The sequence below is a fragment of the Streptomyces sp. TE5632 genome, from assembly GCF_054061295.1.
The window spans coordinates 1-57,671 of record NZ_JBSSEA010000004.1; the positions used below are offsets into that span (position 1 = coordinate 1).

Genomic DNA, 57,671 nt, shown 5'->3' on the forward strand with positions numbered 1-57,671 from the left:
GGGGGGCATAAATGCCCCTAAAGGAATTTCTGACGAAATTCCAACGCCCCAGAATTCGCCTGGCGGCGAATTCGATTTGGTTTATGTCCGGCCGCTGACGCGGCCGTTGGTTATGCGTGTTAATTTGCCTGGCGGCAAATTAAGGGAGGTGAGTTTTGGGGGTTAAATTTGCCTGTCGGCAAATCAGTTGTAGTTATTCTCTGCCGCTGGCGCGGCTTTTTGTTTTTATGTCTTTGGCCGGCCGCTGGCGCGGCCATTGGCGGTGTGGAGGTGTGGGTGGTGATGTGTCGTCATGCCTGATGGCATGACGGGGTGTTGGTGCGGACGGGAGGGAGTGGTACTGGGGAGTGCGCGTTGGTCGTCTGGTGAGTCTGTGCGCCCTGTGTTTGTCGGGTGCGCGCCTGGCGGCGCTAGAGGTGTGCCCCAATCGGTCTGGGCTCGTGGTGGGGGACGGGGACGGTGTTGTCTTGTTCGGACCGTGTGCGAGGGGCTTGTTGACGGTGGGGTGTTGAGGTGGCCGTCTCCGTTGTCGGTGGGGTGTCGAGCGGGCCGGGGACTCCGGAGGGGGTGGGCATGCCGGTGCCCGGGAGCTGGGTGGGGCTTGGCTCCCGGGCACGGTGGTCTTCGGGGGGCGGTTGGTCAGTGGGTGAGGTGCGCGTGTGTGTATGGGGAGTGTTCGATCGCGGCTTGCATGCGGCGCCGGGCGGAGGGGTGAGGGGTGAGGGCGCGGGTGCAGCGGGGTGCCACGGCGTGGAGGGTGCGGGAGACGTCGGCGGGTTCTGGGTCGTGGGGGTGGTCGTCGACGTCCTGGGCGAGGTTCTTGAGGGCTCGGTGCTGGAGAAGTTTGAGTGCTCCTGGGCTTCTGTTCATGATGCGGGCGCTCTCGGCAACGGTGAGGCCTTGGAGGAAGCGAAGCACGATGCACTCGTACTGGTCGCTGTTGAGGCGGGTGAGGGCGCGCAGGAGGGGGTCGACGGGGAGATCGGTGGGTGGTTCCTCGGCGCTGGCGGCGAGGAGGATGTCGACTGCGTGGTCGTGGTGGGGCGGGGTGTGGTGATGCTGGTGGGAGACGAGGGCTCGGGCGGTGGCGATGAGCCGGGTCTCGGGGTCGGCGGCCGTGAGGTGGGGCAGCGCTTGGAGGAAGGTCTTGCTGGTGAGGTTCTCGGCGGTGGGGCCGGTGCCGGCGAGGAGGCTGATGTAGCGGTAGATGGAGTCGGCGTAGCAGTCGTAGAGGGTGTGGAGGGCCGGCTTGGAGATGGTCGGTGTGGGGGTGGCTAGGGGGCGGGGTGCGGTGGGGGGTGGTTCGGTGATGAGGTCGCGCAGGCGCCGGCGGGCGTGGCTGAGGTGGGCGCGGACGGTGCCGACCGTGATGTTGAGGGTGGCGGCGATCTCGTCGGTGGTCATGGCTTTCATGTAGCGGGATACGACGACGGCGCGCTGGGTGGGCGGCAGTTCCCGGATCGCTGTGAGGAGCGTGTTCTTGAGGACGATGGCGTCGGTGGGGTCGGGCTCGGCGCAGTGGAGCACGGTGTCTTCAGGGGTGGAGGTGGGGGTGCTGCGCTCCCAGAGGCGGGTCTGGGCGTAGGCGTTGCGGCGGACGGCGGTGGTCCCGTAGGCGGTGGGGTTGTTGATGGTGTCCCAGCGGGCGAGGACGTCGGTGTAGGCGTCCTGGACCGCGTCGAGGGCTTGTTCTCGGCTGGTGGTGTAGCGGCGGGCGTAGGCGAGGAAGCGGGCGTGGGTGGCGGTGTAGAAGTCGTCGAAGGTGGTGTACGACGGCGACCCGGGCGGGCCGGACTCCGGGGTGGTGGAGTCCGGCCCGGGGGCGGTTGACGAGTGTGCTGTCACAGCAGTTCACGGCCTATGGCAGTGTTCGGGGCGCGGCTGGGCTGGTGGTGTCCTTCGGTGGAGTTGGTGCCGGTCAGCTGCTGGGTGGCGAGGGCGAGGATCGCGACGAGGACGGCCGCGAGGGCGAGCTTCTCGCTGACGGTCCAGCGCTGCCAGAACCACGTCGGGTCGGTGTGGCCGATGCGGACGTGGCCGCGGTGGGCGAAGCGGTGGCCCAGCAGGCTGCAGAGGGTGGGGGCGGTGATGAGGACAGCCAGCATGACGAGTGCCGGCCCCAGGTGCAGCAGGTGGCTGCCGGCGATGATCCATCCGGCGGCCGCGGCTACGGCGTCCAGGGCGAGGCCCAGGCCGAGGAAGCCTCGGCGACGTGAGGGGCGCCACAGGGCCCAGGAGGGGTGGTTGCTCTCGAGGGCGTGACGGACGTCTTCGCACCGGCCGTTGACCCAGTCCTGGTCGGTGCACTCGATGAGAGTGTCGACGCCGTCGTGGGTCATCTTCACCCGGATCTTGCGGTCGGGGTGGGTCGCCTCGACCGTCAGGTTGGTCAGGACGACGTCGGTGCCGCCGGGAACGACTCGTGTGATCCTCTGGTCGTTCAGGAGGTCATCGAGGGTGCGGGCGCGGGCGCTGACGCAGGGGTTGTCGTCGGCACCGCGCTGGGCCCGGGGGATCGGATAGCGGGTGCTGATCCAGATCTCGTCGGGTCGGAACCGCTGGTTGACGCGGCGCAGGAGCTCGTCTGCGTTCTTGCGTGTGATCTTGTGCGGCCGTAGTTCGGGCTCGCTTGAGAAGGGCAGCTCTGTCATCACCGTGCTGTTCGTCCAGGACCGGCCTGCAGTTCCCCCGGGAACTGCAGGCCGGTCGCGTCTGTCGGAAGTCGGCAAGTCCCTCGCGCTCCGGCCAAGGTGTGCAGGGGTCGCCATGAAACAGCATGACTCCCCCGGCCCCCGCGCGTCCACCGATCTCGTGTTTAGGTTTCCGCTGCTGTTCCCCGTCGCCTCGTTCCGGCGTTGACTCTTCGTCAGGGAGGTTCGGAGCGGGCCGGTTTCAGGGGGGGGCGCCCAGTGGGGCGGAATGGTCACTTCCGGGAAGCGGCGCCCGGTAAGATGGTGTGCATATATGTGTTTCCGCCAGCGGGCTCGCCTCCCGTTCTCTCAAGTGTGTTCTAGAGATGGTTTCTTGACTGCCGTTCAAGTTTTTGCCGCAGGGGTGCAGTTCAGGTCCCGGGTTCCGCGGCGGATCCGGCTGATGGGCCGACGCATACGCGGATATCCCTCACAGGAAGATCATCTCTCTGAATAGCTTGACGGCATATCCTTTCGGCTTGCGTGACGGGACGATCCGTGCTCCTGGGCAGGGTGGAGAGAACGCATGTGGCAACGATCCCCCCTGAGGAAATCCATCCTGCCTCTCCCCTGCTGTGCTTTTTCTCCCGCTGTCTGGCAACCCGAAGCAGAGGAATCCGGCCGGGACGGCTGGGAGTGGAATGGAGAGGAACTCTGTTCTCTGCTCTGTATATGCGTCGCGCGCAGGAGAGGACCGGCTGGCTGCAGGAATGTTTTCCGGCATTCCTTGTCGATGCGCAGGGTTCTTCCCGCTCGTCCCTGGCAAGCGGTGAACTGGAGGACGGTTGGTCGCCGAGGCGCCAGCGATGCTGGCGCACGTCCACGTCCAGGGGCCTCTTCGTCTTTACTTCGGCAGCGGGCACGCACGCAGGAAGGGCGGCGGCTCTGTTGCCTCGGGGGGGGAGGTGCTACCCGGGCTTCGACGACGGTCCCGGTCTGCCCCTGGTGCTTTGGTGCCTGGCTACCTGCCGCCGGCACCTCCATCCGACGGCAGTGGTCAAGGCCAAGCACGACCGGGACGGGCCCACCGCGACCGCCCGGGTCCTCAGCGGTGCTCTTGGGAGTCCTTTTACCCCGGCCCTCCGCGGGCCTGCCCCTGAGCGGCGGCCAGAGACTCGGCCCCAAACACGGACTGCGGCCGCTCCCGGCCAAGACTGCAGCCAGCGTCCAGGCACACCGGAGCGCCTCACCCCCCAATAGGGACCGGCACGCGGCTGAGCTGTCCAAAGAAACCTCAAGGAAGTGCTTGCGCGTCCACTGTCCGCTACAGGAAGCCAGGCGAACATCCGTGCCGCTTCCTGTGACCTCAGCGAAAAGACCGCAGACAGAGAAGGGCGCCGGACGACCTGATGGGCCCCCGTCGCTCGAGCCTGGCGTCTTTCCAACGTGGACGTGAAGATCCGACTGGGACAGCACTGAGCTCCCCTGCGGCCAGCCACAACGCTGCAGGCCGCCAGCCGGACTGCTCAACGCGGACCTGCGGCGTTGAGCAGATCGGTGAAGACTGGGACGGTTTGTAGCAAGGCAGCTTCAGACGCTGTGGCATCCATACTCGGCAAGTCCTGCGACAGCGGCCGCTGCTCCGAGCAGTTTTACGGTGCCGCTCTCCTTGGCCAGCAATCCTCCTCAAGGACAGTCCCCCAGCAGTGACTTCTTCCGGACCAACGTGCTTGAGCCGGCCGCTCCCTGCGCGCTGTCCGGTCGGGGACTCTCGTCCCTGCTTCGCAGCAGGGGACGCTCTGGTACTTCGTCCCTTGGGAAGAGACTCGACCGCTCGAGCTGCTCAGGTCTCTGAGGCTGTCCAGGGCTTCTTAGCGGCAGCTGTGCGCATCGGTCCAGCAGATGAGCCGATCATGGGGCGCCTCCTACTTGCTGCGGAGGGTTACCTGACCTGCTTCTTTGCCGGACGCAGCGGTTGCCAGGACGGTCTGCCCCGATTGCGCTGAGGTGACGGCAGTGGGGAGGGAGCAAAAAGAAGCAGGCGGGAGCTCTCGCTCCCGCCTGGCCGGTCTGCTCCTCAGTCTCTTGGCCGGAGCGCGGAGACAGACCGTTCTCTTCCGACAGTGGTGGCTTGCACCACCGCGCGACCGGCACAGCCGGTCCATGTAGTAAGAGTGCCACGCTAGCGTCAGCGTTGAACACCATTAGCGAGTTCCTGGTTACGTATCACTCCTCTAGCGAGATTCAAAACAGCGTGCGGATCCCCGTCGGCCAACCACACAAGGCCGCTGTACAGCAGTGCTGATGCTGCTGCGATACGCCAGATGAGCTTCCCACCGCTCCTGTACAAGCCTCTGGTGCTTCCTCGACTGCGCCGCTGAGCGCCTGCGCACGCCCCTGCGCGAGCCTGGCTCCGTGTTGCGCTCACAGTGCTGGAGCGCTGGCGTGCTGGCAAGTTGTCCGAATGAGATTTCCAACTGCAGCCTTCACCAGCCGTGAAGGACAGGCTGGTCAGGCAAAGGGGACGTGCCGCGCTCCTCAGCACAGGCTGCGCCCGTAGCACTGGCCAGGGTCCTGGTGGATGCAAGCTGGCAGCATGACGCGCGCTGATCTCTGCGACAGTTGTGAGGTCTGGCAGGCGCAGGCTGCTGCCGTCTTCGGATCTTCCTGTCCGCAACACTGCTGGGCTGCCCGCATGGACAGCCCATGGTGGATTCTTTAGTCCCAGAGACTGTCGCCCAACAGGGGGGAGCACTCCAGAATATGCGCTCTGGGCTCTGCGGCCTGGTCGTGGGTGCTGCTGTGCGGGCTGAGTGCTCGTGCCGCATCCAGCACAGCCTTCAGCTGGCCAAAGCTTGCCCGCGGCTGGCTGGCCAAGCCAAAATGCCGGCTCGGTCTCACCTGGTGTTCGTGCGCGGTAGCCAGGACTCTCTTGTCTTGGGCAGAACTTCTGCCGCACCCGCTAGTGATCGCAGCAGGAGCAGGGATCGGGCCAAAGAAGTGTTCGGGAGCCGGTATGGATGCTTCGCCAAAGACAGGCACCCTGCAGGCACAGCAGTGCGGACAGGCTTCTGGCCCGACGGTTCGTTCACCCGTTGGGGCCTCCTCGTACTGATCGGATTCAAGCACTGGCCGGTGCAGCAGCCAGGGGGCGACTTCCGCGGGATCCTCTTGCATACGGGTTGGAGTGCCGCAGTCTGTCCTACCGCTCGGGAACAGGTCCGCTCGACAGACTGCCCAAGCGCCCGGCCTGGTGGAACCGCACAAGCTCTCTGAGATTTACGAATCCGTTTTCCAGTCCCACTGTCGCCTTCACTGAAACCGTGGCGGTTAACGATATTCTTACTGCTGAGGCTTTCTGAAAGGCTGGCGCATCTCGTTCAGAAATAGGAAGCAGATAGCGTGCGACGAAGCCTCTATTTCTCTATTTAGGTGTGACCCTATGCGTGCTCAGTCCTGTGAACCGTGGCTGTCCCCCTCGGCTGACCTCACCCGCGTTCACGGCTCCACGGTGAAGCGGTAGCACCGTCACCGCGGCATGTTGCGCCACCGGGGTTGACGGACGTCCGCGCCGCCGGCGCGATCACCCTGCTGTTTCAGCCCCTCCACCGAACGCCTCTGCCATCCCGCACCCAAGCACCTCATGTTCGGCGGCAAGCACGCCCGTCTTGCCCTGGGCCGACAGGCTGTCCTGCTGCTCCCATTGCTGGCCGAGCTTCTGCGGCATCTCGCCTGGACAACGTCAACTGCGGCGCCGGCTCTCGCCGGTCCCCATGGCTGTTCCCGGACGTGGTCCCCGCAAGGCCGATCTCCACGCACGGCACGCCCCAGAAACCTCAACCGGGACGGCCCTCCGGCGAGCGCCGCGCGCAACGCGGCGCTCGCCGCCCTTGCCGCTCCCCGCCCCAGCCCGATCCACCGCGGACGTGACTGGCATGCCTCCATCCCGCACTCCGTTGGGCCCCCTGCGCCCGGCGGGGGCTGGGCCGAGTTCCTTACTGCCCGAGCCGAGAGCCAGCCGCTGAAGCCAGGGTGACCCGCTGCTGAGGCCTCGTGATCCGTCCCGGAGTCGAGACCGCGGACGGCTGATGAGGTCTTCGAATGTCAACTTCTTCATCTTGCGGCCCTCGAAGTTCGGGGCCGAGCGTCCAGGCTGGATTCCCAGCTCAGCCGCTTGGTGTCACGTCCTCGGAGCGGAACTTCAGGAAGATCACAAGCGGGAACGTGCTTTCGCAGACGGTGGTCGACGGATCAGTACTGCGAGGACGCCACCCTCACCCGGGCCAGGCAGATGGCATGGAGCGCACGCGCTACGACCTGCGCAGACGCCTTGACGGAATCCGCCATGATCTTCGGTGAGGTCTATCGCGAGGTGCGAATGGAAGTTCCGTGCGGTGGGGCAGGGGTACGCAACGGGCTTGCGCGGCACCGCTCTAGACTCCGAACAACCGGACCAACCTCCCTTGCGGGAAGCTTGGTTCGTACGAACCGGGCCCTCTCGGCCTAGCCAGCAAGCATTCGGCCGAGAGAGCCCGCCGGAACCACCCTTATCCATCGAGTCGGACAGAAGGGTTCCCATGAGCGAGTCTAGGGAAGGCCGCGAGCCTGTGTGTCACCCGCCTCCGAGACGGTGGCTGCGCCTTTTGGTGAGCGTCGCTCGCAAACTCGGCGACGGTGCTCTTCGTGGCATCGGATATGCAACCGGGACGACGGGCTTCGGTCTGGTGGTCGTCTGGTGGCAGAGCCGCCACTGATCTCGGGGCATCGCCGCGGGTCCGGGGTGTCGGGCCAGGACCACTGCGTCCTGGCCCGATGCCTGTTGGGACGGCAGCGTCAGTTGGCCTGGCCTACGGGTGCGTTTCGTGAGTTCGCAGCAGGAGAAGACGCTGCATGGAACGCTTCCCGACTGTGCGATGTGTGCCTCGTGAGATGGTGAGGCCATCAGGCGCCTGCCGTACACAGGGTGCAGGCGTGCGGCAAGCTGTCGCGATGACAGGGACGGCGGAGCGCGGGTGTACGTCACACGGGTCCACATCACGGATATCAAGGGCTTCAGCGGAAACCGCACTGTGGACCTTCAGTTGCCGGGGACCGGGGGCTGGACCGTACTCGCCGGGCGCAACGGCTCCGGCAAGTCCAGCGTTCTGCAGGTCATGGCCCTGGCCCTGGCAGGCCCGGACGCAGCGTTGCGACTGAACGTGGACTTCACAGGGTGGATCACCCGGGGTGCCGAGACCGGACGCGCCGCGGTGAGCGTCCTCCCTCACCCTGAGGTTGACCCCTTCACCGAGACCGCTCCGAGCACTGCCGCGGCGCCAGGCGAGCAGATCCGGCTGGAACTGGCCTGGCGTGCTGCCCACGTGCCGGGGATGGAGGACGACTGGCCCCGTCGGCCGCACGTCACGATGGACTCCTGGAGCGACCCTGCCTCCGCCCCCACCGCAATGAGCGGTCCGTGGTCTCCCGTCATGCCGGGCTGGTTCTGTGCCGGATACGGGCCGTTCCGACGGCTGACAGGGCCCATGCGTCGCACATACAACAGCAGAATGCCCATTCCAGCACCTCTGGCCACGCTCTTTCATGAGGATGCGGCCTTGACCGAGAGCGTGTCGTGGATGGTCGATCTCCACCATCGCTCGCTCCAGGAGTTCAGCACCGCTCAGCGAAGCGAGTCCGTCCCGGAGATGCCCGCCACGCTGTTGCTCCACACCGTGATGGGTTTGCTGGGCGACGGACTCCTGCCCGACCAGTACCGGCTCAACGGAGTCTCCGTGGATGGCCTGTTGGTGAGCCTGCGCGACAGTGATGAGAGTTTCCCGCTGCGTGAGATGAGTGACGGCTTCCGCACCGTAGCCGCCCTCGTGCTGGACATCGCTCGGCAGATCCATGCCGCCTACGGGCATCTGGAGACCGAACGGACCAGCAGCGGTCACCTCGCCATCCTCCAGCCCGGCGTCGTCCTCATCGACGAAGTGGACGCACACCTTCACGTGACATGGCAGCGCCGGATCGGTGCTTGGCTCTGCGAGCACTTCCCCAACATCCAGTTCATCGTGACCACTCACAGCCCCTACGTCTGCCAGGCCGCCGACGAAGGTGCTCTGATCCGTCTTCCCGGCCCGGACACGGATGAGCCGCCTGCTGTGGTGGGTCAAGACCTCTACCGCCGGGTAGTTTTCGGCAGTGCCGACGACGCGGTGCTCTCGGAACTGTTCGGCCTGGACACGCCCTACTCCGGGCGCGCCGAACGGCACCGTCGGCGGCTGGTCGCGTTGGAACGCAAGGTGTACGCCGGCACCGCCACCCCGCAAGAGGTGAACGAGTACCAGGAGCTGAGCCGGCTGCTGACCAGCTCGGTGCAGAGCCGGATCGCCGAAGTCGCAGCACGGCTGGAGCAGGAACCGTGATCCCCCTGCAACGTCATCCTGCTCCCGTGGACACCCAGAACCTCCTGCGGAGATGGACCGGCAGGGTCCAATCTGCAGGAGCAACCACTGAAGCAGCGCGTGCGGAATGGACAGCGGCCAAGGCCCCCAGAAGGCACGTGAAGACGCTGTTGGAGTCGATGGCGCACGGGGCGGTGCGGTGCATGTACTGCGATGACAGCCGCGGCACCGACATCGACCACTTCCAGCCCCTGGCCATGGCTCCCCTGCGCGTCTTCGTATGGGACAACCACCTGCTGGCCTGCTCGTTCTGCAACAGCAACGCCAAGCGGGACGAGTACCCCGTAGATCCTGAGGGCGTATGCCTCTTGGTCGACCCGACCACCGAGGATCCCGCCGATCACCTGTTCCTGATGCTGCGCAGCGGCGAGTACGGCTACCACACCGACAAGGGAGAACACACCATCCGCGTCTTCGGCCTCAACCGTCCTGATCTCGTCATGGGCCGCAAGGACGCCTTCTTCCTCGCCTGCTCGGCCCTGCGGGACTGGCACAGGCTGCGGGAGGAGGGCGACCCGGAAGCCGACCGGGTGGCGCAGGCACTGCGCGACTCCCCCTTCGTCGACGTCGTGCACTCCATAACCCGGCTCGCGCCTGGTCTCGCCGCCACCGTGGTCGGCGAGCGCACCGTTCCCGCCGTCGGCCATTGGCGCAGCGTGTACGGAGGTTGAGGGTCCCTACGCCGGATGGAGGCGGACGGCGCTCAGCGGTGTGGGCAGGTTCCGGACATCGTGCGGGGTCGTGCCTCCTGACGCCGTCGCGCGAGGAGGTCCTCGGCGATCGGGCTGATCCCGTCGGCAACAACTGGGGGCGAGCAGGTGACAATGAGGCGTGGCACGTATCGTCTTTCCTACGCCGCCGGTCGACAGTGAGCAGACCCGCAGCTTTCGCACTCACGCCTCCTACATCCGTGCGTTCCGTGAACTTGCGCTCGGAGAGAGCACGTTGCCGCTGGAGGACGCTGTCGCCGGCCTTCATGCGTCTGCGACGCCGCTCCTTTTCAGGTCTGACGGACCGCCGCGCTCCTGTGACCGGGACCAGTTGCTGGCGTGCCTGCGCCGTGCGTGGGCGACCGCCCGGCTGCTTGAGCACACGCACGCGCTGGCCGAGGACTCGGAGATCATCCGGCTCGCCAACAGTTGGGGGGCCGTCCAGACCTACTACGTCCTCTACGGGGCGGCGCAGGCTCTCATGGTCGCCGAGGGCGGCACCCGTCCGCAGTCGCACGAGCCCACGAAGCGGCGGTACGTCGATCTGTGGACCTCGCGCAGTCTGCAGATCGCGCCGTGGACTGTGGCCGCGACGTCCCCGGGGGACCGGCTCGCCGACAGGGACGGCATCCTGGGCGGTCCCGGCCGCGCGCTGGACTTCGACCTGCATCCGTGGGTGGCATGGCAGGGCGAGCAGGCGTGGGACATCGCGGCCAAGGCCTTGCGCTCCACCCGCCAGCTGCTCGTAGACGACCGTCTCGCCAAGAAGCGGCGTGACAAGCTCGCTGCCAAGAAGAAGCAGTGGCGCCTCGACCAGGAGGTCCGCACGGCATCGGGCCGCAAGCCTGCGGCGGAGCCGAGGACGGTCAGGCTCACGACAGCGGAGCGGGAGGCTGCGACCGACGCGGTCCGCCCGGCGACCATGGCGGACTATCTGTACCGGCTGCGGGTCAAGGCCAACTATGAGGACGTCACCGTCTTCTCCGATGGTCCGTCCTCGGATCGCGAGGCTACTGAGGTGGGGGCGGACCTCGTCGCCCTGGCTTCTGCGACGCTGCTTGTCCACGAGCTGCGCATCGCCGCAATCATTGGCTCGGACGATCTGGTCAAGGCTATGGACGCGGTTCTTCTGCACGCATCCGGGGAATCGACCGGTGGCTTGGGGCACCGGCGGGATCTGCATGCCCGGCTCTCCTGAGCAGCTGTGCCTCGCTGCTCCCCGCCCCGGGCATAGGGCTGGAGCCAGCGATGCGGCGTGCCCCAGCAGGCAGCAGGCGGGAGGGCAGCAGTGTCGGGTATGCGACAGTACCGGCTCCCCGAGGGCATCGGCCGTCGGGCTGGCAAGTCGGGTAGATCGGCAGTGCGTTGATGTGCGGGCTGCGACAATGAACAGCTGCTGTTGCGGGGCAGGGGGCGGCTGGCGCAGGAGTGATCTGCCCAGCTCGGGAAGGCGGGGTGTGTGAGGGCGTGGTTTGAGCGCATGGCGTCGATTCCCGGGATGACGTTCGGCGGGAGTCCCGGTGTTGTCCGTGGCAGGCTGCCCGAAGCGGGGGTGCGCCCGGATGAGTCGTTCGGCAGTGCGATGTGGCCCATTCCCGAGGGACACACGTCTGCGACGCCGGCCAGTCGGCACGTACCGCACGACGTACACGGCGAGGAGCTGATCGCTCGAGTATGGGAGGCCCTGGAGCTTCCGGGTTCGGCGATGGACTACCACTTCGTCTTGCAGAGCGCAGTCGAGAGGCTGTGGAGCACACGCCGTGCACAACCTGCGGCACTGGCACTGCTCGAAGTGTTCACCCTCTTGGATCTGGAGCTGATGGAGGCTGCGCCCGAGGCCGTGTCGTTCGAGGACATGGGGGCGGGAAAGTTTGTGCGGGTGACGTCCGTGCCCCGGCTGATCGGCCTGCTGGAGCGCGAGGGCGCATTCGTCGAGGCGCTCGCGGTGGCGAGGCGACTGGTCCGCTTCGGTCAGGGCGAGGACGCAGTGGCCCGGCTGTCGGAGAAGACCGGTGCGCTGGCGGCCGAGGCTGCGACCGCGGGCGGGGCACGGTGAGCGTTGGGCTGGAGCAGCTCGTGCCTGCCGCTTCCTACCTGGAGGAGGCATTCTTGCGGTGGGTTCTCACCCCTGCCGCGGATGCGGCCATCGTGCAGCGGGTGCACAGCCAGTACCCGGTCACCGTGCAGGAGCGCACCTACCGGCTGGACTACCGGGGCTTTCCCCCTGAGCGTGGACACCTTGGACACTGGACCTTGAGGGTCCAGAGGAAGAGATGTCACAGATGGTGATGAAGGTGTACTCGGCGGAGTTCAAGGCGGACGCTGTCGCGCTGTACCTGTCGGACCCGAAGAACACGTTCGAGGGCGTCGGCAAGGATCTGGGGATCAGCCGGGAGACGCTGCGGAACTGGGTACGGGCCGCGCGGGCCCGGCAGGGCCGCGCGGCGGGGGCCGGCGGCTCGCCGCGGACGGCACAGGCTGCCGAGGTAGCCTCCGACGATGTGCTGAAGGAAGAGAACAAGCAGCTCAGGGCCCGGATCAGGGAGCTGGAGACGGAGCGGGAGATCCTGCGGAGGGCCGCGAAGTATTTCGCCGGCGAGACCAACTGGTGAGCCGTTTCCAGTTCGTCGAGGATCATCGCGGCGCGTTCGGCGTCAAGCGGCTGTGCCGGGTTCTGGAGGTCTCCCGGTCCGGGTTCTACCGGTGGCTGAAGGGCGCCCCGGCCCGCATCGAGCGGGCGCGGTCCGATGCCCGGCTGGCGAGGCGGATCCGGGAGATCCACAAGGAGTCCGACGGCACGTACGGGATCCCGCGCGTCACGGCCGAGCTGAAGGCCGCCGGGATAGACGTCAACCACAAGCGCGTCGAGCGGGTGATGCGCCGGATCGGCGTCCAGGGCGTGCACCTGCGCAAGAAGGTCCGCACCACGGTGCCCGAGCCGGAAGCATCCCCGGTGCCGGACCTGCTGCAACGCAACTTCACCGCGAGCGAGCCGAACACCAAATACGTCGGTGACATCACGTATCTCCCCATCGGGGACGGTCAATTCCTCTATCTCGCAACGGTGTTGGACCTGCATTCCAGACGGCTCGTGGGCTGGTCGATCGCCGACCACATGCGCACCGGGCTGGTCACCGACGCCCTCGAAGCCGCCGCCCGCACCCGTGGCGGCAGCCTTCACGGGGCGATCTTCCACAGCGACAACGGGGCGCAGTACGCGTCGAAGGAGTTCGCGAAGGTGTGCCGTCGGCTCGGCGTGACCCGCTCGCGCGGCGCGGTCGGCACCAGCGCCGACAACGCCGCCGCAGAGAGCTTCAACGCAACCTTGAAAAGGGAGACCTTGCAGGGAAAGAAACGCTGGTCAGGGGCACGGGAGGCCCGTCTCGCGGTGTTCCGGTGGGTCACCCGCTACAACACCAGACGCAGGCACTCAGGGCTCGGCTACATCAGCCCGATCGCCTTTGAACAGCGATCAGTTACGCTGGCCGCTGCCGCATAGCAAACGGTGTCCACGCTTCAGGGGAAGCCCCCACCTGATCGTGGGCCAGACGCTGCAGCTGGCCGTCGAGCTGGACGGCTTCGCGTTCCACAGCGATCGGGCAGCATTCACCTACGACCGGCTGCGGCAGAACGACCTGGCCGCCACCGGCCTGACGGTGCTGCGGTTCTCCTACGATGCGGTGCGCACGGACACGGCGCGCTGCGTGGCCCAGCTGCAGGCGATGCTGCGGCGCGATCCGGAGCTCGCCGCGCTGGTGACAGCGGTGCCGATCGTCGAGGTTCCGGACATGGCCGGCAACCCGATGCGTGCCGCCGGCCCGCCCCGCGGCACGGGGCCCGTCGGGCCGGCACCGGAGAGCGCCTACTTCGACGAGGTGCGGGACCGGGTCGACCGGGGGCCACTGCGGTCCTGCCAGGACGAGGCGCTGGCCGCGCTGGCGAACTACTACGCCGGTGGCGGCCGGCATGCGGCCACGGTGATGGCGGTCGGGGCCGGCAAGACGGCCCTGGGCGTGGCGGCGGCGCTGTCGTTCACCAGGCGGCGGGCGCTGGTGGTGACTCCGGGGTCGGTGATCCGCGGCACCTTCGCGTCGGCACTTGATGCGGGGGCGCCGGGCAATGTGCTGTACGGGCTGGCGGGCGGGCCGATACTGCCCGGCACCCGCCCGCCAGCAACGCTGGTGCTGGATGCAGACGAGGAGCAGATCAGCCGGGTCGGCCGCGAGCGGCTGCTGGCCGCGGACATCGTGGTCACGAACTTCCACGCACTGGGCACGGAGGACAAGAGCGGGGACCTGCTGGCGAAGCTGGAGTCGGAGGACGTCGACTTCATCGTGGTCGACGAGGCGCACATCGCGGCCAGCGATTCCTACCAGCGGCTGTTCGCACATTTCCCGCAGGCGCGCACGCTGTTGATGTCGGCATGCTTCACACGACTGGACGGCAGACCGATCGACGCAGACGTCGTCTATCGCTACCGGCTGGTGGACTCCGTCGCGGACGGCTCCGCGAAGAACCTGCGGGTGCACCGGTTCGCTCCCGAGACGGCGTCGACGGTGTATGAGGCGGTGTGGCCGGATGGGCGGCGCGAGCAGGTCGTGGGCCGTGATGCCCTGCTGCGTGTGCTGGGGGACGAGCGGAAGCTGGCGCGGATCACCGCGCAGTCCGAGGCGCCGATCCGGCAGGTGATGGCGGTGACGCGGGCGTGTCTGGATGCGCAGGCCAAGCTGCTGGCCCCGGTCAGGCCGCGGGTGCTGTTCGCGGCGATGGGCCAGGCCCACGCCGAGCAGATCGCGCGGATCGCTGAGGAGCACGGCATCGCCTGCGCCACGCTGCACCACAGCATGCCGGCCTCGGCGATCGCCGCGACACGGCGCCGGTTCGAGTCGGAGGCGGGGGACCTTGAGGGCATCGTGCAATTGCGGATGCTCGGCCAGGGCTACGACTTCCCTCCCATCACCGTCGTCGTACCGTTGCGGCCGTACGGCAGCTTCGGCGAGTTCTACCAGTTCGTCGGCCGCGGCGTCCGCGTCCTGCGCCACCCCCATCTCGCCCCTGACCAGCAGTACCTGGACATGGTCTGCCACACAGAGCTCGGCCTGGAGGAGCATTTGAAGGCTCTGTGTGCGGACAACGACATGGACCCCGCGGTCCTGCTCGAGGCTCCGCTGATCGACGCCAGCATGCTGGAGAGCGTTCTCGACGGCCGTGACGGTGCCCCGGACGGGACCGGCCCGGCGGGTGAGGGCGGGATGGACGCGTTCGTGCTGTACGAGCGGGGCCGGGTCGAGGAGCGTGTGATCCACGGCGTGGACCGGGTGGAGGCACGGCGGGCGGAGCGGGAGCGGCAGCTGCTGGCCCAGCGCTACGCCGTCTACGCACAGAGCACCCCCTCCCCGGTCCCGTTCGAGCAGTTCGTCGACTACATGCGGAGGCTGACCGGTGGCACGTGACTCGTCGTACTGGTGGCATCCGGCCACCCAGGCCGACCCCGGAGAAGCCCTCCGCCTGGAGGCGGCGGCCGGACAGCATCAACGGTTCGCTGAGCTCGACGCACTGGCGGCCAGACTGCTTGGCGCTGCCCTGGCCGGACAGCCGGTGGCCACCATCACCCCCGGCCGAGGACGCCACACCCCTGACACCGCCGAGGTGACGGCCCTCACCCAAGCAGAAGCAGCCCTGTGTGCCAGCTTCTTCAGCGTCCAGGAGCAGCAGAAGCGCGGCGCGTGGTACCTGCCGACGAAGCTGTCCGTGAAGGCGGGGGCGGTCAATCTGCCGTATCTGCTGCGTGAGCACCCCGGCCATGCTCTGACACTGGCCGCCGAGGAGACCGCCCGGCTCACCGCCGTGAAGGGCGCGGACACCATCCTGCTGTGGGCGCTGCTGGTGCCGTTGTTCGAGACACTGCTTCAGCCCGTCCGGCTACGAGCGGCGGGAGACATCTTCCCGCCCACGCATCAGCAGCGGTTCTGGACGGTGATCGAAGAGCGCTACCGGCTCCTGGGCATCGAGGACGGTGCACTGGAGGCTTTCCGCTTCGGCGGCGGCTGGCACACGCTGGACCGTGCGGGACAGCAGCAGGCCCGGCTGGAGCTGCTGGATATCCTCGCCGCTGCCGACCTCGCGGAGCTTGTCGCTCGTCACCGCATCCAGCGGCTCCAGGCCTTGATGGCCGGCTTCGCCAAGAAGGCCAAGGCCGGCACGGCCCTGGCGCGCCGGGTGCTCACCAAAGAACTGCAGCCGGTCGTCTCCGCGTACTTCGGGGGCGACTGGCTGGCCGCTTTGGACTATCTCCAGGTTCCCGCCCACCCGGACGAGGAGATCATCACTGCTCTTCCCGAGCCCCGTCTGTATGTGGGCACGTCCGCCCAGGCAGCCGGCGTGGCTGCCGAGGCGGGCATCGCGGAAACCGAGGTTCAGGCCATGCTGGCCGCCTTCCTCGGCGGGGGCAGTTCGGTGTCCCCGGTGGAGGAGCGGACTGCTGCACTGCGTAGCTGGTGGGCGGGTTTCGACCAGGCGCACGCCGTCCAGTCGCCGGGGATGCCGTCCTTGTGGGGCCTGGTCGACCAGGAACTGATGATCCTGTCCCGTACAGAGCAGGGTTTCACCCCTCAGCTGTACCAGCAGTGTCTGCCCGTCGACGTCCTCGAGGAGGTCGGGCGGCTGTGGGCCACAGTGACGCTGCAGCGGTATCCCGGCCGTATCGTCAGCAATCCGCGGCCGCACCAGATCATGGCCGATGCGCTGGGTCCGGCGGGCGAGTTCTGGCACGGGGTGGGTCTGACCGCCTGGTTCGTGTGCGAAGGGCCGTACTCCCGCACCACCCTGGGCCGCGCCGACCGCTACTACAGCAAGTCTTTGGCAGCCCTGCGCGCGGCGAGCTGCCCCGTCGACACGTCCTTCTTCCGTGAGCTGGATGCTGCGGAACAGATGCTGGGTCCGGAGGAGGACATCACCGACAGCACAAGCAGTGCGGTCGAGACTCCGTACGGTCAGGTGATCTTCACCTCTGGCATGGGCCGCCGCACGCGCCGCAAGGGCTTCGAAGGAGTGCGGGACCTCATCACCCGGTACCGGCGTGCCTGGGCCGAACAGCACCTCGAGACCTACCTGCAGCACCGGTGGCGCTCCGAGCTGGAGAACGTCGCGCACCAGCTCCACCGGCACGTCGCTGCCAAAGGGAAGCCGCCCACACTCATCCAGTTCTCCCGGTTCGCCACGGAAGCCGCCAACCACTGGACCGGCGGCGACCTGGGGGCGCTGTACACGGCCATCGGCGAGCCGGCACCGTCCGAGCAGGAGCGGCCTGCTCGTCTGGTGACAGGTGACGGCTATGACGTGGCCCGGTGGGTGTATCAGGCGCTGGGGGGTAAGCCTGTCGACCACAACACGTGGTTGAACAGGCCGGAGGAGACCCAGCGGCAGTGGCAGCTTGGCCGCCTGGCCACCGAAAGCCTGCGCTACCTGCAACTGCAGGAAGCCCTCGGACAGCCCCCGACGGCCAAGCAGTTCGGGACCCAGCGTCTACCCTGGCCCTGGCCCGGCGGGGAAGCAGAAGGCTGGCCTCATCTCCAGCAGGCTCTCGCTGCGCTCACCGGCATCAGCCCTCCACCGGGCCGGAGCCCCTCCCCCGCTGTCAGCTCGACCGCGATGGTCCGCCCTCGGGACGGCGGACAGCAGATGCTGGCCAAGGGAGCCAATGCGCCCCTGGCAACCGAAGAGGCCACCATCCGCATCACTGCCTCCGGCGTGCCCGTGGACGTGTCCGCGGTACTCCTCACCAGCAGCGGCAGAGTTCGCAGTGATGACGACCTGGTCTTCTACAACCACCCCTTCCAGGATGGGGTCCGCGTCAACGGCGGCGCCGCCACTGCCGAGCTGAGCATCATCCCGGAGAGCGTCGGCAGCATCGCCATCGTCGTCAGCGTCGATTCCGAGGGCCCGCCCGGCGCAGTCTTCGGCCAGGACACCGTGTGGGAAGCACAAATCACCCAGCCTTCCGGCACCCGGCTGTCCTTCGTGCCGCCCGCGTTCACCGGGCGGGAGACGGTGGCCGTCGCGGTGGAGCTCTACCGCCGTACGGGCGGTTGGAGGGCCCGCGCGGTCGGACAGGGTTACGACAGCGGGCTGGCGGGTCTGGCCACCGACTACGGGATCGACGTGGAGGCCTGACGCACAGCCGATGGCATACCGCTTCCTCGCCGGGATGATGGCGCGCCGCAGAAAGGCCGAGGCAGGACGCATGCACCTCGCCGCAGCCTTCGGAGAAGGGGCCGCGCTTTCGAAGCGGATCAGCTGGTCGCGACGCAGACCGGGTGGCGGGCACGGACGGGCGTGCCCGGTGACTCTCGAACCACGACCCCGAGTGCATTGGGTGTTTCGAAGGGACCCTAGCGGTCTGACGTCTACGAACCAGAGGAAATGCCTCGGCTCTTCCTTCGTTATTGAAGGAGCGTTCGACGACGTTGCGTCGGCGGTAGATGTGCCGGTGGCCGGCCTCCGTTGCGGCCACGGTTGTGGCGGTGTCGCTGGGTCATTCTTCTTGGGATGGTGCACGTGATGCCGCGTCGTCGCAGGTGGGCGCGAGATCTGTGGGCTTTGTCGGCAACCACCTGGTCGGGTCTGGAGCGGGGCGGCCGAGGCCGGTGCGCGGGACCCGGATCCGTTCCAGGAGGGGGCGTGCGCAGATGCTGTCGATGCTGGCCCGCGGGTGCGTTTGCAGGGTGCGGGTGGCTGCCGTGACGGCGGCCTTTTGATGCGGGCGCAGCTCGAGCTCGGCGGAGGACATGGGTGTGAGCTGCCCCCGGTTTCGTGGAGTCCCTGAAGCCAGGCTTATGATCCTGGCCCGAAGGAGAACCACGAGCAGTGCCAGCACCACGTAAGTACCCAGACGAGCTCCGTGAGCGGGCCGTGCGCGAGGTCCGCACCACCGGCCGTCCGATCGCGCATGTCGCGAAGGACCTGGGCATCCATAAGGAGGCCCTGCGCGGCTGGGTCCGCCAGGCTGAGGCGGACAGCGGTGAACGCGATGACCGGCTGACCAGCGTCGAGCGGGAAGAGCTGAAGCAACTCCGCAAAGAGGTAGCGGAGTTGAGGCGAGCGAACGAGATCCTCAAAGCGGCGAGTGCGCTTTTTGCCCAGGAGCTCGACCGTCCCCGGACGAGGCCGACCAGGTGATCGACAGCCTGAAGGACAGCGGCTTCGGGGTCGGGCCCGTATGCCGGGTGCTCGGCTGGTCCGAGTCGGCTTACTACGCCCGCAAGAAGCGGCCGAAGTCGTCCCGCCGGCTGCGGGACGAGCAGCTCATGCCCCTGATCGAGCAGGTCCATGCCGAGTCAGGCGGCACCTACGGCGCCCGCCGGATCACCCGCGCGCTGCGGCGCAAGGGCGTCGATGTGGCCCGCTGCACGGTCGAACGGCTGATGCGTGAACTGGGCCTGGAGGGCGTCATCCGCGGGCAACGCCGCAGGACCACCGTGCCCGAGCCGTCGGCGCCCCGCCCGCCGGACCTGGTCGACCGCGACTTCACTGCCTCCCGGCCCGACCAGCTGTGGGTGGCGGACATGACGTATGTCCGCACGTGGTCGGGCTGGGCATACGTGGCGTTCGTCCTGGACGTGTACTCGCGGATGATCGTCGGCTGGCAGGTCGCGAACCACATGCGGACCGAGCTCCCGTTGGACGCACTGGAGATGGCGCTGTGGAGACGGAGGATCAAGAAGGACTCCGGCCTCATTCATCACAGCGACCGCGGGTCGCAATACGTATCAATTCGGTACACCGACCGGCTCGCCGACTTCGGCGCCTCCGCGTCGGTCGGCTCCGTCGCGGACAGCTATGACAACGCGATGGCCGAGGCCCTGAACGGCACCTTCAAGGCTGAGCTGATCGAGATGCAAGGTCCCTGGAAGGACGTCGACCAGGTTGAGCGGGCGATCTTCCAGTGGGTCACGTGGTACAACGAAGAGCGTCTGCACTCCGCGCTCGACTACGTGCCGCCGGCCGAGTACGAGGAAGCTTTCTGGCGGAGCCAGGAGCAAGCCCCGCAGTCCGCTTGAAACAAGATCACCGGACTCTACGAAACTCGGGGCAGTTCAGTGCAGTCGCATCCCCTTTAGGTGGCAGTGCTGTCGGTGAGATGCGGTGGGGCGGGTTGTGTGGCGTGGGGAGTGTAAGCAGGTCGGCGGTGCGTCTTGCGGATGGCCGGTTTGATGCCCGGTCACCGGGGGGCTTGGCTGTGTGCGCGGGTGGCCGCTGTTCTATTACAGGTCGTCGCGCCATGAGCGGTCCTGCTGGAGGAGTGTTGTTCCTGTGGCTTCTTGGGCGAGCCGGTTCCCGGTGGTGAGGATGTTGGCCGCTGGGTGGCGGAGGGGTTCGGGCAGCCAGGAGACGCGCCGTTGGGCGGCAAGGGGGTCGACTCGTTTCGGGGCCGGTCCTTGGATATTTTGCTTGAGAAGGAGCTGGTAGAGGCCGAGGGCGGGTCGGATGGGCGGGAGTCCTGATGCTGTGCCTGATGCGTTGGCTCGCTGGGGGATGGTGAGGCCGTCATCGTCGAGATCACCGTAGTAGGCGATGTCCGTCACGCCTTTGAGGTTCGCGATGCGGGTGACGGAAGCCTCGAAGGCGTGGCCGCCGCCGAAGGCCACGTAGCCGACGCGGGCGGGGTCTTGGGCGAGCAGGGTGCTGACGGTTGCGAAGGTGTCGCTGTTCTCGATCACCAGGACGGTGCCGCCGTCCCCGAGGTGTTCATAGGCCAGGGGTGGTGGGATCCGCTCGGTGAACAGGGTGGCCAGGGTGAGGCGTCCGGGTGCGAACAGCGTGCTGGTGGTGAGTGCGTCAAGACGCTTTTCGTCGCCGAAGATTTCCAGGGAGCGTTCACGCATGGGGATCACGGCCCTCCGGTGGGTGTCCCCGTCGGTGTCGCGCAGCCAGCGGTTGATCGTCTTGAGGGTCTCGGTCTGGGCGGTGGTCAGTTTGAGGGTGCTTGCCCAGGAGAGCTCCCGGCGCCACATGAGGGGTGCCGTGCGTGTTGGTCTGGGTTCTGTGGCCTTGGGTGGAGCGGGGAGACGGAGCCAGCGTGGCAGTGGTGGCTGTGTGTTGTCCCATCCGTCATGTGTGCGCGGCAGTTCGATCAGGTGGTGGTCGGCGAGTTCGTCGAGCAGGGCAGACAGGACGGGGCGGCTTTGGGTGGTGCCGGCTGTCTCGGGGCAGGCCTGGGTGAAGGCGTCGAGGATCGTGGCCTGTTCGACGCGGTGTTCCGTCCTCGAGGTCAGGGTGGTTGCCAGGCAGGCTGCTGAGGGGGTCAGCGGTTGCTGTTCGGGCTTCGTGTCGTCTCGGTTGGTGGTCACTGGTCGGTGGCCATCTGGTCGTGGTGGTTTTCCTGCCATGCGTCGCTGTTTTCGAGCGGGGCATGGGAGGCGCGTGGTTTCACCAGCAGTCGTGCGGCGTGGACTTGGCCGGTGGCGCCGCCTTCGTCCGGCGTTGTTTCGTGTGCGATGTGGTCGGTGACGTGCAGATGGCGTGTCCCGGTGCGTTGGTCGGTGTCGTTGCGCAGCCGAATACACAGGGGGAACGTGGCCAGCACGCGGTCTTCCATGTTCCCGGTGGTGTAGATCAGTTGGACGCCGAGTGCGGAGGCCATGTTCATTTGCAGGCTCAGCAGGTAGTCGGCGTTCGCTTTGCCGATTGGGTTGTCCAGGACCAGCATTCCGCCCAGGCGGTTGGTGGCGCGGGCTCCGGTCCGTGTGCTGGCGCGGAGTGCGGCAAGGGTGCAGTACAGCATGATCGCGCCGGTGAGTTCCTGGCCGCCGGAGAACACTTTGCTCATGTCGCTGATGGATGCGTATTCGGCGCGGCCGGCGGCGTCGGGCTTGAGGATCTCCACCTTGAAGTCGCGTGGGACCGCGGCGCCAACGCACCGCAGTACCAGGTCGCGGCCGGGCAGGTGGGGCTGGGTGCGGGCGTTCTCGTCGAGGGTCTCGGCGATCCGTACGGCAAGGATCTGCGGTTCCGGCGTGCTGAAGCCGATCTTCAGGATTCTCTGTTTGGCCCATGCCCCGGCGCCTTCAGGCAGGCGGGAGAGCCGCTCGGCCTTTTCGAGCAGGGCCAGGGCCTGGTTGGTGTGGTGTTTGAGCTGGTCGATCAGCAGGTTGCGATGGCGTTCGGAGTCTTCCAGGTCGGTGGTCAAGCTTGCGGCCCGGCCTGTGAGTTGAATCGTCCACTGGCCGGCGCGCTCGATCAGCGACGTGGTATCGATCTCCGTGAGTTGTTGGTAGATCGGCGCCTTGAGATTGGCGAATCGGTTCTGGTTGGCCGCTTCGCGGAACTGCGCGACGGCTTCGTTGACGGCCTGGTCTGCTTCGTGCAGTTGCTCGGTTGTGGTGCTGTGGGTCTGTATTGCCTCGTCGGCGGTCTGCTGTGCTTCGTCGGCGGTTCCGGTGAACGGGGCGGCGCTGGGTGGTAGTTCCAGCCTGCGGGTGGCGGTGGTGAGGCTGCGGTGGACGACGGTCATCTCGCGTGCCGCGGCTTCGCTGGTGCGGAGTTTGCGTTCGGTGGCCCGTTGCGTCTCCGCGGCTGTCTTGAGCAGGGCTTCTGCGTCCTGCAGCGCGGAGGCTGCCCGTTCGGTGAGCTGCGCTCCTTCGGCGGGGTTTGAGGGGGTCCAGTCGGCATCGAGACTGGTCCAGGGCTTCCCGCTGGGCTGACCGGCGCGTGTTGCGTCTGCTTCCAGTTGGCCGCTGTGCTTGCTCAGATTGCGGTACTGAACCTCCAGGCTGCGCACGGTGCGGCCAAGCCGCCGTTTCGTGGCCTCGATGGTTTCGGCGCTGCCGGCTTCTGCGGATGCTGCCAGTGCTTTGGCCCGGGTCACGATCTCGGCCGGTTCACTGCGTAGTTCGGCATCCCGGTCGGTTGTTTCCTTCTGTGCCTCCTCTACGCGCTGGCGTAGGTCCTCGCCGACTTCCACGGCACGGAAGCCCTCCGCCGCTTGGTGGTAGGCGATCTCCAGTGCGGCCACATCGTGTTGCCCGGGATTGAGGGTGAGGGGCTGGTCTCCGTAGACGACCTTGTCCAGCCGGGCGGCGTAGGCGGCGGCGTCACGGCGGAGCGACTCGGCTTGCACCGCGTATTCGGTAGCCTGGTCGCGCAGTCGGTCAGCTGCCTCGCTCAGTTCCTGGGCTGCGGTGCGATGTGCTGCGGCCTCGGTTTGAAGTGTCTCGATCTCTGCGCGGTTTGTGTCGGCGTCGGCGGCCTCTTGGGCGAGCAGTTGGAAGGAGTCGGCGGTGCGGGCGGTCTCCAGGGCGGCTTGTTCGGCGTCCTGGACGGTGGTGGTATGCGCGGCCAGGATGTTGGCGGCTTGCAGGCAGGCGTCGCGGGCGGAGTCAAGGGCGGCCTTGGCGTCGGTGGCCGCGGCTGATTGGGTGTTCGCAAAGGAGCGTAGTTGCTCGATGTGTCCCGCTGGGTGGTCGCGCAACCAGTGGGTGAGCTGTACTTCCAACTGGAAGGCTACTGCCTGGCGTTCGGCACATTCGTTCAGGGCTCGGCGGCGTTCTTCGATCCGTGCTGCGGCCTGTTCGCGCAGCTGGCCGGCGGCCTGGGAGTCGTGTAGGGCGGGGGTCGGCTCCACGACGAATCCGTTGCTCGGCTGGGGCGGTTCTGCTTCCAGTGGTTCGCGCGTGGAGACGAGTACGGCCGCGGCCGGCAGTTGCGGCATCTGTGTGAGCAGGGTCCGCGCCCGCTGCAGGGTTTCCTGGTCAGGCACCACGATGCCGTCGACCAGTGCAGGGTGGGCTTGGATGGATGCGGCGTGCAGGCGGGGGTTTACCAGCTGTTCCAGAGCCCTCCAGCCCGCGGTCGCAGTGATCCGGTGCTCGGCCAGCAGCTCGAGCAGGTCCTCGACGGCCTGGCGCGGCGGCATGAGGGCCTCGTCCTCAACGGTGAGGGCTTCGATCAGCCGCTGGTCCGCCCGGTCGTCGGCTCGCAGCGCGTCCAGCTGCTGGCCGGCCGATGCTTGCGCCGCGGCGACCAGGTTGCGCAGCCAGGACGCGTTGTCTTCCAGCCACTGCGCGGGGTCGCCGCCGGGTACGTCCTCGTCATTGTCGAGTTCGGCGAGTTCACGCAACAGCTTCTGGGCGGCAAGTTCTGCCGCGGCACGCTGGGTGTCCTCGACCGCCCGTATCGCGGTCTCCCTCGCCTGCCGGGCCTTGACCTCGGGCTCGATCAGCTGATTCGCGACCCCGTCGAGCCGGCGGGTTTCTTGCTCGAGCCTCCGGTACTCCTCGCGTTCACGCGTCGCCTGGATCTTGCTGTCGGTAGCCCGGGCACGCAGGCGGGCGTCGGCCACGGCCACGGATTCATCTTCGGCGATCAGACCAGCCTGCCGGGCCTGAGCAAGACGAGAGTCCACGCGCTCTACGTGCTGGCCGAGGAGTTCGGCTCGGACGGTGCGTGCGGTGGCCTGCTCCTCCCCCTCGGCCGCGCCGCGTTGCGCGTCGGCTGCCTCTGTCTTGCTGTGGGCGCTCTTGCGATCCAGGCGGTCGGCCTTCTCCGCGCACTGCTGCCTGCTGTGGTGCAGGGCCCCGGCGAACCGGGCACCGGCCTGGTCGCGGCGGAGCCGGGCAGCTCCCGCGGCCAGTTCGGCATCGTCCAGCAGCTCGCTGGCGACCCGGTACTTCTCGTGTGCGGTGGCGGCTTTCAATACCGTGGGGACGACGGCCCAGGCGGCCAGTTCTCTGCGTTCCTTGGCCAGTTGTTCTTCTGCCTGGACGGCCTGGGAGTGGGCCGCGTCGCGACGCAGCACCAGGGCCTGACGTCGCACCTCTTTGTGGAGCAGGTCGGCCTTGTCGCGGGTCTGCTGCTGTTGTGCGGCGTTCTCCTTCGCCATAGCGGAGTCTTCGCGCAGTGCGCGCAGTGCCTCGTCCGCGTGCTGGACGGATGTGCCCACCTGTGCCGCGAGTTGTGCCAGCGCCTTCGCGGCTAGGTGGGCCTGTTCGGCTGCCGTCCTCTGCTCGGTACGCCGGCGGGCCAGGTGTTCGGCGGCTGTGGCCGTGGCGGTGGAGAAGTCGCGATCCAGCAGGAGTTGCTCGCGTCGGCCGATGTTTTTGGCATAGGCGCCGAAGGCGTCACCCAGTTCGGTGAAGTCCTCGGCGTCCACCGCCTTGCTCAGCAGCCACTGCGTGAACTGCCGACCGGTGGTGGTCTTGAACGCCTCGGCCGCGTCTCCCTCATCGACGTTCATCGCCTGCTGGACTGCGAACAGGTCCGGCTCCAGGCCGAGCCGCCGCAGGTGTTTCTCCCACTCCCCCTGCCGTTTTTCGATCTCCAGGCGGAGTGTTTTGTCACCGGAGTCCAGCCGTCTGAGCGCGTCCTGGTAGGCGTTCATCCGCAACCGGCGCCCGCTCTCGGCGAAGGGCAGCGTGGCCAGGGTCGTCTCGGCGTTGGGGCTGAGCGAATAGAACGTCCGCTCCACGGTGCCGTCCGTGGCCGGGGTCAGTACCTGTCCGGTCACCAGCGTTTCACCGGTGCGGGCATGAACCCATTCCAGGACCACGTGGGAAGGGGCTGCCGCGGACACCACGTACGCGCGCAGTGCCTCACGGCCTTTACGGGACTGCCGCTCGGGCAGCACCGTGGACAACAGCATCCGGATCAGCACGGACTTCCCGCCGCCGTTCTCCAGCACGAGCAGTGTCGCCGGTGCGGGGCGCCGGAACAGCTGGCCGGCCGCTGGGATGAGAGTGCTGACGGGGATCGGTGAGCCGCCCTCGGACAGGTCCAGCAGGACGTCGCCGTAACGGGCCCCGGTTGGGCCGATGTTGTACAGGCGGACGCGGTTCAGCTCGTACATGGCCGGATCAGTCTCCTGGCTCGGCTGCGGTCAGGGGCGTTGCGGGGGCGGCGTCGGGCTGTGGGCTGCTGAAGGCGGGTCGGCCGTCCGGTCCCACGGTGATCCCGAGCTCGGCCAGCTGGCCGAGCATCTGCTGTCCGGCCAGCTCCCGTACCTGGATCTGGTAGCGGGCCGTGGTGGTGTAGGTTCCGCCGTTCTCCTTGCCCGCGCGCCGCAGCATTCCGTTGTCGGCGAGGTATTCGGCGACCCGCTTGATGAGGGCGTGCCTGCTTTTGGAGTGGGCGCGGTCATCCCCGGTGGAGGAGACGGGGTTGCGTCGCTGGTAGTAGCGCCACAGCTGGATCAGGTCCGGATGGTCAGCGGGAACTCCGTCGTCGGTACCGGCTTCGGCGGCTTGGCGTTCCAGTTCCTTGGCGGCCTGCTCGACCATCACGTCGACGTGGCGGACGGTGACGCGGCCGACGTGGGCTGGGTCGTCCAGATCTTCGGGGCGATAGTAGGCGAGCGCGGCGATGGCCAAGTGGGCCAGTGCCGCGATCGGACGGTCGGCGGGTTTGCTGATGTGGTCGGTGACGCTGACCGCGAACTGGGTTTCGGCGGTCGCCCCGAGCACCAGTCCGGCCCGTGAGTCGACGGCGATCACCGTCAGGTCGAAGCCGCGTGCGGCGGCGTGCAGGAGCTGGGCGAACTCCTGGTCGGTGCGGCAGCGGTCTACCAGCGCGGCGTACTCGGCGTTGCGGCGGGGGGTCAGTCCGGGTTGGAAACCGAAGGCGAGCAGCCGGCTGACGGCGGCCGTGTCATTGACGTTGTTCACGCCGCGCCCTCCTCGAGGCCGTTGTCGGTCGGCAAGGCAGAGACTGCCGGGCTGTGGACGACCAGGAGGTCGTGACCGGCGAACCGGTCGTCATCCAGTTCGCGGTCGTCGGCCAGGGCTGCCAGCACTGTGCCGCGCTCGGGGTCGTGGCGCGGGGCACCGAACAGGCCCAGTACGTGCAGGGCCAGCAGATGGTCGAGGTTGTCCCGTCCGGCCGATGTGCCGTGCTGTCGTGCTGCGTTCAAAAGCTCGGACAGGCGGATGCCGTCGGTGTCAGTGCGTTTCAGCAGTGAGGCGACGGCCGTGTACTGCTCGTCGGAGAAGGTGGCGGTGTCTTCTGCGTCGCCGAATTCGGGCTCGATGATCAGACTGTCGTCGCCGTCGGGTTCGGCCGGCGGCGTCATCAGTGCGGTGATCAGGTCCGGGAGGTAGATGATCGCCGGGCGGTGCGGCGGGGTCGCCGCCGTCGCGAACGTGCCGAGCAGCGGAAGCGCCTGCCGTACCGGCAGTTGCAGGGCCGGTTCGAGCAGCTGGCGTTCGAGGTCGACGTGGGCCCGGCTGGGGGGCGGCACGAAACTCTGGCGTTCTTGTTCGGCGCGGAACCGTTCGCCTACTTCCTGGAGGTTCGCCTGCAGGGATGCGTGTCTGCGCAGGCACTCCTCGAGGATTGCGATCAGCTCGGCGGCCTGGGTTGGGGTGGTGTCTTCGGTGCTGTTTTCCATCATCCGGACCAGGTTGTCCTTGATGGTGTTTTCGGCGTTGATGCGGTCCTCGATGTGTTCCAGCGCTTCGGTCTGCATGCGCTGTACGTCACGGACCCAGTCCACCGAGCGGATGTCCCGGCGCATGCCTTCCAGCCGGGTGCGGATGTGCTCGGTGTATTGCACGGTGCGGCGCAGCGCCATCTCCGCGGCGCGGTGGGCGTCAGTCAGCCGTCCTCGTCGCACCAAGGCTTCGAGCTTGGCGTCGGCGGCGACCTGTTCGGAGGCGATGTCGAGGTCCACCGCGCCGACGAGCACCGCGATCGCTTCGTTGGAGGCGCGCAGGCGTGGCCGTCCGTCGGGTCCTGGAACTTCGCGCAGCAGCTTGAAGGAGAAGGTCTGCGCGGTGTAGGTGCTGTGGGAGACGATGCCGTAGAGGTGGCTGAAGTCGCGGTCGACGGTGCCGACGTTCAGCAGGCTGTCGAGGACCCAGCGGGCTACGGCGGTATGTTCGTCGCGGTCGCGCTGCGGCATCTGAAGCCCTGCGATGCGTGCCACGGCGGCCACGATGTCCTCGTGTCGTGCACCGTCGTCGAAGTCCATCTTCAGTGTGACGGTGTCGATGGCGGTGAGAGCCAGTTCCTCCATTTGGTAGCCGGTCCACTCGCGTGAGGCGAGCAGGGGCTTGCGGCGTTCCAGGTCTAGGACGGGGTCGGCGACCGCGAGTGCCTTCACACGAGTTGCCAGTCCCAGCGTGTCGCGGCCGTGAAGTCCCGCTTCAGACATCCAGTTTCCTCCCCGCCCTATGAACTGCCGTCACGTGATCAAGATGAGGGTGGCCCCTCGGGGTGCTAGCGGACCAGGGGGCCTTGCGCCGTTCCCGGATCCGCCCCGGCCCGTCGGCACCACTACTGCGCCAGTGTCTGCAGGCCGCTGGCCAGGTCGGCTTGCACGAGGTCGTCGCGTTCGGCCGGGGTCAGCCAGCGTGTGCTGGACCCGGTGGCGCCCCGCTCCACCCACAGCACCTCGTCGACGGCCTCGGCAACGGCGTGCAGATGGCTGATCACCATGACGAGGCGGTCGCCGCCGGCTCGCGCGCGCAGTACCTCCAGGGCCGCATCCAGTGCAGCCGCATCGAGTGCGGCGAAACCTTCGTCGAGGAACAGGGAGCCCAGGCTCGAGCCGCTGCGGGAATGCAGTTCGGCCAGTGCCAGCGCCAGAGCGAGTGAGGCCTGGAACTTCTCCCCGCCGGACAGCCGGTTCGGGGGGTGGATGACCCCGGAGGTGCGGCTGACGATGTCGAAGCTGTCGGCGAAGCCGAATCGGCCGTCGGTCATCTGGCCGAGCAGTTCGCTGGCGACGTCGCGCAGCGCGCGGGTGCGCAGCATCGTGAGGTGGCCCAGGAACTTGGCGTCGACCAGTTCACGGCGCAGCACGTCCAGCGCCTCGGACCGGGCGCGGCCGGCGGTGATGGCGAAGTCCAGGTCGGCGGCCGGCTTGATCATGTCCTGTGCGCTCTGTTGCTTCTGACGCTGTTCCTTGGCCTCCAGGTCCGCCTGTGCTGTGGCCATGACGAGGGGGTGCAGGGCGTCTGCTGCCGTCAAATCGGCGGCGGGGTCGAACCCGTCAACGTCGGCGAGCTTGGCCGTCTGGCCCCGCAGACTCTCCGTCGCGGCCGCTGCTCGCTGGGCGGACGCGTCGGCGCGCTCGGCAAGCCGGCCGTCCAACGCCGCTGTGGCCGTGGCCAGTTCGGCGGCGAACCGGCGGGTGGCGCAGATCCCGGGCGCGGCGGGGGCCTGGGGTACGGGGAACACGTCGGCTGCGTCGAGGTGCGTGACCGCGTCGGTGACGGCTTGTGCCCAGGCATCCAGGTTGCCGCGCAGCTCATTCAGCGGGCGGTCCACACGGGTGCGGTCCTCCTCGTCGAGGGCGTGCTGCCCGCCGAGTACGGCAGACTTCTTCTGCCGTGCTGTTTCCCGCTGGTCGAATAGGCTTTGGAGTGCGGCCTGCCGGGCGGTCACGGCGGCGAGTGCGGTCGACGCTGCGTCGTCGGTCACCTCGATCGCATCGCCGGGCAGCGTGGCCCGGATCCGCGGGGGCAGCGCGGTCAGAGCGCGGCTGATCTTGCCGATGGCGCGGATGTGTGCCGTGAGGGCGGTCTGCTGGTCGTCGACGGCGCGTTGGTAGGAGTTCTTGCGTTCTGTGAGCGTCGCACGGTCCGTGTCGATCAGGGCGGTGCGGCGGTGCACGTCGGTCTGCAGGTGCTCGGCATGACCTTCGGCTGCCTGTTCGCATGCGGTGATCGCTTCAATGATCGGTGCGGCGTCCCGCTCGAGGAGCTCCTCGCGGTGGTCGGCTCCGTCGTCGGGGGTGGTCTGGGCGGCGGTGATGGCGATCAGCGTCGCCGATACCGTCTCGCTGTCGAAGTCGTGACCTGCGGTGGCCGTGGTCGTGAGATCGCTGAAGGCGCGCTCCGCCTTGGCCGTGGCTTCGCGCGCGGCCTGCTGTGCCGTGCGATGGTCCGTGTCTCGGTCGCGGATGGCTGTTTCGGCCGCTGTCACGGCGGCGCGGGCCTGGGCGAGCTGGTCGGCGGCGGCCCTCTGTGTCCTGGTCGCCTGGGTGAGTTGGGTTCTTGCCTCGGCCAGCTCGGCGGAATCGGTCCCGGATGCCGGTTCGAAGCCGTCCGGGAGTTGTTGGCGGCAGACGGGGCAGTCGTCGCCGTCGTGCAATTCAGCGGCGATCGCGGCGGCCTGGTCGCGTTGTTGCAGCGTGTCCACGCGCATCTGGGCGGCAGCGAGGTCCTTTTCTGCTGCGGCGTGTGCCTCTTGCTTTTCAGCGCAGGTTTCTTGAGCGGCTTGGTGCCGGCTCGCCGCGGTGGTCTGGCCGCGGACGGCGCTGGCGAGGCGGCTGGCTGCTGCGAGGGCCGCGGTCAGTTGGGTGCGGGCATGGGCGGCCTTCTGGCGCACGCGCTTGGCCGTTTGGGCGGCGGCACGCGCCTGCTGCGCCAACGGGTCTATCCGGGCGGTGCGTTCGGCGAGTTCAGCTTCGGCGCGGGTGATGGCCTCGCCTTCGCCTGCGAGTTGTTCGCTCTGCTGGGCGAGCCGGTCGCGTTCGCCTCGGAGCTCTTCGGCGTCCGCTGCGAGGGTTTCGAGAATCACTGCGGCTTTGCTGAGGGCGTCTTGGCCTTCGCCTTCCGCGTCCGCTGCGGCGATCGCGTCCGTCAGGCTGCTTTCCTGTTCTGCGGCACGTGTGGCCTCAAGGTTCAGGGCCTCGCGTCGTGCGGCGATGTCGGCGGCGACCGGTTCGAGGGCCTTGAGGGTGGGGCCCGCGTCGGCCACGGTGCGCGTGGAGAGCGTGTGCGCGGCGGCGGTGGCCCCCTCAGTGGCAGCCTGGGCCGTGGCTACTTCCTTCTGCAGCTGGGTGATGCGGCCGATGGCCTCCTTCAGGCGTTCGGCGCGGGCTTCAGCCTGCTCGGCGGCCGCGCCGGCTTCTTCGGCGGTCTGCTCGGGGGCGTCCGGCATGGACGCGCGCTTGGCCTCGGCGCCCGCCAGGAGGCCCTTGAGCGTCTCACGCTGGCGGGCCGCCACCCGCTGGATGGACTCCAGCGACTCGGCACCGAACAGTTCCCGCAGCAGCTTGCCGCGTTCCTTGGGGGCCGCGATGAGGAGCTGGTCGAACTTGCCCTGCGGGAGCAGCCCCACGCGCAGGAACGTCTCGTAACTCATCTGCAGTACCGCTTTGAGGCGGGCGTCGACGGCGCCAGCGTTGTCTGTCTCCTCGCCGGTGTCGAGGTTCTTCAGATGGTGTCGGCCGGCGTTCGCGTTGGTGGCATGCATGGTGCGGTGGACGTGCCAGCGTTGTCCCTCGTGCAGGAAGGTGAGGTCGACACTCATGGCCTTTGCGCCGTCGGCGATGAGCTGCCCCGGGCTGTTGGCGTTCCAGGAACTTTTGCGGAACAGGGCATAGGTGATGCCGTCGAGCAGGCTGCTTTTGCCGGCTCCGGTGTCACCGAGGACGCCGACCAGGCCCCGGCCAGTGAAGTCGACCGTGACCTGGCTGGGGTAGCTGCGGAATCCGTTGAGGGTGAGAGTCAGGGGCTTCATCGCGTCGTCTCCGCTGCAGTGGTGTCGGTGCCGGACAGCAGGCCTGAGCGGTCGAGGCTGTCGAGAGGGCGGCCGTCGATGGCCGCGGTCAGCAGGGTCTCCTCGCAGCACGGTGCCGGGTCGTCCAGGTCGGGTTCGGCTTGCAGATGTGCGAGGGCGGTCATGGCACGGTCCAGGGCCAGGCCGGTGGTTCCGCGGCCGGGCAGGTAGTCGCGCAGCAGCTCTTCGATGCCGGGCAGTTCGGTGTCGGTGGAGGTCTGCCGCTGCTCCGGCACGCTCTCGGTGGCCCCGGCGCGGCGTTCGTCGACGGCGACGAGTGTTGCCCGCGGCAGCATCTTGGCCAGTGTGTCCGGCAGGAACGGGTCGGGGACCTCGACGTTCACCACCGCCTTCACCCAGGCGTCGTTGACCCGGCCGGCGCGTTGCGCGATTTCTTCCAGGGTGCCCTCCAGGCGGACCAGGCGGCGGCCGGAGGTCAGGGGAACGAGTTCGATGCGGGGCGTGCCGGTCGGGCCGACCTCGGCCAGGACCACGCTCTTGGTGTCGCCGCTCTCGCCGAAGTCCATCTGCAGGGGGCTGCCGGCGTAGTGGGCCGGGTATCCGGCGCGCTGGACGCGCTGCGGTTTGTGGATGTGGCCGAGGGCGCCGTAGGCGACGTCGGGCAGGTCGGCGGCGGCTGTCGCGTAGTCTTCGGCGATGGAGATCTTCCGCTCCGAGTAGGAGGGAAGGGCCCCTTCGACGAACAGGTGGGCGGCGAAGACCAGGACATCTTGGGCGCCGCGCCCTGCGGCGAGGCGGCGGTAGACGTCGGCCTGGACGGTGCGCAGCCGCTCGGCGTAGGTCGCGGTCGTCAGGGCGGGGTCGGCGAAGTCGTAGGCGAACCGATTGGGGTGCAGGTACGGCAGTGCGCCGATGCGCAGTGTCAATTCCCCGTCCTGGGCGGGGTAGTCGGCCACCAGCAGCCCGTCGGGGCGGGCATCGGTGGCGAAGCGAACCCGGGCCTGTTGGCCTTCGCCGACGCCCATGCCGTTCAGGATGAACTCCAGGAAGGCCAGGACGTTGCGGGTGTCGTGGTTGCCGGCGACGACGACCACAGGGGCGATCACGCCGAGGCGGCGCAGCGCCTGCGCCGCGCGGCGCAGGTCGTCCAGGCCGGGCCGGGAGGTGTCGAACAGGTCGCCGCTGTGCACGATCAGGTCGGGGGCGAAGTCACGGGCGATGTCGATGATTTCGTCCAGGACGGCGTCGACCTCGCTGTCGCGGCGATGGCGTCCGATCTGGCGGCCCAGGTGCCAGTCGGAGGTGTGGAATACGCGTCCCATCACGAGGGTGCCTCCAGGAGAACGGCCTGCGTGCCGACGCGAACTGCGCATGCACAGCCGGGAAATTGGTGGCGCCGACTGTACACGGAATCTCAGGAAGAAGTCTGGAGAACTCTGGAACTCTGGTAGCGTCTGCGCCATGAGTGATCCGCTGGACGCCCTGGAGAAGAGCATCGCCACCCTGCGCCGCGCGATCCGCGACGCGTTCGCCGCCGGTGACGCCGAGCGCGCCGGCGAGCTGCGCATGCAGCTCCGCCGCGCTGAGCGGGCCTGGGACGCCCTCATCGACGGCGCCGAACCGGCGACCGCACCGCCCCGCCTCGCGCCGGGTGCGGCTCCGGCCGCCCGGGGGGCGCAGCTCCCGGCGCGCGAACACGTCCACCGGGCCCTGATGCTGCTCGGCACCCCAGCCGCCCCCAAACTGATCGTCGGCGTGCATGAGGCGTTCTTCCCCGGCGAGCTGTCCGCGTCCAAGCTGTCCAGCCTGCGCCGGGACGAGGAGCGCTCCTACCGCTCCAGCCCGGGCGCCCGGCCGTACTACCTGTGCCCGGCACTGGCGCACGACCTGCTGACACCGGTGCGGGCACTGCTCACCATCAGCACCTGGACGCTGGAGCAGCGCCTCATCGGCCCGCTGTCGCCGCGCGTCGACTTCCTCACCGGCGCGCTCCGCGTCGCCGAGGCGGTGCATGCCTCGGCCAAGTCGAAGAGCGGGCCCAGCCCGGCGGCCCTGCGGCTGCTGTGGCGCTTCGCCGTGAACATCCCCGACGCGATGCCGAGGAGTTCGTCCGGGCACGAGGGCGCGCTGGACCCGCAGCAGGTGATCAGCGCCGCCGAAGCCGAATTGGACGTGCACACCGACGCGGACCGCGCCGACCGGGCCGAGGCCGCACGGCGGGCCCGCAAGTCACTCCGGGACGACCAGCAGCTGTTCGGCGCCCCCCTGCAGGGCGTCACGCACCTGCGGGCCCGGGCCTGACTCTCCGTCCCTCAGCAGTCCCTTCTCCCCCGCAAGGATCTACCAGACCGTGAAAGCAACAGTCGACGATCGCCTCGCCGCGCTGCGCGGATCCGCCAAGCCACGGGCCTACAACGCCCGGTCGCTGGCCGCCCTGGAGAACAATCCTCGCTGCACGCTGCGGGCCCTGCTGGACGCCTCCGGCTCCGACAAGGCTGCCATCGCCGCGCACGCCGGCCACCCCTCCCCGTTCGGTCAGTCCTCCTTCGCCCTCGCCCGCGGCAACGCCTTCGAGGCGATGGTGAAGGACAACGGCTGCGCGGAGCTCCTGCGCGTCCTGCGCGAGATCCTGGGGCTGACGCTGCCGGAGGTGGGGTACAAGGACCTGAACGATGTCGGCGGCGACGGCGATCGCAAGACCCGCCGTGACCACACCACGCAGGTACTGCTGCAGGCCGCCCGAGGGGCGGGGGACGGCACCCTGTTCGACCATCCGATGCTTCATCTCCAGGTCGGCGGGGACGAGGCGTTCCTCGAACCGGACCTGGTGGCCTTCCGCATCGACGGCCGCTTCCACATCGTGGAGATCAAGAGCTTCCCGATCATCGACGGGCAGGCCGACCCTGCGCAGGTGCGGTCGGCGACCACGCAGGCGTGCGCGTACATCATCGCGCTGCGTGCCCTGCTCGCGCGGGCCGGCATCGACGAGCAGGCCGTCTCCGACACGGTCGTGCTGGTCGCGCCGAAGGACTTCACCAACCGCCCGACCGCGGCGTTCGTCGACGCCCGCAAGCAGGTGGCTGCCCTGACCCGTCAGCTGGCCCGCATCGCGCGCATCGGCGACCTGGTGGACCTGCTGCCCGAGGGACTCACTTTCGATCTCGCCCTGGACGCGGACAACCGCCCCCGGCGCCCGGCCGAGGAGCTGACCGATGCGCTGGAGCAGGTGCCCGCGACGTATCGCCCGGACTGCCTGAACCACTGCGAGATGGCGTTCTACTGCCGTTCCCGCGCCCGCGCGGAGGCCTCACTGGATGTGCTCGGGCCGGCGGTGCGTGAGCAGTTCGGCGGCATCGACACCACGACCATGGTCCTGGGACTGGCGCGCGGACAGCTGACGCCGACCGGGGACCAGACCGAGATGGCCGCAGCCCTGCGGCACGCCGCACGACTGCGCACCGAACTGGAAGACCTCGGGGGTGCGGCATGAGCATGCTGTCGGCGTTGGCGCATGTACAGGCGATGGAGTCGATGCGGGCGGTGCCCCGGACCGCGTTCCGGCACCGCCGCCTGTCGGGCCGGCCGCTGGTGATCATTCCGCTGGCCATGGCCGGAGAGGCCGGGGCGCCCCTGGCCGCGATGGTCGGCTCCGCCAAGAGGAACGGGACGCTGCTGGTCGTGGCGCAGCCCCGCAACCGGGACCAGAGGTTCGCGTTCGCCGCCGAGCTCGGCCGGATCGTGATGGACTACATCGACTCCTTCCGTCAGGACCGCCGCGGGGAAGGCGAGCGTTCCCGGTACACCGACGTGCCGCAGATTCTGGTCCCCAACCACGGCGGCATCAAAGCCCTGGCCGATCTGGGACGCATGTGCCGCTTCCGCGCGACGTCCGGTCTCCACGCGGTGCCGGACGTCGTGCCGGAGTTCGGCATGTGGCTGACGTTCCTGGTCGACAGGGCCGAGCAGGCAGACACCTCCACGCTGCTGCCCGTCACCGGGATGCTCGCCGAGCACTGGGCCACCGGCCAGAGCACCCTGGAGGACCAGAACCTCGCCTCCCTGATGGCCTGGATCGCTCCCCCAGCCGGGCTGAGCGTCGAGCAGGCCATGGCCGACGCGGAGAACCCCGACGTGTGCCCCCCGGCGGGCCCGGCGACCTCCCCGGAATTCGACAATCGCGACCTGGCACCGGCAATCAAACGGTTCGACACAGCCCGCGCTCTCGGCGACCTGCCTGCGCTGACCGCCGCCGAGACCGACCTGCGAGAACTGATCGCAGGACAGATCCAGCCCACCTGGCGCATGACCTGGGAGGCCATATCGCTGCTGCGCTCCGTGCCCGAGGCACCACGGACCGCCAGGCGCTTCGAGCGCGACTGCGCGGCCTTCACCAGCTACTCCGACTACCGGGACTCCGGCGGCCCTCCGCAGCGCAGGCGGGACACCGCGATCGGCGCGGCCCAGCGGCTGGACCGGCTGGAGCGCGCGCTGGCCGAATTCGAGTCCGACATGGCGTTCGACGACCCGTTCGTGCTGGCCGACCGGCGCAGCGCCGGGGAGGCATTCGCCGGGACGGTCGTGGAGGCCGAACCCGGCCGGACGGTCACCACGGACAAGAACAGGCGGGTGCCACGGCCTCTCATCACTGTCCGCACCGACGATCCCGTGCGGTTGGCCGCCGACACCAAGCTGATCAGCCCGTCCATGCCGGCCGGTCATAAGGCCGTGATCGTCTCCGCCCGCCGCGACGGCGACGCCACGCTGGTCATGGTGGAGATCACCGGTGGAATGGGGCGCGGCCGCGTCCCGAAGCCAGGCACCGTGCCGGAGCCGGATCAGCGCGTCGCCTACCTGCCCGACCCGGGGTGGCGTCCGGCGCCGCAGTTCCCGGCGTCCGATCACACCCCGTGGACCCACAGTGCCGCCGCTGAGGGGCCCGGCACCGACTCCGCCGTACCCGAGGACGCCGCCGCAGAGGAGTGGGGCAATGATGAATGACACCACCACGACGCCCGACGCGGCCGCCGCCGCGGCCGCTGCCACCGAGGTGATCCTGGCCGACATGGCCGACGGGCGTCACCAGGCCGTCGTCGTCGACTCCCCGCCGGGCGCTGGCAAGAGCACTCTGGTGGTCCGCGCCGCCCAGGAGCTCACCGCCGGCGGTGAACGCCCGATCATCGTCGCCCAGACCAACAACCAGGTCGACGACCTGGTCGAGCGTCTGGCCACGACGCATCCCGACATCGCCGTCGGCCGCCTGAGTGCCACCGGCTACATCGCGCCCCCAGCCCTGAACGCCTTGGCAAACACGACCGTCGGCCGCACCCTGGACGATCTGGCCGGATGCCGGATCATCGTCGGCACCGCCGCCAAGTGGGCCACCGTCCGCGACGCCACGTTCGGCTGGGCGATCCTGGACGAGTCCTACCAGATGCGTTCGGACATGCTGCTGCAGATCGTCGAACGCTTCTACCGGGGCCTGTTCGTCGGCGACCCGGGCCAGCTGGATCCCTTCACGGTCGTCGGCACCGAGCGCTGGATCGGCCTGCCGCACGACCCGACGCAGAACGGCGTCAGCGTCATGCTCCAGCACAACCAGGACATCCCCGTGCGCCGGCTGCCGGTGTCCTGGCGCCTGCCGTCATCGGCCGCCCCCACCATCGCCCAGGCGTTCTACCCGTTCACCCACTTCACCGCCGGAACCGGCGACAACACCCGCGCCCTGGAGTTCCGCACCGCCGGGTTCGGCAACACCGACCTGGACGAGACCCTTGCGATGGCGTTCACCACCGGCTGGGCCCTGCACGAACTGCCGCGCCGTCATGTCCCGCGCACCGACACCGAGACCATCCAGACCGCCGCCAACCTCGCCGGCCGGCTGCTGGACCGCGGGGCGGTCGCCACCTGCGAGCGCCACCGCGGCGGCCGGCCCCTGGACGCCGGTGACATCGCCATCGGCGTCGCCCACCGGGACCAGGCCGACCTGGTACGGGCCGCGCTCGCCCGGACCGGCAACCCGAGCGCGCCGGGCGTGGCGGTGGACACCGCGAACCGGCTGCAGGGCCGCGAGTTCGAGGTCGTCATCGTCGTACACCCGCTGTCCGGCCGCCGCGATGCCACCGCCTTCCACCTGGAGGCCGGGCGGCTGTGTGTACTCGCCTCCCGCCACCGGCAGGCATGCATCGTCGTCGCCCGCGAGGGCATCGCCGACCTTCTGGACAGCCACCCCTCGACCGACCCCGTGCACCTGTCCGTGCGGGCCAAATTCCCCGATGGCTGGGAAGCCAACCAGGTCATGCTGGACAAGCTCGCCCAACACCGCGTCGCCGCATGACCCCCACGGTCATCCCCGTCCTGTCCATGAAAGCGCGACCGCCTCTTGTCAGTACCTGTCTTTGGGGTGAGGGTCTGTACGGTCAACGGTGGATCTTCAAGCAGGAAGTGACACCTGATGACAGACGTGACCGTGTCGGCTGAGGCCGTGGAGGAAGTGCAGCCGACGGGGCTGAAGCCTGACGCGCTGGACGACCAACTCATCAGCCAGCCGGTGGACCGGGCCAAGGCCGGCGGGATCAAACTGATAGGCGAGGCCGGACTGCTGCAGCAGCTCACGAAGAAGATCCTCGAGTCCGCCCTCGATGGCGAGATCACCGATCACCTCGGGCACGAGAAGCACGAGAAGACGGCCGGCGGCAACACCCGCAACGGCACCCGCTCCAAGACCATGCTCACCGATGTCGGCCCGGTCGAGATCGACGTCCCGCGCGATCGGGCGGGCTCGTTCGAGCCGTGAGAATCGTCAAGAAGCGGCAGCGCCGGCTGACCGGCGTCGACGAGATGGTCCTGTCGCTGTCCGCCCGCGGCCTGACCCACGGCGAGATCTCCGCGCATCTGAAGCAGACAGTCATGCCTCGCCCGGCCACGTCGTCAACGTCTCGCCCGTCTCCTCGTCGACGAGGGTGACCTGGGTGCGGGCCTGCCGTGTTCGCCGATCCAGCCGGCGCAGTGGCCGCGCGCGGTCGCCTCGCTCCCCCACCAGCCGTGCGCGGTCGGGCGGCCGTCGCCGGTGAGGGGCAGGTGGTAACGCTCGGGGTTCACGGCACCAGCATGGACCATCCCGCCGCAGCGGCCGTCGTCAGGCTGGGGTTCCGAACGCGCGACCGCCTCGCCCATCGTCACGAAACAGTGACTGCTCCCCCAGAGTTGCGCATCCCCTTCACGTATCTACTACCGTCAACGCCCCAACGATCAACCCAGGGGGGCGCCATGACCAACCCGTACACTCCGCCAACAGCGGTCCGGCCCGCGCCGAAATGGGCGCGGAAACGGTTCGTGCTGCCCGCGCTCGGCCTCGCCTTCCTCATCGGCATCGGAGCCGGTGCCAGCGACTCACAGCCCAAGGACGACGCCAAGCCGGCCGCGGCCCCTCCCCGGCCCACCGTGACCGTCACCGCCACAGCTACCGCCACCGCGGACCCCGAGCCGGCACCCACCGTGACCGAGACCGTAGAGGTGGAGGTCACAGAGACGGTCACCGCGAAGCCCGCCGTCAACTCCGGCAGCGGAGGCAGCAGCAGTGGTGGGAGCGGCAGCAGCGGCGGTGGAGGAGGTAGTGCCTACTACGCGAACTGTTCCGCCGCTCGCGCTGCCGGTGCTGCCCCTGTGTATGCCGGTGATCCCGGGTACGGGCGTCACCTCGACCGCGACGGTGACGGCGTCGGCTGCGAGTAACAGCACGACCACCCTGCCCTCAACACGAAGGGCGGAGCGGAAGGCGGTGCGCTGGCTAACGATCTTTTCGGTTCAGGGTGACGGGAACCGTGGTCGTGGGTGTATCCCGGTGGTATGCGGTATCCCGATGGGGGTGGCCTGACCGCGCGGCAGCGGGCCCAGCGGGAGCGGGCGCGGTTGGAGGCTGCCGAGATGTTCGCGCACGGCCTGGCGCCGCCGCAGGTCGCCCGGCGGCTGCGGGTCTCCCGGAAATCCGCCTATGCCTGGCACGCCCGCTGGCGGGACGGCGGCAGGGAGGCGCTTTGCTCGAAGGGGCCGTCCGGCAGGCCGTCGCGGATGCGGCCGGCCTGGCGGGCCTGGCTGGCCGCCGAGCTGGCCAAGGGGCCGGCCGCGCACGGCTGGACGGAGGAGCAGCGGTGGACGCTGGAGCGGGTGGCCACCGTGATCGCCCGCCGCTTCCACGTCCGGTTCAGCCCGGCGCAGACCTGGCGCCTCCTGCACCAGATGGGCTTCACGGTGCAGGCACCGGCGCGCCGGGCCGCCGAACGCGACGAGCAGGCGGTGGCCACCTGGATCAGGTAAATCTGGCCACGGGTGGAAAGACGGTAAGAGATCGGGATGCCTGGCTGTGCTTCGCGGACGAGTCGGGCCAGCAGCTTCGGCCGCCCAGGGCCCGCACCTGGGCCAGACGCGGGCGCCCGCCCCACATCATGGTCCGCGCCGCTGGCTCCGGACGCATCTCCCTGGCCGGCCTGCTCTGCTGACGTCCGGGCGAGCGCACCCGGCTGGTCTTCCGGATGCTGGTGCACCACGGCCGCAAGCAGGAGCAAAGGGGCTTTTGAGAGGCCGACTTCGCCCGCCTGCTGGACGCCGCTCACCAGCAGCTCGGCGGGAACGTGGTGCTGGTGTGGGACGACTACACCCATCACCTCGACGCCGCGATGCGCGCGCTGGTCGCGGCACGCGCCTGGCTGACGGTCTTCCGCTTCCCCTCCTACGCTCCCGACCTCAACCCGGCCGAGGGGGTATGGGCGCACCTGAAGAGGAGCCTGGGCAACCTGGCTCCGTGCAGCATCGACGAACTGGCCGCACTGGCCCGCACCCGCCTGAAACGGATGCAGTACCAGGCCGGCCTGCTCGACGGATTCATCACCGGGACCGGGCTGGCCCTCACCCGACGCAATCGTCACCCCGAACCGAAAAGATCGTTAGCTGGACCGGCGCGCGGATCCTCCCCGCCGACGCGGGGGTCTTCCACTCCTCATCGCGGTGATGATCGAGTGCTCGACGGCGGCCAGCACGTGGAGCGGGCCGCGACGGGCGGTCAGCCGCTGAAGCTCCAGGAGCGCTTCCCCGGAAGCGCTGTCAGTCCTCGTTCATAAGATCACGGCATGTCTGATGCCTTCACCGTCTTGTGGACCCATGACACATGCCGTGCCCTGCGCAAGGCGGGCCGCGTGGGTGAGCGGCCGCCGGTCGCCTTCAGCGGCGTGCATTCCTCCCTGCCCACCTGGTCGGGTGCCCGTGCTGGAGACGAGGTGTACGCGCTGCACGTCAACCGGTGCGTCGTGTACGTGGTGAGCCGCATGCGGGTGATCGACACGGAGCGGCGCGACTGCTGCGGCACCGCCCCCGCGACGTGGCAGGACCCGGCGTTTCCCGGGCACGGCAACTGGTCGATGCTCGGTGCCGGCGGCTGCGGCGCCGCAGCGGTGCACGTGGAGGCGACGCCCGTACGCTTCGACATACCGATCCCCGGCGATCTTCTGGCAAGACTCACCTGGCGCAACCGCTGGGGCAAGACCCGCGGCCTGAAGTACGTGCAGGACGGCCGCCTCGAGCGCTCGATCAGCCTCCAGGGGTTCTACCGCCTGACCCCTGAGTCGGCCAACGAGTTGGCAGAGATCGTAGGCAACGCAGCCCCCTGATACCGACGGACGAGCGGGCAACCGGATCACACCCGCTACGGCCGCCCCTGCCGTGAGCACCAACCCGTTTTCCGCCACCCGGCACGCCACATTTCGTCGGTTCCCCCGCACAGGATGTCGTTGGGTGAGGGAATGAAGTTCTCCCCGCCAACGCGGGGGTGTTTCGTCGAGCACGTACAGTGCGGGAGTCGTCATGTGTCCTCCCCGCCGACGCGGGGGTGTTCCGGCACTGGTTGGGTGGCCCGAGGGAGTCTCACCCCCGGCTCCCACAGAACGGAGCGCAACAGTGAGACTTTGCCAACTTGCCTCACGAGCTGGCCAGTTGGTTCGACAGATGGGTGAAGCCCCTAATAGACGGGTTCACGACCAAGATCACCCGGTACCCACCAGAGGCTACGCGTGCTTGTCGCCAGTTCTTCGAGCGCGAGGGGCACCTGCGGGTACCGCGCAAGCACGTCGAACGGATCGTCCTCGTCAGCGAGGACCAGGAGGAGCAGGAGCTCCGGCTCGGGGCGTGGATCGGGAACCAGCGCAGCCGGGCCGCGACGCTGTCCCCGGAGCGGGTGGAGCTGCTGTCCGCCATCGGAATGCGCTGGTCTTCGTAGACCAAATCACGTTGCGATCCCTCCGGACTGATGACGACCGACAGCGTCGGCGTGCCGTGGGTGTGGGCCCGCGGTTGCGATCCCTCCTGAGCAGACACGACCGGCGTGCGGATCGACCCGCACGCACGCGCGCACGTGTTGCAATCCCTTCTGGACTGATGACGACGGACGCACATGGTCCGGCTGCACCGCCGGCTCACGTTGTTGCGAACCCTCCTGGGCCGAATAAAGATATTCGCACTGGATAGTGCCAATTACCGAGGATGAGGTGTTATGAAACTTTTTGGCTGATGACGACCGCCCTGACTAGCCGTCCGGTCGACGTCCTCATCATGTTGCGATCCCCCATGGGCTGATGACGACCACCGCAGCGTCCGCCGCCTCGAGCACCGTGTACGTGTTGCGAACCGGGGTGATGACGACCGGGTACCCCTCGGCTACATGCACCCGTCGCGAACCCTCCTGGGTTAGTAACGACTGAGTAGGTCGGTCTCTACCGCCTCCGCGTGCGCCTGTTTCGATCCTTCCCGGGCTGATGAGTACGCGAGACGTTGCAGACCCTCTTGGGCTGATGACGACCAGGCCGGACTACTGGGCGGCCCGCCAGATCCAGTTGTTGCGAACCTTCCTGAGCTGATCACGACCGGCTGCCCGGACGTCGTAGCGCGCTACAATCACGAGTTGCGAACCCTCCCGGGCTGATGACGACCCCGATGGACTCTGCGCGGGTTCCGTTCCCGATGATGTTGCAAATCCTCCTGGGCTCATGACGACTCTGCTCTACGACCAGATCCCGCGCCCGTACAAGGTGTTGCGAACCCTCCTGGGCTCATGACGACAGCAGCTGACTACGCATGAAGAAGCACCATCATCTTCGCGCTCGGAGGCTGGTGACGATAACTGACTTGTTGCCCGCAACGGTGATATCTCCCAGCTCAGCGGACGTTGTCAGTGCCTCTGTGTACGTTGCTCCTCGGAACGCTAACTCCTCTCTGAAGAGGCTTATTTGGCGTGCCCTGGTGTGGACTCATTCGCCCCGGATGGGGAGAGGGGAGGGGATCGTGCGCTTGCGCTTGGAGATTAGTACACGGGCTCGGGAGATCCCATGGGAGAACGTCCTCGCTCCCGGGCGAGGCATCGTGTACGACGCGTTGCGTCGGACTGCACCCGATCTCGCGGAGAAGATCCATGAGAACGGATGGGGTCCGTACGGGATGGCTCCGTTCGGGTACAGCGCGCCCATGTTTCCGAGCGCGCGGCGGGTGCGTGGGAAGTACGCGGCGGGCGGGAGCGGTTATCTTGAGTTCGGCAGTCCACTGCAGGACTTCGTACAGGCTCTGGCTCTAGCCTTTATGGACCCGGCCCGCTCGCTGCTGGACTGGGGCGGGGTCGCGCTGCAGGTCAGCAGTGTCACCGTCCAGCAGCCGCCCAGCTTCACCGCCGGCCGGGCCCGGCTGCGCACGGCGAGCCCTGTGCATCTGTCCGAGTACCAGCAGCCCGAGCCCGGCACCCAGCACACCGCTGTACGGGCGTTGCTGCCGGAGGATCCGGCGTATCCGGTGGCGCTGGAGCGCAATCTGAACCGTCGGGCCGAGACATTCGGGCACGCCGCGGACATCTCTGTCGAGGGGATCACGTGGGTGGGCGTGCGCCGCGCCTTCCGGGTCTGTGGCCAGGGCCGTTCCGGTCATCGGACGGGGGCGCCGGTGGAGGTCGAGGTTCGCGGAGGCGCCGGAGCGCTGTCTGCTCTGTGGTCTGCGGGGATTGGCCAGCAGACCGGGGCCGGGTTCGGGTGGGTGACCGCATGACCGGCATTGCTGCCGAGCAGGTATCGCTGCGGCTGACGCCTCATCCTCTACAGAGGGTCGGGGCGTTCGCCCTGGCGGCGTTCGCCGGCGCCCGTCATCCGGACATGGTGGCGGGCCCGCTGTTCGAGGCGGCCGCCGAGAAGGTCACCGCGGCTGCTGTGCGGGCAGCACTCGTGAGGGATACCAAGGCGGAGGCCGGGTTTCTCCTGAAGTGTTCGTACAGCCTGTGGCCGAACAGCAAAATGAACCACCCGCGGAACAAGAAACTCTCCGATGCGGAGGTCACCGAGGCCGTCCGGGCCTGGCGCACCATCCCCGCACCGCAGACCTGGCCAACGACGGGATGCGTGCTCTGCGGGGCAGCGGCGGTCGGGTTCTACGGCAAGAGCGACATCGTGCTGGCCGAGTCGGTCGCCTATCGCAACAGCACGCCGCGCGGGCACGCGGGTCTCGCGCTGTGCTGGCCGTGCGTGTGTTCCTTCCACGCGGTGCCGTTCGGCAGCCAGCTGTCAGGGGGTCCAAGCACGGTCGTGCACACCTGGGACGAGCGTTTCGCGGTGCACACCGTCAGCCGACAGGTGCAGCGCAACGGGCTGCTGATCACGCTCGGCGCCAAGCCGGTCAGTCCGCCGGCCGACGTTGCCGTGCTGGCGGCGCTGCGTGGCTACGAGCACCGCGTCACAGCGGGCGTGGAGCTGCTGGTGTTCACCAACAACAACCAGGACCAGGTCCTCACCTCGCATGCCGTTGACCAGCCGCTCGCCGAGTGGCTGCGCACCACGACGCGGCTGCCCGGTCGGCGGACCGGGTTCGCGTGCCTGCTGCGTTCCTTGCGCACCGACAAGGGCAGCGGTGCGCAGAACCTGGCCTGGCGAGTGTTCCACCGCCCCGAGAGCATCCCCGGCGTTCTCGCCTCCTACCTGACCGACCGGACCGAGGCCTGTGGCCGGCCTGCACCCGAGTCGCTGGCCGTTGCCGAACTGGCCGGCTCCTACCTGCATGAGGTGATGCACATGGAAGAGAAGGATCTCGCTGAGATCCGTGCGACCGCCCAGCGGGTCGCCGCCCTGTTCAAGCCCGATGACACCGGGGGTAAGCTCACCGGCTTTCACGCCCTGTTCCGCCCCGGCCGCGGCGCGGACCTGCGCGGCTGGCTGCAGCGCCACGGCGTCGAATGGGTCCTGGCCCGCCCGGAGGACGGCGCTCCGCTGATCACCGAGCGCGGGTTCGAGCTGTTGTTCTCCCCGAGCCAGGACGGCAACGCCTGGTTCTTCCGGCAGTACCTGCTCACGTCCGTTCTGGCGGAACTGCACCGCCGTGGCTGGCAGCCCAAGGACGCCAAGACGATTGTCGAGGACTTCGACCCCGACGCCATCGACCCCGCCGACACCGAAGCCCTTGAGGAAGGAATCGCCCCGTGACGCACCTTGCAGGAAAGCTCGCGCTCGACATCCAGGCCGGCGCCCCCAACAACGGCCGCGGCCAGGACAACGTCGGCGTGGTCAAGAAGATGCAGGTCGGCCGGGACACCTACCCCTACATCTCGCCCCAGGCCGTGCGCCGCTGGCTGCGCGACAGCTTCCCCGCCAGTGAGACCGTCTCCCCTGTCCTGCGCGAGGGCAAGGGTAAGAAGCAGCAGGCCTACACCAAGGGCCGTCCCGACCTGTATGCGGATGACGACCTGTGTTCGGCTACATGGTCGCCGTCAAGGGCTCGGACAGCTCCTGCCAGCGGGACACCGTCCTGGCGACCGGCACGTTCGTCAGCGTCACCCCCCAGCGGCCCACCTCCGACTTCGGGACCATGACCCGCGGGTTCGCCGCCGACGACAGCCCCCTCATCCACGAGCACGAGTTCTACACCGCCGTCTGCGCCGGAGACCTCAGCCTCGATCTGCCCCGCATCGGCACCTTCGAGACCGACGGACAGGGCATCCGCGTAGCCCTGCACCCCCAGGCCGCCGAGGAAGCCGCCGCCGCGGGGGCCACCGAGGCGATCTTCCGCGGGGTGGCGTCCCTGGTCCTGGACATCGCCGAGCGGCGCCGCCGCGTCGCGCTGGTGCTGCGCACGCTCGCCGCCCTGCGCGGCGGTGCCAAGCCCGCCTCCCACTACGGCGACCGCACCCCGGCCTTCATCCTCCTGGCCCCGGTCAAGGGCGGCATCAACCCCTTCACCCGCGTCCTGGCCAACAAGGACGGCAAGCCCGCCTTCGCCGCCGACACCATCGCCGAGGAGATCACCGCCTGGCGCGACGAACTCGACGGGCCCGTGCGGATCGGGTGGGCGCCCGGCTTCCTCGGTGACCAGCGCGACCGCGCCCGCCGCGACCTCGCCGACCTGATCACCGCCGGGACCGTGGTGATCGACCACCCGCGCACGATCCTCAACGGCCTGGCCCAGGAGATCGAGAACGGCGATCACGACGACTGGTTCCAGGACGCGACGGCATGACCGCAGGTACCGTCACGGCGCTGCAGGCCACCTTCACGGCCCCCGTCGCCAGCTTCCGCAACCCCCTGTACTCCGGCGTGCAGGTCCAGCTGCCCTGCCCGCCGCCGTCCACGGTCGGCGGCATGCTCGCCGCCGCGGCCGGCGGCTGGCCGCACATTCCCGACACCTTTCAGTTCGCCATGGCGTTCCATGCCCGAGGTCAGGGCGTCGACCTGGAGACCTACCACCCCCTGGACGCCAAGGGCCGGCCCACCACGCCGGTGCCGAAGGGCCGCGAGTTCCTGGCCTTCACCACCCTGACGGTCTGGATCACCGACCAGCCCGACCGGTGGCGCCGCATCCTGCGCCGGCCCGTCTGGCCGCTCCGCCTCGGCCGCAGCCAGGACCTCGTCGGCCTGAACCTGGACACCATCGAACTGGTCCAGGAGGCCGGCGAGCAGCGTGGCGCCGTCGTGGAGGATGCCCCCGGCATGGGCGGCACCGCGCTGCGGCTGCCCACCGCGATCCGGCTGGACCGGACCCGCACGGTGTGGGGCACCTACCGCCACGATGCTGCCGGCACCGCCTCCAGCGTCGTCCCCGGCAGCTACCGCACCGCCACCGGGCAAGCGGTCAGCCTGCTCCCGCCCACCCATCCCGCGACCGCGGAGGCGTAGCAGCCCATGTCCTCATCGCCACCGCCACTAGAGCAGCCGAGCATGGGAGAGGGGAGCGTGCTGCACGAGGTTCTGGCCAAGAGTGCCCGGCGGGGACGGTCGACCGAGAAGCTGACGGTGCACCTGCGAGCGGCGCTGGATGCGGCCGGGCTGGTGGCCCGGCGCACCGGGCGCATAGCCGTGGTGGACGGCATCGTGCCCGGGTTCTGGGACGCGGTGTGCCTGGCCGATCTCCTGCACGACGCGGGCAAGATCCCCGATGGGTTCCAGCAGATGCTCGTCGGGGGCGCGGTGTGGGGTGAGCGTCACGAGGTGCTGTCCCTGGCGTTCGTACCGTTGGTGGCGGACGAGGAGCTGCGCGCGTGGGTGGCGGCTGGCATCGCCACCCACCACCGGGCGCTGACCAACTCTCCCCGGTCTTTGGCCGCGCTGTACGGCACGGCGCCGCTTCCCGAGTGGCGGTCCCGCTTCGCGCCGCTGGACCAGGCCGTCGCCGAGGCGCTCGCGGCCTGGCTGTACGACACTGCCGATCAAGGCGGGCTGGCGGTCAAGCCGCTTCCGGCCGGAACCGATTGGATCGCGCAGGCGCATGCGGAGCTGGGCGGGCTGCTGGACCGGTTCGAGTACGGCACGAGCGCCGAGGAGGGCCTGGCTGCGGTGCTGCTGCAGGGCGCCGTCACCATGGCTGACCACCTCTCCTCCGCCCACACCCGCCCCCATCTGGTGCAGCCCATGGGCCCGGCCTTCGCCAACCGCCTGGAGAACGCCATCACAGCCAAGGGCTACACGCTGCGGCCGCACCAGCAGCGCGCCGCCGCCGTCGATGGGCACCTGCTGCTCCGCTCCCGCACCGGCAGCGGCAAAACCGAAGCCTCCTGGCTGTGGGCCTGCCGGCAGACCGCCGCCATGCAGGCCGCAGGCCAAGGCGTGCCCCGCATTTTCTACACCCTGCCCTACCTCGCCTCCATCAATGCCAACGCCGACCGCACCGCCAAAGAACTCGGAGCGCCGGAGCGGGTCGGTGTGGCGCACGGGCGGGCCGCCGCTTACCACCTGGCCACCGCCGCCTGCCCCGAAGACGGCGACCAGGAACGGGTCACGGCCGCCCGTAAAGCGGTAGCCCGGCAGGCCGCGACCCGGCTGTTCACCGAGACCGTCAGGATTACTACCCCCTACCAGCTGCTGCGCGCCGCGCTGGTCGGCCCCGCCCACGCCTCCCTGCTGGTGGACGCGGCGAACTCGGTGTTCATCATGGACGAGCTCCACGCCTACGACACCAAACGCCTCGGCTACATCCTGGCCATGATGGGCCTGCTCGAACGGCTCGGCGGCCGCTTCGCCATCCTGTCCGCGACCCTGCCCGACGCCCTCGCCGACCTCATCACCGACACCCTCTCCCGGCCCGTAACTCGGACGGATGACGCCGACAGCCACTCCCCGGCCCGGCACCGCATCCGCACCCGCCCCCACCACCTCACCGACCCGGCCGCCGTTGCCGAGATCGCCGAACGCCTGCAGCAGGGCGAATCCGTCCTGGTGGTCGCCAACAACATCCGTCAGGCCCAGCAGCTCTATGACCAGCTCGGTCCCCGGGCACGCGCCCTGCACGGGCCCAAGGCGGCGACCATGCTGCACTCCCGCTACCGGCGCCGCGACCGCGCCCGCCTCGAACAGCACATCCTCGCCCGGCACAGCGTGGAACGCACCCGCGCCGGCGACCGGCTGCCCGGCCTGGTGGTCTCCACCCAGGTCCTCGAGGTCTCCATGGACGTCGACTTCGACGTGTTGTTCACCGCCGCCGCCGACCTCGAAGCCCTCGCCCAGCGCTTCGGCCGCGCCAACCGCATCGCGGCCCGGCCTCCTGCCGACGTCATCGTGCATGCTGCCCGCTACAGCCCGCGTCAGGACGCTCCCGGCCAGTGGTTCGCCGACGGCATCTACCCCCGAGCCCCCGCCCAGGCCGCCTGGCACATCCTCACCGCCCACGACGGACACCCCGTCGATGAGAACGAGATCACCGGCTGGCTTAGAGGTCATCTCATTTGGCTCGGTAGGCTGTCGGCCGTGGCAGGGATCGTTGAGCGGCTGGTGCCGGATGAGTTGTGGGAGCTGTTCCAGCGCGTGGTGCCGGAGGCACCGACGCGGCCCCAGGGCGGCGGTCGGCGCCGGCACGGCGACCGCGAGGTGCTGGCCGCGATCGTGTTCGTCGCGACCTCCGGCTGCACGTGGCAGCAGCTGCCGGCAGAGTCGTTCGGGCCGTCCGGCGCCACGGCGCACCGCCGGTTCACCGAGTGGACCAAGGCCCGGGTCTGGGCCAAACTGCACCGCCTGGTCCTGGACGAACTCGGAGCCCGCGGCGAGCTGGACTGGTCACGGTGCGCGATCGACTCGGTGAACATGCGGGCCCTGAAAAGGGGGAGCTGACGGGTCCGAATCCTGTCGATCGGGGCAAGTACGGGTCGAAGATCCATCTGATCACGGAGCGGACCGGTCTGCCCATCTCCGTGGGGATCTCCGGCGCCAACGTCCACGACAGCCAGGCCCTGATCCCGCTGGTGCAGGGCATCCCGCCGATCCGCTCCCGGCGGGGACCCCGCCGGCGCAAGCCGGGAAAGCTGCACGCCGACAAGGGATACGACTACCGCCACCTGCGGCGATGGCTCCGCGGACGCGGCATCACCCATCGCATCGCCCGGAAAGGCATCGAGACCTCGCAGCGGCTGGGACGGCACCGCTGGACCATCGAACGCACCATGGCCTGGCTGGCCGGCTGCCGCCGTCTGCACCGCCGGTATGAGCGTAAGGCCGAGCACTTCCTGGCCTTCACCAGCATCGCCTGCACCCTGATCTGCTACCGCCGACTCGCCAATTGAGATGACTTCTTAACACCATCTACGCCACCCCCTGGGGCACCACCTGGCGGCAGGAGGTCCTGCACCACCGGGACCAGTTCGCCGCCACGTTCCTCGACTTCAGCTACCCCTACGACGACCGCGGCCCGCTCGCCGAACGCTTCGACGAACTCTTCGACGGCACTGAAGCCATCCTCGCCGAAGACCGCGACCACTACGCCGCCGCCCTCAATCAGGTCGGCGGCCGCCCCGGACGGCTCCTCGCCGACGACTACCTCATCCCCCTCCCCGCCAGCGCCGCACCGAAAGCCCGCTACGACACCGAACTGAAAGTCCACTTCATCGACGGCGACTACACCGAAGAACACGGGCTGAAATCCGTAAGAGACCCCGGCACCACATACAAACCAGAGGAAACAGCCTGACCCACATCATCAGCCCAGCCAGGATTACAATTCCCACACGTCCTACTCGACCGGAGTCCCTGCCGTTGTCGTCATTATCTCTGGAGAGTTCACAACATCATGTCTGCCGCCTGAAGTCCGACAGCAGCGAATCTCATCAGTCCTAGAGGAATCACAACTACTCAGCCAGTAGCGCCTTCGTAAGCGCCCGACGGTCGTCATCAGCCCGAAAGGGATCGCAACATGAACCGTCCCTTTGAGTCCCGCGGGTGCAGTGCGGTCGTCATCAGCCCACAGGGGATCGCAACCGGCACTTTGCCACGTGCATCACGTCGAGGGCGGCGGTCGTCATCTCAGGGAGGGTTCGCAACCGCTGTGTCGGGTGTTATGTGCAGCTCGGGTTGTGGTCGCCATAAGCCCGAGAGGGACCGCAACCCCGGCGGGTACATGATCACCACGGGCATGCCCCCAGTCGTTATCAGCCTGAGAAGGATCACAACATGTGGTGCGCTTCCGTGCGGTATTCTGGCTCCCGCATCCTCATCAGCCCAAGAGGCTCACAACGACGGCTGCATGTGTAGGTAGCGCAGGAACAGCGGCATCGTCATCAACCCAATAGGGATCGCAACCACAGACCACGCGTGTCGTCCGTGTCCCGCTCCTTGTCGCCATCAGCCCAAGAGGGCTCACAATTCCCACACGTTATACTCGACTGGAGTCCCCGGCGTGGTCATTATTATCCCAAGAGGGATTGCAACCACATGATGTCCCGCGCGCCGCCCTGGCCCATGAGGGCAGATTGTCATCAGCCCAGAAGGGGTCGCAACACGACGGTGAGGCCTTCCACGCGAAGGATGGACGCGGTCGTCATCAGCCCGAAAGGGATCGAAACGCCCGCATGCGCGGGATGCCAGCGGCGACCGTGCGGAAATCATCAGCCCAAGAGGGATTACAACGTGTCCCGCGCTCAGCGGGCCATCTCGTTGGGGAGCGTCGTCATCAGCCCACGAGGGATCGCAACTGATAGCACCCGCAGCCCAGCACGCACGGGAAGCGCGTCGTCATCAACCCTAGAGGGATTCCAACTCCCATTCGTCGGCGCGGGTGCCGCACTGCGGGCAGGTCGTCATCAGCCCAGCAGGGATCGCAACACGCATTTGCCGACGTCTTCGGTGTCGTAGGCGAGGGTCGCCATCAGCCCGGAAGGGTTCACAACATGGTGTCGTCATCCCAGGCGAGCGGCCCGTACCAGCGTCGTCATCAGCCCAGGAGGGTTCGCAACGGAGTGTTGTATTTGATGCCGAGCCGCTTGCAGTACGCGTGGTCACCGGCCCAGGAGGGATCACAACACGCACACCAGTTCCCCGGTCAGCAGGTCCCGTCCGTCGTCATCAACTTAGGAGGGATCGCAATGGATAGGCGGTAATCGTCTACTCGAACCCGGCGACGCCGTTATCAGCCCAAGAGGGATCGCAACTCGTCCCAGTGCACCCAGCCGAAGATCGGCGCCAGGGTCGTCATCAGCCCATGGGGGATCGCCAACGGAGGATCCCCTCGGGGCTTCGCTCAAGGAGCTAGTTCTCATAAGCTCAGAAGGGATTGCGACACGTTGGTCTTGCCGAGGGTGCCCGCAGTGTGGCCAGTTCATCATTAGCCCAGCAGGGATCACAACTATTGAACGAAAAACTCGGTGCGCTGCGACAGCGGGACGATCGTCACCAGCTCACGAGGGATCGCAACAACCCGAGGTAAGTGCCGTTGTGATCGAGCTTCCCGGACGTCACCAGCTCAATAGGGATCACGATCTGAAGCCGCGGACCTTGACTCCGCCTAGAGGTTGTCCCGTAACTGCTGGTCAAGGGTGAGATGATCTTGCCGTGGCTGGTGTGATCACGGCGTCGGAGCCCTCGTGGATAGGTCCATTCACCGGGCTGAGCCCGCGGCAGTTCGCCAAGCTGATCACCGCGCTGCGGCGCGAGGGGGCCGATCCGGTCCGCAAGGGCCGGCCGTGGTCGCTGCCGCTGGAGGACCGGGTGCTGCTGGTGGCCGCGTACTGGCGCACCAACCTCACCCTGCGCCAACTCGCCCCGCTGTTCGGCATCTCCAAGTCGGCGGCCGACCGGATCGTCGACCACCTCGGACCGGCTCTCGCCCTCCAGCCCCGGCGGCGGTTCCGCAAGGACACCGTGCTCATCGTGGACGGCACACTGGTCCCCACCCGCGACCGGACCGTGGCCGCCTCCAGCAAGAACTACCGCTACTCCACCAACCACCAGGTCGTCATCGACGCCGACACCCGCCTCGTGGTTGCCGTCGGCAGGCCGCTGCCCGGCAACCGCAACGACTGCCGGGCCTGGGAGGACTCCGGCACCAAGGCCGCCGTCGGCGCAACCCCCACGGTGATCGCCGACGGCGGCTACCGGGGCACCGGCCTGACCATCCCGCACTACCGCCGGCACAAGAACGAGGAACTGCCGGCCTGGAAGGAGGACCACAACACCTCGCACCGCCGCGTCCGCGCCCGCATCGAGCACACCTTCGCCCGCATGAAGAGCTGGAAGATCCTGCGCGACTGCCGCCTCAGAGGCGACGGCGTCCACCACGCCATGCTCGGCATCGCCCGCCTGTACAACCTCACCCTCACCGGATGACAGGTAAACGAGCAGGTCATCCAGCATGCCCCAGAGCATTTACGGGACACCGTCTAGCTCGACGCAATAACACCTCGTCATCAGCTTCATCGGGCAGAGGGCACCGTCACGCTCGGCGTCGTCATGAGCCCAAGAGGGATTACAACTATGGTGCCTGCGCGTACGCGTGTTCGGTGTACGGCAGCCTTGTCAGACCAAGAGGAGTCACAACGCATAGGTAATGGCGCCCGGGTAGCCTGCCTGGAGCCGTCATCAGCCCAGGAGGGATCACAACCGGACGACGTCCGTGTACCAGGCTCCGCCGCGCAGGTCGTCATCAGCCCAAGAGGGATCGCAACTCCCAGGGGCACGGGGTGCCAGCGTAGTCCAGGCGCCGTCGTCATCAGCCCAGGAGGTCTCGCCACGTGTCCAGCTCGTATGCAGGCAACCACTGCCGGGTGGTCGTGATCAGCCCAGGAGAGCTCGCAACGCGGCCATCGCTATGGCCTGCACGGATCGATGCGGCGGCGTCCCACCACCACAGCCAGCAGATAGCAACACTCAACGAACCTGATCAACGCGCAGAGAACAGAAAAGCGCCAGCTCAGCACACAGCCCAGGCGTCCCTCCCTCCATCACCAAGCTGTAGCAACCCGGCCAGAAGCGCTACCACCACCAGGCACGAAACTGATCAGCCCAGGCCAACCCCATAACCCACTGATCAGAAAGACCGCTCCTGGATAGCTGCTGTCCGCGATCGGGATGCGGTGGTCGTGATGGGCGTCATCGTCACCGCGGTCGTCACGCTCGCGGTCGGCTATCTGCTCGGTCGGCTGCGTCCGTGGCGGCGTCTGGACGACTGGGCGGCCGATCAGGTCCGCTTCACCGGGGCGGCGCCGGGCGGCAGGCCGTCGTCGTCCTGGTCCACGTCGTCACCGCGCCGCGCACCAGCTGGCGCGTCATGCGCGCCCCGGCCACCGAGACGCGGGTGCCGGCGTCCGTACGCGATCCGGACTGGGTCGCCAACCGCTCCCGGCAGGAGCGCGAGTAGACGGAAGGTCACCGACTCCCTTACTGGCAATCGACGCGCTAGACCCCTTTCGACAGAGCAAGGCCCGGACCCGGCGTCCGGGCCTTCGGGGGCGGCGGCTGTGCCGGATCAGCGGGGTACTTCGGCGCCGCCACCGCGGCGGACCCGCTCCAGGACCTGCGCATGGAGTGCGGCCACGCCGTCCGGCGGCACCGGGGCGGGACTGCCGGTGAGGGTGTACCACTCGTCGGCGTCCGTGTACTGGATCGCGATGCCGGCGCGCCCGTCCGGCAGGAGGCGGGTGGCCACGGTGAGCTCGCCGGTGATGACGCCGACCTCGTCGGTCATCGCGCCGCCGGGCCCGGCCATCACCTCGTCGACGAGCCGTTCCTGCTGGGGATCGTGGTCGCTCATGAGGGGCAGGTACCCAGCATCTCGGTCAGCGTGTTCTTCTCGGCCTCGGTCACCGACAGCTCGTAGCTCGCCTTCACCGACACCCAGGCCCGGGCATAGGTGCACCAGTAGGTCTTGGACGGCGGCTGCCACTCGTCCGGGCCCTGGTCGCCCTTGGACCGGTTCGAGGCGGCGGAGACCGCCAGCAGCTGCGGGTGCGTGAGATCGTTGGCGAACGCCTTCCGCGTCTCCTGCGACCACGTGTTCGCCCCGGACCGCCACGCGTTCGCCAGCGGCACCACGTGGTCGATGTCGAGGTCGGAGGCGTCGGTGAACGTCTTGCCGTCGTACACACTCGCCCACCGCCCGGACACCGCCCGGCACTCCTCGTCACGGGTGACGTCCGTGCCGTCCCGCTCCAGCACCGTCTCCCGGGTGTCGCACCTCTCACCCTGCTGGGCCCAGTGAGGGAACTTGGCGCGGCTGTAACCAGCCATCGAGCCGTGCGGCGCCACCTTCAGCCCGGCGAGTTCCGTACGGGCCTGCTCAGCCGTCGGCACGCCCGGCAGCGTGCCCGTGTCGGCCTCACCACCCGGCGCGCCGGCCGAGACGGACGGCGCGGCGTCACTGGCCTTGGGATCCACCGTGTCGTCGGTGACCGTACAGCCAGCCAGCGCGAGCACGGCCACGGCAGCCAAGCCCCGCCCCCACCAAAGCCTCTGACGCCCCATGACCTGCCGTTCCCTCCCGCCGTGAACCGTACGAGCCGCAGCGTACCCGCACAGGATCGCCTGACCGACACCCTGTTCCTCGGCTCTTCCGACTCTGGACCGCGTCCCTCGAAGCTCGTCATACTGCCAAACAGCCCGCTCAGAGGCTGGGCTCCTTGCGGCGCGGTCAAGACGGCGGGCCGACCAGCTCTCGGGTTGCGCCAGGCAGATCTTCAGAACGGGGGTTCCTCGCTCCAAGCGGCGGTGGTCGAGGGCTGCGGCGGACGGGGCTTGTCCTGATGCAGGACGGCCACGGCCTCTTTGATGCGGCCGAGGTCAATGAGGTACCCGGCCAGGTCGTGGCTGTTTGCGGGGGAGTGGGGTCGCAGGACCGCGACGGCCTCCTCGGTGCGTCCGGCGCTGGCCAGCAGCTCGGCAATATGCGGTGCCGCATATGACGTGCCGCCCTCGGGGTGAGCCCGGGCCCGCTCAATTGCTTCGTCAACCTGGTCGCAGGCGGCCGTCAGCGGAAGTCGTATCCAGAAGAGGTCCCAGTCATCCTCGCCCCCGCGGGCGGCGGCGAGGGCGTCGAGATGCGCCAGGCCGTCCTCGGGGCGGCTCTGGTCGAGGTAAAGGTCGGACAGAGTATGGAGGATCCAGTCGTCCCCGTTGCGGGCGTCGGCCTGATGGCGCATTACCTCGATCGCTTCGTCCCCCCGACCATGCCGGGCCAGCAGCTGCGCGAGCTGGACAGCCGAGTTGGGATCGTAGGCGGCAGGTTCGTCAGCCTGCCGGTATGCCGCAATCGCGCCCTCCACGTCACCGCGTTCTTCCAGCAGTTCTGCAAGGCATCGTGCGGCGTACCCCAGCTCCTCGGTTACTGCGTAGGCGCGCAGGTCCCCGGTCCGGTCGTGCCGGGCCAGCAGATCGGCCAACTGGTCCCGGCCGTTGACCGAGGTGACGTTCCTGGTGCGGAGCAGGGCGATGGCCTCATCGACGCGGCCCTGGCGTTCATGGATCGTGGCGAGCAAACCGATCGCCGCGTCGGGATCGAGGCCGCGACAGCACCACGGAGAGTCACAACGGTGTTCGTCCGGGATCCGGGCGGCGAGCAACTCGGCTGCCTTCTCGTCTCGGCCAGCGCCCTCCGCTACGTCGACCAGGGCCGCAGCGAGGAACCAGTCGTCGATGTGCGGCTGCAGCAGAGTGAACGCCTCGTCGCTGCGGCCGTGCCGGGCGAGCAATCGTGCATAGAACTCCAGTGCCAGAGGATGCCCGACCTCCATGCGAGCCCGGGTCAGCACGATCGCCTCGTCGGCCCGCCCCCAGATCTCCAATAGTTCCGCCGTGGTCCTGGTGGCCGTCCACCAGCCCGTAGCCAGATACGGGGCGAGCATCTCCAGCGCCTCAGCCCGTCGGCCCTGTTCACCGAGCAGCCGCGCCCACTCCCGCGCGCAGAACCACTCCCCACGGCCGGCCCAAAACTCCACCGTCTCGGCATGGCCGAGTTCGAGAAGCCGGGAGACCAGGTGCGGCGGGATGCAGCCGGACTGCGTCCGGGCCCGATAGTCAAGATCAGCAGCGTCCACAGCGGCATACCGTAGCCCCTCCCCCTGGCATCACCTCCAGCTCCGAATATCGCGTACTTGGAATGACGCTCCCCACCAGTCGGCGCCTCCGCCTGGACCGCCCAGGGACGGGAGGCCTACGCCAACGACCTGGGCGACGGCCGGGCGCTGATCGCGGTGTCGGCTGCCTCGAACCGGTCCAAGGCCGACCAGGACCCCAGCACGTGGCTGCCGCCGGCCGAGGGCTACCGCTGCACCTACGTCACCGACTGGGTGGCCGACAAGACCCGCTGGGGCCTGAGCATCGACACCACCGAACGCGCTGCCCTGGCCGAGACACTGGGGCACTGCCCCAACGTCCCCATCACCGTGACGCTGGCCCGGTAGGACCGGCCCGCCTGCCGGTCCGCGGGCGCAGCGATGGCAGCCGCACACGGCGCCCGGACCGCATGCGAGCCCGGGCGCGTACGCCACCGGGCGAAGGGGGCTCTCCCGGCTCTTGCCGGGTCGCGGGGCCTGGTCGACTGACCCTGGGCATGCGGTCGCCGCGCGGCGGATTCGGCCAGCACGACGCTGGTCGCTTCGTCGGTCGGCAGGAACGTCTCCTGTCGTAGTTCGGCGGCGGTGACGTCCGTGGCCGTGCCGGAGTGCGTGAGCGTGGTGCCGAGCGTGGGCTCCCCGTCGTCGGGCTGGTCCGCGGGCTGCAGGCGCAGCAGTATGGCGGAGCCGAGGTGGCGCGGTGCCGGGTCGGGCCGTTCGGGTGCCGGGTCGGCGGGTTCGGCGGCCGGCTGCTGGGTCGGTTGTCGGGGGCGGCGTTCTCGGCCTGGATACGGCCGACGTTGCGTCATACCCGGTGCGACGGCAGCGATCCAGGCGGTGGCGGCGACTTGGCTGCTCCGCATGGGTGAACTGGACCGCGATACCCACCCGTCCAGCCAATTCCTGCCGCTATCTGTAAAGGCGTGCTCAAGAACATGATGCGTACCGCAGCGGTCGCCGCCCTGGCCTGCCTCTCCCTGTCCGCACCCGCATCCGCCGCCGGCGAAGCCGGCCCGGCGCGTGCCGGGATCGACTGCCCGAACGGGTACGTCTGCATCTACCCCGAGATCAACTTCGGCGGCCAGCCGTGGGCACGGCGCGCCGTGGACGGTGGCGTGAAGGACCTGCCCTCCGCGATCCGCGACCGCGGCAGCTCCGTCCGGAACAACTCCGACCGCACCGCCCGTGTGTACGAGAAGCGCAACTACAGCGGCCGATGGGTGTGCGTGATGCGCAGCGGCGGCTCCATCCACGACCTGCGCGGCTACAACCTCAACGACCAGACCCGCTCTTTGAAGATCAACCGCAACGACTGCGGATAGACCACCGGCGAGCAGAAGGGGGGTGGGCGACAGACAAGACTGCTGTCACCCACCCCCTTCCTGTGCAGCGCCCGGCGGCGCGCCCCCAAGGCCCTCTGAGACGGGCGGACTCGATGCAACGAACGCAGCCGCCGCGGGACAGGCACGCCCGGATGCGACCGCCGGCCGGCCTGACCACAGGCTCCTACCGGTTGAGGATCTGCGAGTTGGGTGCGAAACGAGTCCTGTCCTCCGGGTCGACGACGTCGTCGAGGTCGGTGAAGTAGAGCGACGTCGTGGTGCCGGCCATCACGTCGAGG

At 68.4% G+C, this 57,671-nt stretch carries 38 protein-coding genes and 4 pseudogenes (1 of these 42 running past the window's edge); 27 read left to right on the forward strand and 15 right to left on the reverse strand.

The annotated features are described in order from the left end of the window. Positions 1 to 639 precede the first annotated feature (639 nt). From ACVW19_RS34055 to ACVW19_RS34065, 3 genes are all read right to left on the reverse strand, one after another. Positions 640 to 1,845 (reverse strand): RNA polymerase sigma factor, encoded by a 1,206-nt coding sequence (locus ACVW19_RS34055; protein WP_457464922.1) that lies wholly within the window; start codon positions 1,843 to 1,845, stop codon positions 640 to 642. Further along, complete coding sequence (locus ACVW19_RS34060) at positions 1,842 to 2,651, reverse strand: hypothetical protein (protein ID WP_457464923.1); 810 nt, start codon at positions 2,649 to 2,651, stop codon at positions 1,842 to 1,844. The genes ACVW19_RS34055 and ACVW19_RS34060 overlap by 4 nt, the downstream gene beginning before the upstream one ends. Positions 2,652 to 6,213: 3,562 nt before the next feature. Beyond that, positions 6,214 to 6,357, reverse strand: coding sequence for a hypothetical protein (locus ACVW19_RS34065; protein WP_457464924.1), 144 nt, complete (start codon positions 6,355 to 6,357; stop codon positions 6,214 to 6,216). Between the two features lie 1,285 nt (positions 6,358 to 7,642). Here ACVW19_RS34065 and ACVW19_RS34070 point away from each other — a divergent pair. The 8 genes from ACVW19_RS34070 to ACVW19_RS34105 all read left to right on the forward strand — a co-directional run bounded on the left by ACVW19_RS34070 (position 7,643) and on the right by ACVW19_RS34105 (position 19,844). Then, positions 7,643 to 9,037 carry an AAA family ATPase gene (locus ACVW19_RS34070; RefSeq protein ID WP_457464926.1) on the forward strand — a complete coding sequence of 465 codons (1,395 nt, stop codon included), beginning with the start codon at positions 7,643 to 7,645 and terminating at the stop codon, positions 9,035 to 9,037. A gap of 137 nt (positions 9,038 to 9,174) precedes the next feature. Continuing rightward, complete coding sequence (locus tag ACVW19_RS34075) at positions 9,175 to 9,747, forward strand: HNH endonuclease (RefSeq protein ID WP_457464928.1); 573 nt, start codon at positions 9,175 to 9,177, stop codon at positions 9,745 to 9,747. Between the two features lie 160 nt (positions 9,748 to 9,907). Next, positions 9,908 to 10,984, forward strand: a complete 1,077-nt coding sequence (locus ACVW19_RS34080) for a hypothetical protein (protein ID WP_457464929.1) — start codon at positions 9,908 to 9,910, stop codon at positions 10,982 to 10,984. 282 nt (positions 10,985 to 11,266) lie between these two features. Further along, positions 11,267 to 11,842 (forward strand): hypothetical protein, encoded by a 576-nt coding sequence (locus ACVW19_RS34085; protein ID WP_457464931.1) that lies wholly within the window; start codon positions 11,267 to 11,269, stop codon positions 11,840 to 11,842. 226 nt (positions 11,843 to 12,068) lie between these two features. Continuing rightward, a protein-coding gene (locus ACVW19_RS34090; RefSeq protein ID WP_457464819.1) for an IS3 family transposase occupies positions 12,069 to 13,285 on the forward strand; the annotation gives its coding sequence in 2 pieces (ribosomal slippage) (positions 12,069 to 12,384 and positions 12,384 to 13,285; 1,218 coding nt in all). A gap of 40 nt (positions 13,286 to 13,325) precedes the next feature. Further along, the gene (locus tag ACVW19_RS34095; RefSeq protein WP_457464933.1) at positions 13,326 to 15,239 is read left to right on the forward strand and encodes a DEAD/DEAH box helicase family protein; all 1,914 of its coding nucleotides are present in this window, start codon (positions 13,326 to 13,328) and stop codon (positions 15,237 to 15,239) included. Further along, on the forward strand, positions 15,229 to 17,958 hold the full coding sequence (locus ACVW19_RS34100; RefSeq protein ID WP_457464935.1) for a TerD family protein: 2,730 nt from the start codon (positions 15,229 to 15,231) through the stop codon (positions 17,956 to 17,958). Before ACVW19_RS34095 ends, ACVW19_RS34100 begins: the two co-directional genes overlap by 11 nt. A gap of 693 nt (positions 17,959 to 18,651) precedes the next feature. Then, a protein-coding gene (locus tag ACVW19_RS34105; RefSeq protein WP_457464937.1) for an IS3 family transposase occupies positions 18,652 to 19,844 on the forward strand; the annotation gives its coding sequence in 2 pieces (ribosomal slippage) (positions 18,652 to 18,916 and positions 18,916 to 19,844; 1,194 coding nt in all). 204 nt (positions 19,845 to 20,048) lie between these two features. Here the strand turns inward: ACVW19_RS34105 and ACVW19_RS34110 are convergent. The 6 genes from ACVW19_RS34110 to ACVW19_RS34135 all read right to left on the reverse strand — a co-directional run bounded on the left by ACVW19_RS34110 (position 20,049) and on the right by ACVW19_RS34135 (position 32,567). Further along, a complete protein-coding gene (locus ACVW19_RS34110) occupies positions 20,049 to 21,134 on the reverse strand; it encodes a Wadjet anti-phage system protein JetD domain-containing protein (protein ID WP_343240692.1) in 1,086 nt (361 codons plus the stop codon). After that, positions 21,131 to 25,627: a hypothetical protein gene (locus tag ACVW19_RS34115; protein WP_457464939.1), complete on the reverse strand. Its 4,497-nt coding sequence runs from the start codon at positions 25,625 to 25,627 to the stop codon at positions 21,131 to 21,133. The genes ACVW19_RS34110 and ACVW19_RS34115 overlap by 4 nt, the downstream gene beginning before the upstream one ends. Positions 25,628 to 25,634: 7 nt before the next feature. Continuing rightward, on the reverse strand, positions 25,635 to 26,441 hold the full coding sequence (locus ACVW19_RS34120; RefSeq protein WP_457464940.1) for a hypothetical protein: 807 nt from the start codon (positions 26,439 to 26,441) through the stop codon (positions 25,635 to 25,637). After that, a complete protein-coding gene (locus ACVW19_RS34125) occupies positions 26,438 to 27,790 on the reverse strand; it encodes a hypothetical protein (protein ID WP_457464942.1) in 1,353 nt (450 codons plus the stop codon). The genes ACVW19_RS34120 and ACVW19_RS34125 overlap by 4 nt, the downstream gene beginning before the upstream one ends. A gap of 260 nt (positions 27,791 to 28,050) precedes the next feature. After that, on the reverse strand, positions 28,051 to 31,245 hold the full coding sequence (locus tag ACVW19_RS34130) for an AAA family ATPase (RefSeq protein WP_457464944.1): 3,195 nt from the start codon (positions 31,243 to 31,245) through the stop codon (positions 28,051 to 28,053). Continuing rightward, positions 31,242 to 32,567, reverse strand: a complete 1,326-nt coding sequence (locus ACVW19_RS34135) for a metallophosphoesterase family protein (protein WP_457464945.1) — start codon at positions 32,565 to 32,567, stop codon at positions 31,242 to 31,244. Before ACVW19_RS34135 ends, ACVW19_RS34130 begins: the two co-directional genes overlap by 4 nt. Before the next feature lie 139 nt (positions 32,568 to 32,706). Here ACVW19_RS34135 and ACVW19_RS34140 point away from each other — a divergent pair, with 139 nt between their 5' ends. From ACVW19_RS34140 to ACVW19_RS34160, 5 genes and pseudogenes are all read left to right on the forward strand, one after another. Further along, on the forward strand, positions 32,707 to 33,546 hold the full coding sequence (locus ACVW19_RS34140) for a hypothetical protein (RefSeq protein WP_457464947.1): 840 nt from the start codon (positions 32,707 to 32,709) through the stop codon (positions 33,544 to 33,546). Between the two features lie 49 nt (positions 33,547 to 33,595). Further along, positions 33,596 to 34,735: a hypothetical protein gene (locus ACVW19_RS34145; protein ID WP_457464949.1), complete on the forward strand. Its 1,140-nt coding sequence runs from the start codon at positions 33,596 to 33,598 to the stop codon at positions 34,733 to 34,735. Beyond that, on the forward strand, positions 34,732 to 36,243 hold the full coding sequence (locus ACVW19_RS34150) for a hypothetical protein (RefSeq protein ID WP_457464951.1): 1,512 nt from the start codon (positions 34,732 to 34,734) through the stop codon (positions 36,241 to 36,243). The genes ACVW19_RS34145 and ACVW19_RS34150 overlap by 4 nt, the downstream gene beginning before the upstream one ends. Next, positions 36,233 to 37,579 carry an AAA domain-containing protein gene (locus tag ACVW19_RS34155; protein WP_457464953.1) on the forward strand — a complete coding sequence of 449 codons (1,347 nt, stop codon included), beginning with the start codon at positions 36,233 to 36,235 and terminating at the stop codon, positions 37,577 to 37,579. The genes ACVW19_RS34150 and ACVW19_RS34155 overlap by 11 nt, the downstream gene beginning before the upstream one ends. A 117-nt stretch (positions 37,580 to 37,696) precedes the next feature. After that, positions 37,697 to 38,145, forward strand: a pseudogene (locus tag ACVW19_RS34160) (transposase); the annotation flags it as partial. Between the two features lie 27 nt (positions 38,146 to 38,172). Here the strand turns inward: ACVW19_RS34160 and ACVW19_RS34165 are convergent. Next, positions 38,173 to 38,343, reverse strand: a complete 171-nt coding sequence (locus ACVW19_RS34165; RefSeq protein ID WP_457464989.1) for a hypothetical protein — start codon at positions 38,341 to 38,343, stop codon at positions 38,173 to 38,175. Between the two features lie 168 nt (positions 38,344 to 38,511). On the opposite strand from ACVW19_RS34165, the gene ACVW19_RS34170 reads away from it, so the two are divergent. From ACVW19_RS34170 to ACVW19_RS34215, 10 genes and pseudogenes are all read left to right on the forward strand, one after another. Continuing rightward, positions 38,512 to 38,976 (forward strand): excalibur calcium-binding domain-containing protein, encoded by a 465-nt coding sequence (locus ACVW19_RS34170; RefSeq protein WP_457464954.1) that lies wholly within the window; start codon positions 38,512 to 38,514, stop codon positions 38,974 to 38,976. A gap of 114 nt (positions 38,977 to 39,090) precedes the next feature. Beyond that, positions 39,091 to 40,151, forward strand: a pseudogene (locus ACVW19_RS34175) (IS630 family transposase); the annotation flags it as partial. Positions 40,152 to 40,367: 216 nt separating this feature from the next. Then, positions 40,368 to 40,904, forward strand: coding sequence for a hypothetical protein (locus ACVW19_RS34180; protein WP_457464955.1), 537 nt, complete (start codon positions 40,368 to 40,370; stop codon positions 40,902 to 40,904). 338 nt (positions 40,905 to 41,242) lie between these two features. Continuing rightward, positions 41,243 to 41,509: a helicase associated domain-containing protein gene (locus ACVW19_RS34185; RefSeq protein ID WP_457464956.1), complete on the forward strand. Its 267-nt coding sequence runs from the start codon at positions 41,243 to 41,245 to the stop codon at positions 41,507 to 41,509. Between the two features lie 1,241 nt (positions 41,510 to 42,750). Continuing rightward, positions 42,751 to 43,317, forward strand: a complete 567-nt coding sequence (locus tag ACVW19_RS34190; protein ID WP_457464958.1) for a CRISPR-associated endoribonuclease Cas6 — start codon at positions 42,751 to 42,753, stop codon at positions 43,315 to 43,317. After that, positions 43,302 to 44,738 (forward strand): hypothetical protein, encoded by a 1,437-nt coding sequence (locus ACVW19_RS34195; protein ID WP_457464959.1) that lies wholly within the window; start codon positions 43,302 to 43,304, stop codon positions 44,736 to 44,738. Before ACVW19_RS34190 ends, ACVW19_RS34195 begins: the two co-directional genes overlap by 16 nt. Before the next feature lie 262 nt (positions 44,739 to 45,000). Beyond that, on the forward strand, positions 45,001 to 45,768 hold the full coding sequence (cas7i, locus tag ACVW19_RS34200) for a type I-B CRISPR-associated protein Cas7/Cst2/DevR (protein WP_457464961.1): 768 nt from the start codon (positions 45,001 to 45,003) through the stop codon (positions 45,766 to 45,768). Beyond that, entirely contained in the window at positions 45,765 to 46,424 is a 660-nt protein-coding gene (gene cas5 / locus ACVW19_RS34205) for a CRISPR-associated protein Cas5 (RefSeq protein WP_457464962.1), read from the forward strand. The genes cas7i and cas5 overlap by 4 nt, the downstream gene beginning before the upstream one ends. A 42-nt stretch (positions 46,425 to 46,466) precedes the next feature. Continuing rightward, positions 46,467 to 48,290 (forward strand): annotated as a pseudogene (gene cas3, locus ACVW19_RS34210) (CRISPR-associated helicase Cas3'); the annotation flags it as partial. 207 nt (positions 48,291 to 48,497) lie between these two features. Continuing rightward, positions 48,498 to 49,297 (forward strand): IS5 family transposase gene (locus tag ACVW19_RS34215; protein WP_457456963.1). Its coding sequence is split into 2 segments (ribosomal slippage): positions 48,498 to 48,833 and positions 48,836 to 49,297, totalling 798 coding nucleotides; the frame shifts between segments, so codons are not numbered across the junction. Here the strand turns inward: ACVW19_RS34215 and ACVW19_RS34220 are convergent. Next, entirely contained in the window at positions 49,276 to 49,644 is a 369-nt protein-coding gene (locus ACVW19_RS34220) for a hypothetical protein (RefSeq protein WP_457464964.1), read from the reverse strand. The genes ACVW19_RS34215 and ACVW19_RS34220 overlap by 22 nt on opposite strands. 1,913 nt (positions 49,645 to 51,557) lie before the next feature. Here ACVW19_RS34220 and ACVW19_RS34225 point away from each other — a divergent pair. Together ACVW19_RS34225 and ACVW19_RS34230 are read left to right on the forward strand one after the other, a co-directional pair. Then, positions 51,558 to 52,331, forward strand: a complete 774-nt coding sequence (locus ACVW19_RS34225; RefSeq protein ID WP_457464966.1) for a transposase — start codon at positions 51,558 to 51,560, stop codon at positions 52,329 to 52,331. 820 nt (positions 52,332 to 53,151) lie between these two features. Continuing rightward, a complete protein-coding gene (locus tag ACVW19_RS34230; protein WP_457464968.1) occupies positions 53,152 to 53,361 on the forward strand; it encodes a hypothetical protein in 210 nt (69 codons plus the stop codon). Between the two features lie 108 nt (positions 53,362 to 53,469). Here ACVW19_RS34230 and ACVW19_RS34235 read toward each other — a convergent pair whose 3' ends face one another. The 3 genes from ACVW19_RS34235 to ACVW19_RS34245 all read right to left on the reverse strand — a co-directional run bounded on the left by ACVW19_RS34235 (position 53,470) and on the right by ACVW19_RS34245 (position 56,032). Next, positions 53,470 to 53,754: a hypothetical protein gene (locus ACVW19_RS34235; protein WP_457464969.1), complete on the reverse strand. Its 285-nt coding sequence runs from the start codon at positions 53,752 to 53,754 to the stop codon at positions 53,470 to 53,472. Further along, the gene (locus ACVW19_RS34240; RefSeq protein WP_457464971.1) at positions 53,751 to 54,464 is read right to left on the reverse strand and encodes an HNH endonuclease family protein; all 714 of its coding nucleotides are present in this window, start codon (positions 54,462 to 54,464) and stop codon (positions 53,751 to 53,753) included. The genes ACVW19_RS34235 and ACVW19_RS34240 overlap by 4 nt, the downstream gene beginning before the upstream one ends. A gap of 212 nt (positions 54,465 to 54,676) precedes the next feature. Next, on the reverse strand, positions 54,677 to 56,032 hold the full coding sequence (locus tag ACVW19_RS34245; protein ID WP_457464973.1) for a tetratricopeptide repeat protein: 1,356 nt from the start codon (positions 56,030 to 56,032) through the stop codon (positions 54,677 to 54,679). Positions 56,033 to 56,113: 81 nt separating this feature from the next. Between ACVW19_RS34245 and ACVW19_RS34250 the strand changes: the two are divergent. Then, a pseudogene (locus ACVW19_RS34250) lies at positions 56,114 to 56,398 on the forward strand (HNH endonuclease family protein); the annotation flags it as partial. Between the two features lie 587 nt (positions 56,399 to 56,985). Continuing rightward, positions 56,986 to 57,372, forward strand: coding sequence for a peptidase inhibitor family I36 protein (locus tag ACVW19_RS34255; RefSeq protein ID WP_457464975.1), 387 nt, complete (start codon positions 56,986 to 56,988; stop codon positions 57,370 to 57,372). Between the two features lie 184 nt (positions 57,373 to 57,556). Here ACVW19_RS34255 and ACVW19_RS34260 read toward each other — a convergent pair whose 3' ends face one another. After that, positions 57,557 to 57,671, reverse strand: the 3' portion of a protein-coding gene (locus ACVW19_RS34260) for an SMI1/KNR4 family protein (RefSeq protein ID WP_457464977.1). Its footprint extends 677 nt past the window's final position; the window shows 115 of its 792 coding nt (coding positions 678-792); the start codon falls outside the window, past its right edge — the gene reads right to left on this strand; it ends in the stop codon at positions 57,557 to 57,559.

What these genes read in the sequence shown, in the direction of transcription:
- ACVW19_RS34060 (WP_457464923.1), bottom strand. Translation starts at nt 2,651, where the DNA reads ATGACAGAGCTGCCCTTCTCAAGCGAGCCCGAACTACGGCCGCACAAG.
- ACVW19_RS34065 (WP_457464924.1), bottom strand. Translation starts at nt 6,357, where the DNA reads ATGCCGCAGAAGCTCGGCCAGCAATGGGAGCAGCAGGACAGCCTGTCG.
- ACVW19_RS34085 (WP_457464931.1), top strand. Translation starts at nt 11,267, where the DNA reads ATGGCGTCGATTCCCGGGATGACGTTCGGCGGGAGTCCCGGTGTTGTC.
- ACVW19_RS34115 (WP_457464939.1), bottom strand. Translation starts at nt 25,627, where the DNA reads ATGTACGAGCTGAACCGCGTCCGCCTGTACAACATCGGCCCAACCGGG.
- ACVW19_RS34125 (WP_457464942.1), bottom strand. Translation starts at nt 27,790, where the DNA reads ATGGAGGAACTGGCTCTCACCGCCATCGACACCGTCACACTGAAGATG.
- ACVW19_RS34130 (WP_457464944.1), bottom strand. Translation starts at nt 31,245, where the DNA reads ATGAAGCCCCTGACTCTCACCCTCAACGGATTCCGCAGCTACCCCAGC.
- ACVW19_RS34135 (WP_457464945.1), bottom strand. Translation starts at nt 32,567, where the DNA reads ATGGGACGCGTATTCCACACCTCCGACTGGCACCTGGGCCGCCAGATC.
- ACVW19_RS34140 (WP_457464947.1), top strand. Translation starts at nt 32,707, where the DNA reads ATGAGTGATCCGCTGGACGCCCTGGAGAAGAGCATCGCCACCCTGCGC.
- ACVW19_RS34150 (WP_457464951.1), top strand. Translation starts at nt 34,732, where the DNA reads ATGAGCATGCTGTCGGCGTTGGCGCATGTACAGGCGATGGAGTCGATG.
- ACVW19_RS34155 (WP_457464953.1), top strand. Translation starts at nt 36,233, where the DNA reads ATGATGAATGACACCACCACGACGCCCGACGCGGCCGCCGCCGCGGCC.
- ACVW19_RS34170 (WP_457464954.1), top strand. Translation starts at nt 38,512, where the DNA reads ATGACCAACCCGTACACTCCGCCAACAGCGGTCCGGCCCGCGCCGAAA.
- ACVW19_RS34180 (WP_457464955.1), top strand. Translation starts at nt 40,368, where the DNA reads ATGTCTGATGCCTTCACCGTCTTGTGGACCCATGACACATGCCGTGCC.
- ACVW19_RS34190 (WP_457464958.1), top strand. Translation starts at nt 42,751, where the DNA reads ATGTTTCCGAGCGCGCGGCGGGTGCGTGGGAAGTACGCGGCGGGCGGG.
- cas5 (WP_457464962.1), top strand. Translation starts at nt 45,765, where the DNA reads ATGACCGCAGGTACCGTCACGGCGCTGCAGGCCACCTTCACGGCCCCC.
- ACVW19_RS34235 (WP_457464969.1), bottom strand. Translation starts at nt 53,754, where the DNA reads ATGAGCGACCACGATCCCCAGCAGGAACGGCTCGTCGACGAGGTGATG.
- ACVW19_RS34240 (WP_457464971.1), bottom strand. Translation starts at nt 54,464, where the DNA reads ATGGGGCGTCAGAGGCTTTGGTGGGGGCGGGGCTTGGCTGCCGTGGCC.
- ACVW19_RS34255 (WP_457464975.1), top strand. Translation starts at nt 56,986, where the DNA reads ATGATGCGTACCGCAGCGGTCGCCGCCCTGGCCTGCCTCTCCCTGTCC.